Raw genomic sequence first — 56,648 nt, forward strand, 5'->3', positions numbered from 1 at the left:
CCTCCGAGGCGTCCGGTGATCAGGTGGTTCCGTGGCTCCCGGGCTGAATGGAAGCTCGGGCGGAACCGCTGGTCAATGCCTCTCCCGCTGCGGAATCCGTCGCTCCGGGGCGCGCCGACGGGGCCCTGGGGCGCTAAGAACGCGATAAGACGGCGTAAACACTCGGTGCGGGAACCGCAGCCCGCCCGCCAGGTCTTTTCCCGCGCTTTACCCCCTGCGGGCACCGTCCCGTCCGCGGTTCGGGACGGTGCGCGTCACTCGGGACGGCTGAAGCGGCGGGCGGCCCACACGAGGGTCAGCACGCCGAGGGTGAGGAGCAGCCCGGCCTCCAGGGACAGGGGCGGCTGCCGGCCCGCCCATTCGACGCCGCCGACGGCCGCCTGGTCCGGCACCCGCAGGGAGATCGAGCGCCGCAGCAGGTCCACCCCGTACGCGAGCGGATTGACGGTGGCCAGGGCGCGGGCCCAGCCCGGCAGGGACTCCAGGGGGAAGAAGGCGCCGGACAGGAAGAGCAGCGGCATCATCAGGAGGCTGAGCAGGGTGTGGAAGGTCTCGGGGCTGCGCAGCGTGACCGCCAGCGCGAGGGCGAGGGCGGTGATGGCGAAGGAGGCGAGCAGCATGCCGCCGAGGAGCAGCAGGAGGAGGAGCGGGTCGTAGGGCAGGCCGACCGCGCCGGCCAGGCAGAGCAGTACGGCGCCCTGTACGGCGGCGACGAGGGTGCCGCCGGCGCAGCTGCCGAGGAGCAGGGTGGAGCGGCTGACCGGGGCCATCAGGAGCTCGCGCAGATAGCCGCTCTGCCGGTCGGTGATGAGCCGGATGCCCACCATGATGGCCGGGGTCTGGACCGTCATCATCAGCATGCCGGGGAAGAGGTACGTCTGGTATCCGGTGCCCAGGGAGGCGTTGGGGATCAGGGTGGCGAGTCCGCCGCCGAGGGCGAAGAGGTAGAGCACCGGCTGGAGCAGGACGAGGCCGGTGTGGGCGCGCTGGCAGGCGAGGCGCAGCAGGTCGCGGTGGACCAGGGCGTGGATGGCGCGCAGTTCCTGCCGCAGCCGGGGGGCCGGTCCGCGGTCCGTGGCCTCGGGTGCCCGGAGGGTGAGGGCGGTCATCGGCCGGCTCCCGCGGCGGTCGCGGCCGGGGTGGTGTGGATGCTGCGGCCGGTGTGGTGGAAGAAGACGTCGTCGAGCGTGGGCGGGGTGGCGGAGGCGGCGTGCACGGCGATGCCGTGCCCGGCGAGGGCGGCGCACAGCCGTGGGATCCACGTGCTGCCGTCGGGTACCCGGAGCCAGGTCCCGTCGGCGTCGGCGGTGACGGGACGGTCCGGCGGCGCGGCCTGGGCGACGATCTTCCGGGCCCGCTCGTCGTCGCTGGTGCGGAGCACCACCCGGTCGTCGCCGATCTCGGCCTTGAGCGCGTGCGGCGTGCCCTGGGCGACCAGCCGGCCCCGGTCGGCGATCGCGATGCGGTCGCAGTTCTCCGCCTCGTCCAGGTAGTGCGTGGTGACGAAGAGGGTGCTGCCCTGCCGGTCGCGCAGCTCTCGCAGGTGCTCCCAGATCTGGGCGCGGGCGTGCGGGTCGAGGCCGGTGGTCGGTTCGTCCAGGAACAGCACGCTCGGGGAGTGCAGCAACTGGCGGGCGATCTCCAGGCGTCGCCGCATGCCGCCCGACAGGGCGCGTACGGGGGAACGCCGCCGGTCGGTCAGGCCGGCCGGTTCGAGCACCTCGGCCGTCCGCCGGAGCACGTCGCGGCGGCGCAGCCCGTAGAGGCGGGCGTGGATGCGGAGGTTCTGCTCGACCGTCAGGTCCGGGTCGAGGGCGCTGTGCTGGAAGAGGATGCCGACCTGTCGCCGCACGTCGTGCGGCCGGGTGAGCACGTCGAAGCCGGCCACGGTGGCGCGGCCGGAGGTGGGGCGGGCGAGGGCGCAGAGCATGGCGATGGTCGTGGACTTCCCCGCTCCGTTGGGGCCGAGGAAGGCGAAGGTCTCGCCCTGGCGCACGTCGAGGTCGAGGCCGCTCACCGCGTCGACGACGGTGCCGTGCGGGCCCGGGTAGCTCTTGACCAGACCGCGCGTGCTGATGGCGTATGGCTGCATGGGGCTCGTCCCTCGTGGTCCGGACCGCCCTCGGAAGGGCGGGCGGTCGGGCGGGTGGCGGAAAACCCGATCCGGCCGGCGGTCGCCACGGGGGCGACCACCGGCCGGAGGGGCGCGGCCGCTACGCGCAGCTGATGCCGATACAGACGGTGTTGAGGAGCGTCAGCAGGCCGACGCACGCGCACGTTCCGCTGAACGAGTCGCCGTCGACACCGACCGGGTCGGTCTCCGGAAGGGCGTGCAGGTGGGCCAGCAGCTCGAGGTCCTGGTTCTCCATGACATTCTCCTTCTCTGTGACGTGACGGCAGGGATTCCTGCCGCTCAGACCGGCTGCTGGACCATCCAGTGCCGGGGTTCTGTGTGGCGGATCCGCAGGAGGAACCCGAGGATTCCGGCGGATCCGTCGCTCCAGCTCGTCGAGACGTCCCCGTACTCGTTCGGGAACACGACGTGGCTGCCGCGGTGGGTGCGTTCGGAGCGGATGAGGCGGGCCAGGTCCTCGGCCATCGCCCGGTAGGCGGGGTCGCCGGTGGCCTCGGCCATGTCGAGGAGGTAGTCGCCGTTCCCGGCCAGTCCGTGGCACTGGGTGACGGCCGCGCGGGAGGCGCGCTCCACGACGGCGCGCGTGCCGGCCCGGGCGAGGGCGCCGAACCGCTCGTCGCCGGTCGCCCGCCAGAGGCGGACGAGGAAGGAGCCGATTCCGGCCGACCCGTGGCACCAGTACGGGGCCGTCGGCACGTCCGTCTCCTGGGCCGGCCACTGGGCGGCGCCGTCGACCATGACGGCGTGCGTCACCAGGTGTTCGCCGGCCGCCAGGGCCAGTTCGCGGTGGTCCGGGCTCTTGGAGACGGCCGCTGCCTCCAGGAGGAAGCAGCCGATGCCGGAGGTGCCGTGGGCGAAGCCCAGGTAGCGCTTGCCGGCCTCCTCGACGACGGCCTCCGCGGGCACGGGCCAGCTGGCTCCGGAGCGTTCGCGCCGGGCCGCGGCCGCGAGGCGGTCGGCCAGTTCGACGACCCGTTCGGCGAAGCGGGGGTCTCCGGTGCGGTGCCACAGGTGGACGGCGGCCAGGCCGCTGCCGGCCGAGCCGTGGGTGATGTCGTGGCTGGGCGTCGACTCCTGCGGCGCGAGCGCCAGGGCGAGGGCGTGGTCGACCAGGGCCCGGTCGTCGACGGCGCGTCCGGCGTCGTACAGCGCCCAGGCGGTCCCGCGGCCGCCGAAGTGCAGGCCGGGGCGGGTGGAGCGGGTGTCGGTGCGGTCCGCGATCCAGCGGCCGGCCGTGGAGATCAGCTCCGGCAGCCGTGGGTCGCCGGTGAGCTCGAAGTACCGCGTCAGCACGGCGAGCACACCGGCCGCGCCCTGCTGCACGGTGCAGGCGTCGGTCTCCCCGGCCTTGGTGGACACGGGCCACAGGCGTCGGTCGTCCTCCGGTGTCATGGAGTCGACGAGGTGCTGCACGATCCCGGCCACCACCGCCTCGTTCTCGGCGGCGTCGGCGGCGGCGGTGGCGTCCCCGGCGTCGGTGGGCGTCGCCGCGCGGGTCCCGCCGGTCCGCGCGGACGCGGCCGGGGTGGTCGCCGGCGGTCCGCTCTCCCGGAGCGCGTCCCGGGCCCGGGCGGGGTCCCAGCGCTCGGCGGGTTCGTCGCGCATCAGCCCGAGGATCATCGCGCGCAGGCCGTCCGGCAGTCCGGCCGGACCGGCGCAGGCGCCCAGCCACGCGCCGAGCCGTTCCTGTGCCGGCCGGGTGGCGGGCTCCTCCTGCAGGAGGTTGGGGACCTTGCCGGTCAGGACGAAGCAGAGGGTGGCACCGAGGCTGTAGTAGTCGCCGGTCGGGGAGACCGGGGCGTCCACCAGGCGCTCGGGGGCGCTGAAGCCGGGGGTGCCGACGCGGCTCGGGAGGGCGGCGTCGTCCTCCAGGACGGCGAGCTCCAGGTCGATCAGGCGCAGCGCGCCGTCGGGGCGGACCATCACGTTGGCCGGCGTGAAGTCGCGCAGCACGCAGCCGCGGGCGTGGGCGGCCTCGACCAGGTCCACCAGACGGGCGGCCTGGGCGAGCGCGTCGGCGTGGTAGCGGGTGGCGCCGGCGTCGCGGAAGTGCTCGGCGACCCAGTTGCGCAGGGGGATGCCCGGTACCTCCTCCTGGGCGAGGAAGAGGTGGCCGCCGTGCTCGAACATCGCGAGCGGCTCCGGCGCGAGCCCGGTGCCCTTGAGCTTCTCCAGCGTGCGGGCCTCGGTGCGGAGCCAGTCGCGGACGTCGCTGCCGGAGGCGTCGGCCTCCACGTGGGGCCGGGTCTCCTTGATGACCACGGGGGCGCCGGTGGTGAGGTCGGTGCCCCGGTAGACGCCGCCCTTGTTCGTGTGCCGGATCGCCTCCCGTACCGAGAAGCGGCCGCCGAGGACGACCGGGCGCCGCTCGGTCTCCGCTCTGGGCGGGGCGACGGGCACGGATTCGGGGAAGGGGCTGACCGCCCAGGACGGCGGGGCGTAGCTGCCGGTCCGCTTGTCCTCCACGGGGTTGCCGTCGGGGTCCTCGATGTACCAGACCATCAGGCCCTCGTCCGAGAGCCGCCGCCGGGCGGCGAAGGCGCCGTAGCGGTAGTGCACGAGGCTGTTCGGGGCGTACGGCCGGTCGGACAGGATCCGGGGGCCCGCGAGTCCTCGGGTCGCCGTGTGGAGGTCCTGGGCGAGCCGGGCCGCGTCGGCGTCGGAGGCCGGGTAGACCGTGATGAACTTGCCCGAGCTCCCGCGCGGCGTGGCACGGGTGTTGAGCGCGCTCACCTGCTCCAGCGACCGGGCGAACTTGAAGGCGGCCCCGTCCCGGAGGAGCACCTCCAGGGCCTTCTCCAGCACCGCGGGGGCGGAGGCGGCCGTCGCGGAGACGTGCAGCTTCCAGCCCTGTGCCGGCCCGGTCCAGGAGGGCGGTGCCACCCGGCACCAGCTCTCGTCGGACTCGGTCGCCCAGCTCTCGCCTGTCCCCGTGGCGCGCAGTGCGCCGTGGAGCAGGGTCTCCAGCTCGGACTCGGTGACGTGGGTCGTCATGCCCTTCCCTCTCAACGGGTGAGAACCGCTGGGAGGGAGCGTGCCCGGACGTTCTTGTCATACCAACACACTCACCACCGGATTCACTTGATTCGGCGAGCGCACGGGCACCGTGTGCCACCTTGTGGCGCGACCGCGCGGGAAGGGCGTGCGGCCGCTCACTTCGGGGCGCATTGGGCTCAGCGCACGCCTTCCCAGAGGGCGCGTTCGCGGGCGCGCGGATCGCTGACCTGGGCGGGGCCCGGCGTGGTGAAATCCATCGCCGTACGGGTGGTGGGGGCGTACGGCGCCCAGCCGGGGTCGCCCGTCCTCGCGAAGGCGACCCACGCCCCGTGCATGGCCTCCGCGAGCGCCCGGGGCGGGTGGGCGCCGAGCACGGGGGCGTAGGACGGGTCGTCGAGGCGGTCGAAGACGAAGGGGAGTTCCAGAGCGTGGCAGGCTCCGAGCGCCCCGTCGAATCGGGGGGACCGCCAGGAGAACTCGTACAGGTACGAGCCGGGGACGGCCTCGGCGAGGCGGACGGCGGGGATGCGGTAGAACCAGTCGGTGGCCACCGCGTCGAGGAGTTCGCCCGGCGTGGCGCCCGGCCGGGCCGCCGCGTAGACGGGGAGGGCCTCGGCGGGGTCGAGGCCGTAGGCCGAGGTCAGGGCGTGCAGGGTGGTCTCGGGCACGAGGTCCAGGCGCCCGGTGGGGACGAGGAAGAGGCGGTACTCCTCCCGGTTGCTGCCGATGAGCAGGTCGACGCCGCAGTCGGGCGGGGGCAGCGCCGGACCGGTCCTGACCGGCTCGAAGGGCATCATGTTGAGCGCGGCCTCGCCCCACAGCGCCGGGTCCGGGCGCGCGTTCACCTCGCCGCGCAACTCGGCCTGGGCGGGCAGCAGTTCGGCCAGCGGGACGGCGGCGAAGGCCTCCGGGTCGGGGTCGATGCCCAGCTTCTGCGCCAGCCGGGCGGTGACGAGCTCCGCGGAGGCCGGGCGCAGGAAGTGGTGACAGGCCCCGGACTGGAGGATCGCCCGCCGGAACAGGCCGCGGGCCGCCGGGTCGGTCAGGAGCATGCCGATGCTCATGGCGCCGGCCGACTCGCCGAAGACGGTCACCCGTTCGGGGTCGCCGCCGAAGGCGTCGATGTTCTCCCGGACCCAGCGCAGGGCGGCGATCTGGTCGAGCAGGCCGCGGTTGTCGGGGCGGCCGGGCAGCCGCAGGAAGCCGTCGCTCCCCAGGCGGTAGTTGAGGGTGACGCAGACGACGCCGTCGCGGGCGAAGGCGCTGCCGTCGTACGCGGACACCGAGCCCGCCCCGTTGGTGAAGGCCCCGCCGTGCAGCCACACCATCACGGGCAGTCCGGTGCCTCGCTCCGGGGCCGGCGTCCAGACGTTGAGGTTGAGGCAGTCCTCCCCCGCGGCGGTGTCGTCCGGGATGAGCGCGTCGAAGGGCGGCGCGTAGGGGGCGTGCGGTGGGGTCGGGCCGAAGGCCGTGGCGTCGCGCACGCCCGTCCAGGGCTCGGGCGGGACGGGCGCGCGGAACCGCAGCCCGCCGAAGGGCGGGGCCGCGTACGGGATGCCGAGGAAGCAGGTGAGCCCGTCGGGGAGGGGGCGGCCGCGGACCGCCCCCTGCCGGGTCGTACGGACCGTCATGCCGACAGGACCCCGGTCAGCGCCGCGCCGAACTCCTCGGGGCGTTCGAGGTGGACCGCGTGTCCGGCGCCGGCGACCGCGACCTCCCGGACGGTGCCGCCCGCCGCCGCGTACCGGTCCAGGACGTGCCGCGTCTGCGCCACCATCGGCTGTGCCGGGGTCCCGTCCCAGCCCGGTACGACCCCGACCGCACCGAGGTGCGCGAGGTCGAACATCGACGCGTCGGCGACGATGACGTCGTCCTCGCCGCGGATCCACAGGATCGGCGGCTTGTGGTCGAGCAGGTGCAGGTCGTCGACGCGGAAGTGGGTCGGGGCCAGGCAGTTGAGCACGCCGCGGGTGCCGGGCGCGATCCCGGGCCAGGCGGCGGACGGCGTGCTGTCCCCCGGGTAGTGGTCGTCGCCGGTGCGGGTGGTGAGCATGGCCTCGACGTACGCGTCCTCGTGCTCGGGGCGCAGCGGCGGCTTGACGTAGCAGCCGGCGAGGACGGCGCGCGGGGAGAGCGGGGAGTCCTCGCCCCGGTCGCCTTCGGCGAGCAGCCGCACGAACTCCGGGTTGGCGGTGCCGCCGCCCGATCCGGCGCCGTCCGCGGAGTTGAGGGTGCCGTCCACTCCGCGCGTGCCGCCGAAGCCGTACGGGGAGACCGGGTTGACCAGGGAGAGGGAGCGGACGGCGGCCGGGTGGTCGCGCAGGAACTGCATGACCACGCCCCCGCCCATGGACCAGCCGACCAGGTGCGCCCGGTCGGCGCCGAGGGTCTCCAGGAGCGCGGCGAGGTCGTCGGCGTAGTCCCGTACGCCCCGGGTGGCGTCGACGGGCAGCGGGTCGGTGCCTCCGAAGCCGCGCAGGTCGACGGCGACGGGCCGGTAGCGGTCCGGCAGCGTGGTCAGGGTGGTGTCCCAGAACACGGAGGAGGAAACGTTTCCGTGGACGAAGAGGACGAGCTCCCCCTCCTCGCGGACTTCGGTGATCTGCTGGGTCAGCCGGGAGGTGGCGACGCGGCGGGTGCGGAGCGTGGTCATGGGGGTCCTTCAGGAGAGCCAGGTGGCGATCTGGGCGGCGGCCGAGCTGTGCCAGCCCAGCTCGAGGTGGTTGGCGGCGGCGACGGTGGCCTTGCCGCCGACCGTGGGGATGCCGGTGGTGTCGAGCGCGCTGGCGGTGAAGACGACGCCGTCGCTGGGGCCGCGGTTCTCGTTGAAGATGCCGACGATGTCGGCGGAGCCGCCGGCCAGCAGATACGTGGGGACGGAGGCGGGCACGCCCGCGGCGTGCAGCGGGGCGATGAGCGAACCGGCGTCGATGGCGGCCTGGATGCCGCCGCCGGCGGTGTAGAGGCCCTGGCCGCCGTAGTAGGTCGTGTACCAGTCCTGGGCGGCGCCGTCGACGCCGTACGCACCGTCCCAGCGCGCGAGCATCTGCCGCTGGCCGGGGTAGTTGTCCTGGCCGCCGGAGGGGGTGAACGAGAACTCCGGGTGGGCGGTGTACAGCCCGTAGCAGGTCATGTGGGAGTGCGGGGAGGGGGCGTTGATCTTTCCGCCGCACTCGGGCCACAGGGAGAAGTCGTGGGCCCAGCCGTGGGCGTAGGGGTAGTCGTAGCCGCCGTTCGGGCCGCCGACGGTGATCAGCCGGCGTACGTCGCCGGCGTACGCGCGTCCCCAGCTCGGCTTCACGGACGACACGTACGCCCGGGTCGACATCTCGCCCTTGCTCCAGCCGACCAGGTCCACCTGGGAGACGCCCAGCCTGGCCTTGATGACGGCGATGGCGTCGCCGACGATCTGGGCCTGCATGAGGTTGTCGCCCTGCTTGTGCGCGAAGCCGACGGCGAAGACGCGGTGGCCGCGGGCGGACAGGTACTGCATCAGCCCGGTGGACGGGCAGCTCGCGGCGCCGCAGCCGTAGCCGCCGGACTCGCCGGGGTTGGCCCAGGCGCGGTCCGCGGTGTCGTTGGCGCCGTGCACCAGGAGGACGGGCGTGGTGCGGCTGCCGGTGTCCCAGCCGGGGGCCGAGTAGAGCAGGAACCGCCCCGAGGAGGGCCGCTTGGCGCCGCCGAAGTAGGTGACGCGGACGCCGTCCTGGTCCCCGCGGCCGTCCGGGGCGAAGCCCTCGGTGCGGAAACCGGTGGTCGTGTCGGCGTAGCGCTCGACGCGGCTCCAGCCGTTGGTGACGGTCCCGGCTCCGTAGCTCGCTTCGAGGGTGAGGTACGGGGGCGGTGCGGCGGTCGCGCCCACCGTCCGCCCGCTCGCGGTGGCGGGCGGACCCACCAGCGCCGCCACGACGACCCCCGCCAACGCCACGATCCGCGCGGCCCACGTCCACCGGCCCCGCCCCCGGCTCCGTCTTCCGGCCATGTCCCGGCCTCTTCCCCACTCGTGCGCCCTGAGCGCGTCGGCCCGATGCCGTCCCGGCACCGGGTGTGCACACGCTAGGCGGGCGGGACGACACCCGGGCATGGAGCCGCCCCACACAAAGAGGGCCGCCTCCATGGCGGCCCCCTCCACACTCTCCGGTCCGGCTGCCTTTCCGGCCGGACCACCCGGCTCACCTGCCCGGCCGGAACACCTTCAAGTCGCGGACCTCGTAGGACATCGCGGTCGCGCCCGCGTCCGGGGCGGGGTGGTAACGCCCGGCGCAGACCGAGAGGTTGACGATCAGATAGGCGTGCCAGCCGCGGCCCACGCCCCGGCCGTCGTCGAAGATCACGCGGCCGTCGAGCGACCAGGTGACCGAGCGGGCCCCGAACACGACGCGCAGCGCGATCCAGCCGCCCGGGCGGACGGAGGGGGAACGGTGGTAGCGGTTGCTGCTGCGGACGTGGTTGGTCAGTTCGAGGAGGTCGGGGTTGTCGGGGTGGTACTCGAAGACGTCGACCTCCTGGCCGCCGTCGCGCCAGGTCCAGATCGCGGGCCAGGCGCCCATCTCCTCGGGGAGCCGGACGCGGGCCTCCAGCGTGTCCCCGGTCCGGAGCTGGAAGCCGTCCCGGCTCCCCTCGGTGGTCAGCAGACCCGCGTCCCAGAGGCCGTCACGCCTCCGGGTGGCCCGGAACACTCCCGTACGGCTGTACGCGGGGTCCTCGACCAGGTGGTCCAGCTTGTTGTCGCCGGGGTTGACGGGGCCTCCGTTGGGATAGGCCCAGCTGTGGCCCGCGACCCATTGGTCCTGCGAGCCGAAGTCGGCGGTGAAGACCGGCTCTTCGGCCGGCGGCCAGGTGGACATGCGCGCTCCTCTCGTCAGCGGCCGTCTGTGTGCCTGCGGCTGTTGTGCCCGCCCTCACCGCCCCGATGCGGAATCTCCCCGTCCTGTCAGGAAGTCGCCACGCCGGTCCCGCTCACCTCAGGGCCGGGCGGCCGGCGCCTCGACCTCGAACGGCACGTCGGGCGTGGCGAGGCACGCGACCCCGAGGAGCGCCTGGGTGGGCGGCTGGGCGCCCCCGCGCTCCGGCCCGCGCACGCCCCCGCACAACCGCACGGCCGCCCCTGGCCCGCCCGGGCACAGCCGCCCCGCCCCGGGCTCCGCGGCGCGTCAGGCGACCGGCCCGCCGGCGTTCCGGATCAGCCGCTGGAGCACCTTCACGGTGGTGACGTAGTCCGCGTCGTCGATGCCCTCGTGGAGGGCGGCGCGGATCGCCGGGGAGGTGCGCCCGAGGTCGACGCGGGCCGCTTCGCCCGCCTCGGTGAGCCACAGCCGCTCCTCGGCGCCCCAGGTCAGCCAGCCGCGCTCGACGAGCACCTCGGCCTCGACCGCCAGGTCGTCCTCGGACCGGAGGTAGGAGGCCATGGCCTTCCGGAGCTGGTTCAGCGTCATCCCCTCGCCGTCGGGCGAGATGTCGTTCGCCGACAGGTTGCGCAGCAGCCAGAACTGGGGCTGGGTGAAGCCGTGTTCGGCCTGCCGGGCCCGGGTGAAGCCGATGAGCGCCTCGTAGGCCATGCCGGTCCAGTAGGCGGCGGGCTGTCCGGCGAGTTCGGCGTCGGACATCTGCTGGGTCGTCATGGGAAATCCCCTCCGGGCACGTCGGTGCGGAACCTGCCCGCCGCGTGCGGGCCATGGGGAAACCGTAGGACCTCAAGTGCGGTTGAGGGCAAGGAGACGATCTTCCGGCCGGGAGAACGACCGGCGAGCGGTCCGGCGAACGGCCCGGGAGAGCGGCCCGGCGAGCGGCCGGACCGCTCTCCGCCGGGTCTCAGCGCACCCTCCCCCGCGCCTTCAGCGGCGTCGCCGGGACCTCGGGGGCGTCCAGGCGGTCTCCGTCGTAGCCCTTGACCTCGCCGAAGCGGCCGCCGTTCGTCCAGTCCTCGCGGGCCTGGCGGATCTTCTCGTCGGTGCGGCCGACGAAGTTCCACCAAAGTCAGCATCGAAGTGCCTCTAGACGGCCGATTCAGCCCACAGTCCATCCGCTGATTGCGGGGGGGGCAGGCAGCAAGGACCGATGCTGGGCATCCGGTCGCAGTCGACGAGGTACAGCTAAGGCTCCCGGGGTGCGATGCGCGCCCCGGGAGCCTTCGGGAGGTCGGTCGCACTGCGCAGAGGATTAGATCGCGTTCCACTCGGTGGAGACGGCGACCTCGTTGAGGATGCCGAGGAGCGGCTCGACTCCGAGCCCCGGGACGTCGAGATGGCCGTCGGCCAGGACGAACGGCTTCGTGATGTCCGTGGCGGAGTAGCGGTGCGAGCCCGAAGTGTCGCCCGGCGGGGTGAAGCCAGGGAGGGCTGCCAGGGCGACGTTGGCGGCGCGGCCGATGCCGGTCTCCAGCATGCCGCCGCACCAGACCGGGACGCCATGGGCGCGGGCGACAACGTGGATGCGGCAGGCTTCGAGGTAGCCGCCCACGCGGGCCGGCTTGATGTTGATGATGGAGCGGGCGCCCAGCGAAATGGTCGCGGCAGCGGACTCGATGGGCTCGTCCAAGCAGATCGGGGTGTGCAGTAGTTTGGCGAGCTGGAGGCCGAAGCCGTCGAGCTTCGCGAGCTGTTAAGCATCGACGAGCGTGTACGCGGCGTTGGTGTCGGCCTGGAGGAGGAGGTCGCCGCCGAAACGCTCGCGGACGGCGCGGACCGGTCGACGTCCCAGCCGGGCTTGATCTTCAGCTTGATCCGGACGTGCCCCTCGGAGACGTAGCTGTCCACGACATCCAGCAGCTCGGGTATCGAGTCCATAATGCCGCAGGGGACGCAGTCGCGAGCCGCGCCCAGGTAGGAACTGAAGGACTCGCCCGACGTTGCGGACGCCACATACGGCGTCGGAGGGCAGGTCGAAGGTGTACGGCCCTTCGGGCAGGGTCGGACCCCAGGCTGTCAGGACGCGGTCGGACTCGTCGCCGCGCTCCACCACGTTCAGGCCAAGATGTGCGCTGTGCGTTTTCGGACTGCCATGCCTGCGCAACCTTCAGCGCAGCACCAGTGAGTGGTCAATTGCTGTACCCAGGGGGATGTCACCGTGCCGAATGAGCCGACCGAAACAGCATGGAAGATCCAGTCCGCCGTCGCGGATGCGACGGCCAAGGCGGACTCGAAAGCCGCGCTCGCCTTGACCCTGCAGTCCACCACGCTGGCCGTATTGAGTCTGCTGGCGAGTTCCCGGAGAGCAGCGGGCGGGTTCGAGTCCGCCGCGTCGCAGACGCTTTTGTGGCTCGGTGTCGTACTCATCATGGCGGGTGTCTGTTGTGCCGCATGGGCTGTTTCCCCCCGGCTCGGCAAAGAGCGGCGAGGACCAGAACCGGATGGTGACTTCATGTACTTCGGACACCTGCGGCTTATGGAACCCGCCGCATTGGAGGGCGTGCTGCGCAACACAGACCCACTGCCCTCGCTTACCCGACAAGTGGTGGTGATGAGCGAGATCGCGTGGGCCAAACACCGCCGGGTGCAGTGCTCTCTCGTCCTGGCAGTCGCGGGTTGCGGCTGCTTCGCCGTGGCCACTGCCTTCGCGTGAGGGCGAGGAGGTGTCACGGTGAACTTCCTTTCCCTCGTGTCTCCTGAGGTATGGCGCGACTTGCTCGAACGCGGGCATCGGCGCACCTACCGGAGCCAGACGGTGCTCCTGGCACAGGGTGAGTCGCCCGACTGTGTGATCGCGCTGGTCGACGGTCTCGTCAAGGTGGTGCAGGGCAATGAGGCAGGGGACAGTTTGACGTTGATGCTCCGCGGCCCGGGTGAGGTCCTCGGTGAGATGGGTGTGCTGCTCGACCGGCCGCGTTCGGCAACCGTGACAGCGGTGCGCCCCTGCACGGGCGTCGTCATGGCTGCGCACGCCTTCCGCGGATATGTGGCCCGGCATCGCCTGGAATCTGTCGTGTACCGGCTGAGCGTGGACCGGCTGAACAGCCAAGAGCGTCTGCGCGCCGACCTTGCACACTTGTCGCCGCCGGCCCGCCTGGCACGAGTGGTCGTTCATCTCGCGGACGAGGTGGGGCACCGAGACGGAACTGGTGGTGTCGTCGTCGAACTCGGCATACCCAGGGAGGATTTAGCCACGATGGCGGCCATGAGTCGATCATCAGCATTTGCCGCCCTCGCGCGTCTCCAGTCCGACGGCATTGTCACGCTCGGCCGTCGGCGGCTCATTGTCAGAGATCCTGCCCTGCTGAGGGCTGCAGCCCAGGACGACGGAGTAGGCGGCGGCGACCGACCACCGCTCGGAGCTCCTGTGATGTGACGTGTGGCACGCCCGTACCGTCCAGCGCTGGACGGTCGGCTCCCCGCTCCTCGAACAGGGTGGTGCTCTCCCCGCCGCATGGGCGGGGAGAGCTACGAGAGGAGCGGCGCATGCTGCCGTCATGGGAGCCCTTGTGGCCCTACCGGGCCGTGTTGGCTGTCGACGCCAGGGACTTCGGATCACTCGACAGCAAAGGGATGCAGCAGGTCAACGCCGACATCCCACCTCTGCTGGCCCAGGCGTTGAGCGCCAGCAACGTCAGCGCGCACTGGGAGCGGCGCGTGTTCAGCCAGCACACAGGCGACGGTTACGTCGCCGGCATGGACCCCGAGGTCCTGCCCGCGCTGGTGGGGCACTTCCCCGACGCACTGCGCCAGGCGCTCTCCCGTCGGCGGGTCGAGAACCCGCACCTCAAGCCCCTGCAGCTTCGGGTCAGCATTCACGTCGGCCCGTTGCCTCAGAGCGGTCTGGGCGTGCCCATGGTGCACACCCACCGCCTCCTGGACGACAAGGCACTGCGGGCGGTGCTCGAGCGCGGAAATCCCGAGATCACCAACACCGCCGTGATCGTCTCCCAGCGGGTGTACGAGGACGTCTTCGACAGCGGCTGCGTCAACGACGACGTGCTGCAGGCGCACTTCCACCGGCATCTGGTGAGGGTGAAGAAGTTCGAGCAGCCGGCCTATCTGCACCTTCCCGGTTTTGACTGGGGGCTCGCGGATCCGGACATCTTCGAGCCGTCCGCCGCGGCGGCAAATGAGGAGGAGCCGGGATCTGGGGCGTTTGTGGCGTCGGCTCCCCCGGCTCCGGCGGGTCCCGGTGCGGTGAACTTCCACCAGTACGGCGAGCACGGCAAGCAGGGCTACAACTTCTACGACGAGCGGGGGCGGTAATGAGCGACCGCAGCAGTGAAGCACCCGACCCGACATACCACGGAATCAATCCGGTGAGGCCCCGGGTATACGAGGATCCGGCCGACACGCCGCCATCGAACGCGTCGGAGTTCCACCAATACGGCGACCACAGCGTCCAGGCGGTCCACTACGCCGTACACCTGAACGGTGACCACGTCCAGACTCTGCCCATCGACGGCAGCGACCTCGCCTACCGTGCGAGCGAAGACGGCCGCTTCGTCGAGCCCCGGGATCCGAACCGTCTGCTCGACGCGGCCAAGATCCTCGAAGCGCACGGCGTCGTGGTGCTGTGCGCGTCCGCCGGCAGCGGCCGACGGACCGCAGCGGTGCGGCTCCTGCGCCAAACGGCGGGACCGGAGGAGCCAGAGCTGTTCGACCTGGAACCGGAGTGGACCAAGCCCGGCACCCAGTGCTTGCCGGTGCGCTCGGCGACGGGCTACCTGCTCGACCTCTCCGACCTCCCGGACGAGCCGCCCGCCCGCTTCGGCCAAGACCTGGTCCATCATGGAGCTGCACTGCGCAAACAGGGGTCTTTCCTGGTCGTGCTCGCCACCCCAGACGACTGGCAGGGCGCATGGGCCGACGCCACCGGCGACATCACGGTACGGCTGGAGTCCCCCAGTGCGCGGCGCCTCGTCGAGACCGAGCTCGGCGCGCACGGTCACGCAGACCGGGTGGCCTGGCTGACGGACGAAAAACTCTCCCCGATCTGGGAAGCCGACCCCTCCGCCCGTGACGCGTGCCGGCTGGCCGGACTCATCGGGGCGGTGAGCGGCAGGGAGCAGCTCAAGGAAGCCGTGGACCGTTTCGGGGACTGGCACACCACGGTAGAGAAGCTGCTCAACAAGCGCGGTGCCGTGGACGGAAACCCGTCGTTGCTGTCCACTCGGGTCACGGTGTGGGCCGGAGCGCTGCTCGACGGAGGGCGGCGCGGTTCCCTCGTCCGCGCGTCCGACGACCTGCTCGCCTCGCTGGGCCAGGCCCGGGGGTCGGCCGACGTACTCACCGACGCGACGTCGTCCCGTCGACTCCAAGCAGCCGGAATCGAGCCCGTCGGCGACCGCGCCCACCACGACCGCAGCTGTCAGGGGTTGCCCGCCGCCATCCTGCGTCACCTTTGGGAGGAGTTCCCCACCCAACACGACCTGCTGACGAGGTGGGCGGTCGGTGTTGCCGCGAATCGGTCCGTACCGGAGGACGACGCCCGACTGGCCAGCGAGGCCCTCCTGCGCCTGGCAGTGCGTCAGCACGACAGGCACGTGCTCGACGCTCTCGCAACGGGACTCACCGGCCCTCGGCGGATCTTGGCCGTCGAAGCGCTCACAAAGGCCGCGACCGACGCCGAACTCGGCCGCTACGTCCGCGACCGCCTCCTCAACTGGGCGGAGTCCAACAACGCGGAGAAGATCGATCTGGTCGTCGACGTCTGCGGCGGGCCCTGGGGCCTGGAGCAGCCGGCGCTCGCCCTGACCCGCCTAGGCAAGGCAGCGGGCGGGAAGGATTTCGGCGCCGAGAAGCTGGTCGATGCCTTCCGGGAGCTTGTCCGACACGCTCCCGGCCTCGTGGACAAAACGGTCGTGCAGTGGCTGAAGAAGCACGGGACCGAGGCCAGCGGAAAGGCGCACCGCCAAGCGTTGGGATCCTTCCTGGCACTCGTCTCCAGTGACACGGGCACGGACCTGGTCCTCGCCTCGGCCGGCGACCCGTCCAGCAGGGAGCACTTCGTCCATGCCTGGCAGACGCTGCTCACCACCAACGACGCCGTGGAGGCCGTGCTCAACCAGCTCACCCGCTGGCAAGAGCGGTTCGAGCACGACGCCGACCAGAGGGACACGGTAACCGCCCTACTGGCTGAGGTCTTCGCCCCGCCGCGGCTGCGGTTGCGGCTCGACCGGCTCTTGGTGGCAGACGGAGCGGTGGTCCGGCCGTTCTGGCGGGACATTCTCGGCCACGCCATGCAGCACTACAGCCTCGTCCGGAAAGCGTCGGAGGCATGACCGAGCGTCCCGGTCCCTGGTGGAGACGGCGGGTCGGCCGGTTCAAAGCGTACTGGCCCACCTGCCTGCCGGGCGTCCGCTTCCTGGCGCATGGCACTCTCACCCATCTGGTCCCTCACCGGGCGACCGGGACCTACCACCCGACCACCGCGCGAGCGGCGGCCCGTCTGGCCCTGGACGAACTCGGCCGCGGCATCGCCGGGAGGCATCGACCCGAAGAACTGGAATGCGCTCAGCAGAGGCTCACCCTGGCGGTCTCGGCGTGGCACAGCCCCGACAGCCATCCCGGCCTCTGGCTCAGGGCACGACTCACCCTGCTGCTCCCCCAGCAGGACGCCGAGCGAGCCCAAAGGCACCAGAATGCCCTGCGCGAGGTTGAACTCCGTCTCGCACAGGACCGGTTGCGCCGGCAAGATCTGGCTCGGACCGTGTGCACCGACCGTGACAGCGCCCGTCTGTGGTGGCTGGAGCGACATCTGGACGACCTGTCAGCCCTCAGCTGGGCATCGTTCAGGGACACGATCCTGCCCCTGGTGGGGACGTCAGTCACCGAGCACACGCAAGCCGAGCGGCTCGCCCACTCCCTCCTCTACGTCTGGGAGCGATTGGACGACGTGCCGGGACGGCAGGCTCGGTTCATGGCCACGGCCCGCACGCTCTTCGAGCAGATGGGTTGGTCCGACAGATTCCCCTGGCCGTCGCCGTCCGGCGACCTGGAGTCTGTGGCTCCGTCCCCGGCAACCGTCCCCTACGCAACGGAGGACGAGCAGTGAAAACCTTCCTACTGCGCTGGCTGCTCGATCCACTCACCAGTCTGCTCGCCCTCCGCCTGTGGTCCCGGGAGCGCAGCCGCAGGCCGTACGACGCGGCGTGGCGACTGGCCAGGGTCATTCGCCACCCGGACGAGCTCCTGTACCGCGTTCACGGCCACCGCCCAGACGACCCTGGAGACCTGCTTCCCTGATCACTGGGCGGTGCTGTCCTCCATCGCTGTGACCGGCGCACCGATCCCAGCGATCGCACTACTGCTTGTGGGGGCGCGGAACATTGATCACCATGGGCCGAATGTGAACAAGGCCTGCCTGGGAGAGGCTCATCGCTTGGTCCAGCAGATCGACCAGCAGCTTGTCAGGCTGGAGCTTCTTCGCCCGGGTCTTACGACTGTCTCCCGTGGCATTCCAGAGATCGATGGGATACCAACCGACGATGTAGATGCCTGCATCCGCCCTCGCTTCGGGTAGATACCGGCCAACCAGCTGATCCTTTTGAGCCGTTGGAACTTCATCGTTCCAGGCACCCTTTACCTCGATGACCAGTTTTATGGACTCCCTTGAGGCGATGCTGGGGTCGCCACCCGGTGAGGGGAGCGCCTCGATGAGGAGGTCAGTACGGTCGCCGGCGCCGTATGGATCGGTCGGGTGGATTAGCACCTCACGGTTGATCGCGACGCGGTGACCGGCCAGCCTCAGACTCAGCTCGTGCGTGAGGTAGGCACACAGGGCTGCTTCGGGTTTGGGGCGCCAGAGGTCGGGGATTGCTGGGCTGTCTGAGGATGGCTTTCGAGGAGTCTTCCCCGGTGTACGGTCCCATAGCAGTTCGCAGTGGGCGGGAAGGTCCTGACTCATGCCCTCGAGGGCCTCCTGCACCGTGTCCAAGAGGTCTGTGGTGGTGCGGATGACGCGCCGAGCTGGGTCCTGCAGAAGCCGTATCACGTCCTCTATGCGCACTTGGCTCCAGCTCGCAGCAGCATGTTGCTTGGTCGCCGCGACGAGCGCTGCGGCGATGGCCAGCCGATTGGGGTATTGGGCCGCAAGTTGGCGTAGCTGTTGAACTGCCTCTGTGGTGGCTCGTCGACTTAGCTCAGGAAGTAGGCGGTCTCTCCACTCTCGGGCTTGTTCATCAGCATCGATCCAGCGCGCGCCGCGAAGGGGCCGGTCCTCTTCGGGGTCGTACAACCCGCTGAGCCACAGATACAGGTCGCCAATACCGGCCTCACTGAGGGAGCTTTGGATTCGCTCCGTCACAGTCCTTGCGCAGGCTTCGGCCAGTCTCCGCCCGAGCTCGGGGTCGGTTGCCGTGAATTCCTTGACGCGTGGCCAGTGCGTCTCGGCGTCTGCGGTCAACAGGGCTTTGGCGGCGAGGACAGCGGCTCGTGTGGCAAGCGGAGTTTCCCAGGCTCCGTCGAGGGTGCTGTCAATGATACTGCCGGCAATCCGACTGTAGGTGGTGAGAAGAGAGGCCAGGGTGCTGTGCCAGGTCCGCAGCGCGGCCTCGCGTGCCTCATCGGTCTCGGGCAGACGTATGGGCTGGTCTTCGCTTGCTGGTGAGCCTGCTTCGGCCCTGTCCGCCGCGTTGGGCACGAGCCCGAGGCAGGTGGAAAGTTCCGTGGCAAGGTGCTCTATGGCCGTGCGCAATTCCGCAGACCAGCGCGGGTCGATGGGGTTAAGTTCGATGGGTTGTCGGCCTGTCGTGAGTGCGGCGCGAGCTGCCTGGGTGACGCGCAGAGCCAAAGACTCAGGGGCGTGACGGGCTGCAAGGCGCAGCAGGTCCACCCGTGCGGGTTCCATGTAGCTCGTCGACATTCCCAGGTGCTCGGTCAAAAGCGCGGCGGTCCACGAGCGCCATACCGAAGGGGGCAGTTCGAATAGACGGTCTGATCGGTGGAGTTCGGTCAGCAGCGCGTACCCGGCCCATGAGCACTTGTTGCGGCGCGAGTGTTGCAGCCAGGAATCCGCGCGGTCGTGTTCGGTTGTGAGATAGCGCAGGGCTAGCTCAGGGAGGTCCGTCAGATCGTCGTCGAGTGCTACGGCGCCCGGCCAGGTTGACATGGCGTCCGATGCGTCCTGCACCAGCCTTCCCGTCCGCGGGTCCACGCGTAGGTTCCATACGAACTGCCACAGACTGTCATTGTCCCCCTCTCTAGCCTCACCGAGGAGTCGCACTTGCTCGGCCATGAAATCCGCTGCTTCCGGCCAATGCTTCTTGCCAGCGCTGTGGTTGCGGCGGAGCGCCTGAGCGAGGGGACTGTCGAGGGCTATCGCCTCGTAGAAGGAACGCACATATGACCATGCCGGGTGCTTGTCGTCATAGGCCAGTTCGAACGCATGGTGGTCGTCAGGAGGAAATGTGCAGAAGGCCAGCTCGCCGTAGACCTGGATGTGCGCATGGTCGCCGGACGCCGCTGCCTGGGCTGTTTGCTCCAGCATCCACGGAAAGTCCTTCCGGTCCACCAACTGGTGGCGGGTAGCTGGCTCGGGGGCTGAGCGTCCGTCGAGCCGCAGCAATGGGCGGCGTTCCCAGTCGTACGCGATCAGGCAGGCCGCTTCCCGTGGGTCGACATTTGCCCGCACAGCTTCCGTGACGAGGGCTTGGGTCAGAAGCCTGCGCAGTGACTGAGTCTCCTGGGTTTCGTGCCCGTGCTCGTCGGGTTGCAGGCAGTCCGGGACCTCGACCTTGTGGTGGTCACGGAGGAGGCAGAGGATGATCTCCGCCAAGGTGGCCATATGCTGATCTGCTTGCGGGGCCCGGAGCGCACGATCGATCACCCCGTTGATCAGCGAGATCTCGAAACGGTCATGCGTGAAGACGAAGCCACTGTCCGGCTGGAGCATCGCTCTATGTGTCCAAGCCAGGAGCTCGGGCAGATCCTCCTCCCTGCACTGCTGGGGCATGCTGCTCAAGAAGTGGGCGAAGTTGCCGTACAGGTCTGGGGACGGGGGGCGAAGGGCGGCCAGCATCGTCGCGGCGTCCAGATGGTGCGGCCAGAGCAGGCTCAGCAGGGTGCCTCGCAGCTCGTGCTCGGGGTCCACACGCTCGGCGTAGGAGAGGTCAGAGAGCAAGTCGAGAGTCCCAGCTAGGACAAGCGCTGCACGTCCTGGGTCACACGTGAACGCGGCGCGCGCCGCCAGACGACGTTCCGTCTGGTGCCACGCCTCGTTCCTCACCAGCTGCAGCAGCGCATCAGCCAACCTGGGATGAGCCGTGCCGGCATCCTGGGCCAGCTGGATCGCCAGGCGGATTCGCGCTGTAGTCTGCCAGTCGGCCACACCTTCGCCGGGGGTCGCCTCCAGCACGTCGGCGAGCTGGTCAGCGAGCCCAGGATGGCGCAGGTCCCAGCGAGAGAGCTGCCATCTTGTGTCGCTCAGTTCCACCTGTGCCGCACGTTCCAGCAGTCTGCTCACGGTCAGTCGGCGGACCTCGTCGGAACGCACTAGAGCGCTGTGAACCGCCAGGCTTTCCGGATCGGCGGTTGCCAGCCAGCTGCTGGCAGAGGACTTCATGGCCACCAACCAGGCGGCAGTCTCCCGCAGAGGTGCTGGGATTGTTGCCGTCTCTCCGTCCGGTGAGCCGATCAGGAAGAGGTTCTCCAGCTGCCGCGGCGTGGTCTTCCGATCGGTCAGGTACCGGGCAGCGAGATAGGCCGCTACGGAAGAATGCCGGAAAGCCACCCTGTCGTCGTCCGGTGCTGTGAACAGCGCGGTAGCCAGGCATTCCTCGACCACCTGGGGCGTCACCTCGAACGGGCCAGCAGCGGTTCGCTCCTTTCCTCCCGCCAGTATCTCGCCCGCCAGGTCGTATGTGCCCGCCTCGAAGGTGGCGCCGCGCCAAACGGTACGGTGGCCGGACAGGAGCATCCACGCCGCAACGCGGCCCGCCACCGTCAGACGCTGCGGGGCCGTGGTGATCAGGGACTTCTTAAGTCGGCGAGCGTCGGGGTCTTCAGCAAGCCGTGCCACACCGCGAGCGAACAACTCTTCTGGCAGCCCGTGCAGCTGGCCGTCAGCCCGATAGGTCATGACCAGAAGTTCCAAGGTCAGCGGTACGCCGGCCAGCGCGGCGGCACCAGCTGCCTCAGCCCCCGCCACCAACTCTTCCCCCGGCACGCCGGCGCTGTCGGCCAGCGCCACAGCCTCCTGTCGACTCAACGGAGCGAGATCAACGCACCGACAGGCACCGAAAGCCTCGGACAATACAGGCGTCAGCGTCGCCGGATAGTCGGCTGTGCGGCAGGCCATGAGGAACCGAACCCGGCTGAGATCCCGGCCGCTGAGCGACCTTCTCAACCGCCTGGGCAGAGACGGCAGAAGTGGGCTCTCGTCAGCCTGGTCTAGGACTACCGTCAGAACTCCACCACGCCCGATGGCGCCTCCCTCCCCAGGCAAGGAGGCAAGATGGCTTCCAAGCTCCTCCTGGTAGGAGAGCTCGGTGAGGTCACCACCCGTCACCCAGAGGCACGCGTCGGAGTCTCCGTCCCAAGCATCGACAACGACTCGGGGCAGCCGCTCTGTGAGCTGTGTCAGCACAGAAGTCTTCCCGGCGCCCGGCTCCCCCAACACGATCATCGCGCCCGCCGCCGCAACCACAGAGGGAAGCGCCAAGGCTCCCTCACGAAGCCGCCCGGCCTCCCTGATCACGTCACCATCATCCGCACGGAACGCCTCGGTGACCTGCGGGATCAGATCTTCAACAGCGACACGTTCCCCCCGCACCCTGCACACCCGCGGAACCTGAAAGCCAAACACATAACCTGCCACTCCCCCATCGTCTCAGCCCTTACTGACAAGCGCCTCTGTCGGCCCATGTGCCGACGCAAGAGAGGCCCTTTCGAGCATGACGCATCCGATGCCGCCCAGGGCGCATAGCAGGAGGGGCTCATACAGGACCTGCGCCTGCCACGACGTCTCGCCAGCCCATGAGCGGCACGGGCTACGGTGCCGAGACCGGCCCGCTCTCCCCCTGCGCCGCATGGACGAGAAACCTGACGACCTATCAGTCAAGTCAGCAAAAGGTCAGCTTTCAGCTGACCAGACCTGCTCGCACACGAGCAGAGTCTGGATACGCACCCGTCGACTGCGGTGACTGCGGGAGGCTGCGATACGTCCCCTCCTGCAGTCACCACGACAGCCACAGGCAGAGGTCGGGCATTCCCCGACCCTGCGTCGACTCGGCAAAGAAAACCCAAGTTCAGCGCACCCTTCCCCGCGCCTTCAGCGGGGTCGCCGGGACCTCCGGCGCGTCCAGCCTGTCACCGCCGTACCCCTTCACCTCGCCGAAGCGGTCGCCCGTCATCCACGCCTCCCGCGCCGCGCGGATCTCCTCGTCGGTGCGGCCCACGAAGTTCCACCACATCACGATCTCCTCCTCGAACGGCTCGCCGCCCAGGAGCATGAGCCCCGCGTCGGAGACGGCGCGCAGGGGGAGTTCGGTGCGGCCGCAGCCGAGGTAGAGCATGGAGCCGGGGAGGAGCGGGACGCCGTCGACGTGGGCCTCGCCGGACATGGCGAGGACCGCGTACTCGAAGTCCGGCTCCAGCGGGAGGCGGGCCTCGGCGCCCGCGGTGAGGGCGAGGTCGGCGCCGGTGATCGGGGTGTAGGCCGTGCCCGGGGAGACGGCACCCGCGAGTTCGCCGAGGATCACCGTGGCGGTCAGGCCGGGCGCGGTGACGTGCGGCAGCTCGGCATGGTGCTGGAAGTGCGGTTCGACGTGGCGGTGGGCGTCGGGGAGGGCGACCCAGAGCTGGGCGCCGTGCAGGTAGCGGGCGTGGGCGCGGGGGCTCTCCTCGGAGTGGGAGATCGCCCGGCCGGAGGTCATCAGGCCCAGTTCGCGCGGCCCGATGGTCTGCAGGCTGCCGGTGGAGTCACGGTGCAGCACCTCGCCCTCGTGGAGCCAGCTGACGGTCTGCAGGCCCATGTGCGGGTGGGGCGGGACCTGCATGCCGGGTTCGTCGGCGATGTCGTCGGGGCCGTAGTGGTCGACGAAGGCCCAGGCGCCGACCATCCGGCGGCCGAGGTTGGGGAGCAGGCGGCGCACCTGGGTCGATTCGCCGAGCTGGACGTGGCGGGGGCTGAGGAGTTCCCGTACCGGTTCGGCGACGACGAAGCCGCGTCCGCCGCAGACCTGGAGGGCGGCCTGGCGATCAAGATTGCTCATGGCGTTCAACCTATTCCTGTCGGAGGGCAGGAGGTCCCCGGTACGGCGTGGACCCGCGCCGCAATATTGGTGGAATGTTCAAGCACATGGCGGTGTTGCACGGGCACCAGCATTTCCACCCACGGGAGAGAGAGCCAGAGCAGTGAGCGAGGAGACGTACTACGAGTTCGGGACGGCCGGTGAGCGGTGGGACCGCGCCCAGCTGTTCTTCGAGGCGAAGGAGTACCTGACGGCCGTACGCATCCTGCGCGGTCTGGTCGCCGAGCACCCGGACCAGACGGCCCAGCGACTGCTGCTCGCCCGTGCGTACTACCACTCCGCCCAGCTCTCCCGGGCCGAGGAGGAGCTCCGGGCCGTGCTGGAGCGCGACCCGGTCGAGCACTACGCCCGGCTGATGCTCGGCCGCACGCTGGAGCGGCAGGGCAGGGCGGCGGAGGCCGCCCCGCACCTGCGGCTGGCCGCCGCGATGGCGGGCGAGCTGCCGGAGTGACCGGCGGGACCCGCACCGGGCTCACGCCCTGAACCGGAGGTCGGCGGCGCCCTTGAGCAGGGGGGCGTCGTTGGCCTCCGTCCATTCCCGGTGGTTGAGCAGGTCCTGCAGGCAGGTCTCGTTCGCCGTGGCGATCACGGTGCCCGGCTGCACCGCCGAGGGGTAGCCCCGGGTGAGGGCCGTGTTGCCGTGGACGGTCCCGCGGACGGCGGCCAGCGTCACCTCCACCCGGGGCGCGTCCGGGAAGGTCGCCTGGAGCACGAAGATCCCGCCGCCCTTGGCGAAGCGCGGCCTGGCGAGCGGGACGCGGTGTTCGTCGAAGCCGCAGCCGTTTCCCGTGACCTCGCTGGCGGCGTCCGCCCGGACGGCCACCCGGGTGACGCCGAACACCTCCCGCAGGATCGCCGTCCACATGTCGGGGACGCCGCCCATGTTCCCCTCGGTGTCGGCGTAGTGGACGATGCCGCCGCCCGGGCGGTCCGAGGTCGTGTTCCCGGTGATCCGGGTGCCGGTGAGGGTGAGGTCGGCGTTGCGGGCGGAGATGCCGCCGCCGCCCGGCCTGGCCCGGCGCGGCTCCCCCGGCCGGGGTGCCGGCTCCAGGCCCCGCGACACGTTGTCCTTGATCACGCACTGCTCGAAGGCACCGGCCGAGCCCATCGTGATCCGCACGCCGCCGCCCATGCTGCCCGCCCGGTTGCCGCTGACCTCGGTGGCCCGGAGCCGCACCGGGGAGAGGACCGAGGCGTAGAGCCCGCCGCCGTCGTCGGCCGCCGCGTTCCCCGTGATGCGGCACTCCCGCAGGGTCACGGCCTTGCGCCGGGCGTCCGTGATCTCCTGCTCGTTCCACGCCGACCAGCGGTCCAGGCGCAGCGCCGAGGCGGCGATCGCGTAGAAGGCGAGCTGCACGGCCTCGTCGAGCCGGCCGCTGACCAGGTCGGCGAGGATGCGCGGGGTCTTGGCCAGGACCGGGTTCGGTTCGAAGGGGTTCAGCAGCCAGCGGAGATGGCGGTACAGCTCGCTCGGGGTGAGGCCGACGATCGTGCCGGGGCTGAGCACGGCGGTACGGGCCGCCGTGGCCCGGGCGGCGAGGAACGAGATGAGGTCGAGCTCGCTGAGGTCGCGGGTGAGCCGGCCCGGGACCGAGACCTCGCAGCCGACGCCGCCGCCGTCGAGCCTGCCCCGGCGGCCGGAGGAGTTGCGGTCGATCCAGCAGCCCTCCAGCGTCGGCCAGCCGTAGCCGACGACGGCGAGGCCGCCGCCGCGGCCCTCCGCGGTGTTGCCGCGGATCAGGCAGTGGCGCAGGGTGGGGCTCGCCCAGACCGTGGCGACCCCGCCGCCGAAGGACTGGCCGGCCAGCCACATGGCGACGGTGCCGGGCGGCACCAGGGCGTCGAAGCGCTTCGCGGCCTCGGCGAGGAGCGCGGCCCGGTCGATCCGGGGCAGCGCGGGGATGCCGCCGATCAGTCTCAGCATCCCGTTGACGGCGTCGATCGTCCGGTTGACCGAGCCCACCGCCCCGGCCGGCAGGACGTCGCCGATCAGGTCGACCACGGCGGTCCGCAGCGCCGTCCGGTCGCTCTCCGGCCAGGGCCGGAAGGGGGCCGTCTCGGTCCGGTTGCCGCTGATGACGCAGCGCTCGACGAGGACCTCGTCGGCGTCGATCACCGCGATCCCGCCGCCCGCCCCGAGCCCGGGGTCGCTCGGGGTGTGCCTGGCGTGGCCGCCGTTGACCCGCAGCCCCCGGACGGTGACCGGGCCGAAGCCGCGCCGCCCGGCGGGGGTGGGCGGCCCGATGCGCAGCACCCGGTGCCGGTCGCCGCCGTGCAGGGCGGGCAGCACCCGCGGGTCGAAGCCGGCGGCGGCGGGGTCGGCCGCCGGGTGCTTGAGGAGGTGGTCGCTGGTGAGGGTGACGGGCCGGTCGAGGACGAGCTCGGGCTCGCGGTAGACGGCGTTGTCGAGGATGACGACGGTGTCGCCGGGCGCGGCGGCGCGCAGCGCGTCGGCGACGGTCCTGGCCGGTTTCGCCTCGCTGTCGAAGCGGCCGGACCGCACGCCCTTGGTCGCGTGCACGTAGCGGGTGGTGGGCATGGGCGGGCCCGGCCTACAGCTGCTGGCCGGTCTTGGGGTCGTACGCGACCTCGACGGCGACGACCTGGTCGGTGGGCAGGACCTCCACCCACTGGTCGAAGACCTGGTAGGGCTCGGCGGGCCGGAAGCCGCCGGCGAGCGGGTCGAAGCCGGTCTCGAAGACCTGCTCGCCGGCCAGGGTGCGGGGGACGCTGGTGTTGGAGGCCGCCAGTTCGGCGGCGAGGAGTTCGAGCACCTCGCCGATGCTCTTGCCCCGGTAGGTGTCGGGATCGCCCTCCTGCCAGGTGTACGGGCGCCCGAGCGCGGCCTCGCCCTCGACGCCGGCCTTGGTCAGCCAGCCGAGCGCTTCGCGCTCGTGCCCGGGCCGGATCGGGAGGACCGCCTTCACCCAGGCCGAGTTGAGGAACTCGTTGCGCCGCTCGTCGCCGTCCGTCTGCACCAGCCAGCCGAGCGAACTGCCCATGGGGGCGGGCTGCGAGTCGGCGGTGATCAGGTAGTCGACCCGCCACTCCTTCGCCGGATCGGGGCCCTTGGCGTCCGGCCCGTTGTGGGAGCTGGTGCGGGAGTAGGCGGTCGGGACCGTCTCCCCGGCCAGCGGGTCGCCGTCGGAGCCCTCCCAGCGGGCGGGCGGCACCGGGTAGCGGCCGAGCGAGTCGGGCCCGGCGGGGCCGGAGACGTCGCCGGGGCGCCAGAACTCGGGCGAGACGAAGTAGAGCATCTCGTCCACGTCGAAGATCTGCCGGATGAGCTCGGCCTCCAGGTGCGCGTCCCTGGGGTCGAACAGCCGCAGCTGTTCCAGGAGATGGGCGAAGACGGAGTGCCGCTCCTCCTTGCGCAGCTCCTCGGCGGGCCGCGGCCGGACCTTGCTGAGCAGGGTGGTCCGGTCCCGTACGGCGGCGGCGTACGCCTTGCGCTGGAGGGCGGCGACGTCCTTCTCGTACTGCCGCAGCGCCGCCTCGTACGCCACCTGGGCCGGGTCCACCGCGGGCGGCTCCCAGCGCAGCTGGAGGGTGAAGGTGATGGTCGCGGTGCCGCCGAAGTGCACGTTGTCGGCGCGGACCTGGAAGCGGCCGGTGTCGGGGCGCTGGATGACGTACCTCACCAGGAACTTGGCGTCGGTGCCGTGGCCGTTCTTCGCGGAGACGAACTGCACGAAGTCGGGGTTGGTGCTGAGGGTGAAGCCGGGGGCGGGCGGGATGGCGCCGTAGTCGAAGTCCGCGACGATGTACTCGTCCTCCTCGCCCCGCCACATCCGGTCGAAGCCGTCCTGGCGCCGCCAGTCGGCGTCGTTGTGCGGGGCGTTGGTGCTGTCGGGGTGCTCCTGGATGGGGAAGGTGCCCGTGAAGGTGGTGAGGATCGGGGTGAGCGGCTCGGGCGGTTCGGGCTTGCGCAGCGAGGTCAGGTCGGGTGCCGGGACGACGTCGACGAACTCGCCGAGGCCGAGCACCCGTCCGGGCGCGTTCACGAAGACCTGCCAGCTCATGCGGGTGCCGATGTGCTGGACCTGGACGCCCACCTTGCGCATCTTGCGGCGCAGCTCGTAGTTGGCGAGCCGGTCGGTGGTGTTCTGCACCACGTAGCGGCGGCTGGAGGTGTCGGTCGTCTCGGTCACCGTCTTGAAGGTGGTGGTGAAGTTGCGCCGGATCTCGCTGCTGACCTTGGAGCTCTGGGTGCGGGTGTGCTTGTGGGTGAGTTCGGAGGACTTCCCGGTGGTGGACTTGGTGGCGAAGCTGGCGCTGGCGTCGGCGTGGTAGACGCCGGCGAAGGAGCCGCCGGCGGAGACGGTCGCCCCGAGGGAGGTGTCGTTGGCGTTGGACTCCTTGACGGCGTCGGCCACGTCGCTCTGGTCGGTCAGGGTCTCCTCGGACCTGCGGGTGGTCTCCTCCGACTGGCTCGCGGTCCGCTCGACGAGGGTCCGGCGGGTGGTGGTCTCGACGAGCTCCACCATGCCGCCGGGACTGAGCCAGAGGTGCCCGGCGGGCGCGCCGAGGAAGGTGTCGAACTCGAAGAAGTACTGCCGGAACAGGTTGACGAGCCCCACGGGCGACAGGATGCCCTCGGTCGGCGGGTCCTGGCCCGCGAAGCGGGCGAGCGCGGCCAGCTCGGGGCTCTCCAGCGAGCGGGCGGCGGGCCCGGCGAAGGCCGCGGGCCCGGGGCGCGGCCCGTGCAGGGCGGCGAGCCGGCCGGCACCGGAGTAGCCGAGCCAGCCGGGCAGCGGCTGGTAGACGCCGAAGAGCTCGCTGGCGTACGGGAGGGTGCCCGCGAACTCCCCGACGGGACGCCCGGTGCGCACCGGCCCGGGCACGGGGGCCGTGAGCACCCGGACCGGGCCCGTGGGGCCGCCGGCGGTGGTGGCGAACGGGGTGACCGTCCACGGCTGGCCGGGGGTGCGGGTGACGAGCAGCAGGTCCCGGTCGGACTCGGTCGGCGGCGCGACGAAGGAGAGGACCAGCGGGCCGGTCGACGTCACCGTCCGGCCCGCGTACTGCCGCCCGGAGCCGGGGTCCGCCTCGATGAAGGCCCCGTCGAGGGCCGGCACCCCGGGGAAGAGCGCCGGGTCGCGCAGGTCCACGTCGGAGGGGAGGGCGAGGGCGATCCGCTGCCCGGGGCGGAGGTCGGCGGGGCCCGAGGGCTGCACCCGGTACGACCAGATCTGGTACCAGGAGCCCGCGGTGGGGAGCGGGGTCCTGCCGGCGAAGGTGACGACGATCGACATGGGCGTGCCTCCCGGCGTGGTCACGGCGGACGGGCGGGGTAGCCAGGGTGCTGCGTGATCAGGGTCGGGCGGCGGCCCGGGCCGTGTCACCGGCTTGGCGTCGACACGCCACGGGGCCGGCCGAGGGACACGCACGGGTACCCGTGCGGGGTATGGGCGGCCGGTTCGGTAAGGTCGGGACAGGAGGTCGAAGACGTGCACGTGGGACGGGCGGTACGCAGCGCCGCGCGAGCGGGAGGTGCCCTGGCGCACCTGCTGCTCGTCGTCGTGCTCGCCCTCGGCGTGTTCGTGATGCACTCGGTCGGCCACCCGGAGGGTTCCTCGGGGACCGGCGGGACGCACGGCACGGAGACGACGGCCGCGACGGCCGGGGCGCACTCCGAGGGCGCCGCCCCGGGGACGTCGTCGCACGGCTCCGCGCACGAACCGCCGCACGGCTCCCCCGACGCCCCCGCCTCCTCGTACGCGTCCACCCACGGCTCCACGCACGACTCCGGCACGGGGATGGACATGACCACGCTCTGCGTGGCCGTCCTGAGCGCCTGGCTGCTCGCCGCCCTCCTCAGGGCCGCCCTCGGCCGCCGCACGGACGGGACCGCCCCGCTCCCGGCGCGGCTGCTCCCCTCCCTGGGCCCGAACGCCCCGCCGCGCCCACCGGACCTCGCCCAGCTGTCGATCCTGCGGATCTAGGCCGTACCGCCGCCGCGGGCGCCTCGCGCTGCCCGCAGAAGCGATCGGTCCCTCCACAGAACCAACGACAGCACACGAGGTGTGACACACATGCGTGCCTTCACGACCCGCACCACCACCCGCAAGCTCGCCCTGACCGGCGCCGTCGCGGCGGCCGGGCTCCTGCTCTCCGCCTGCTCGGGCTCCGGCGACTCCATGGCCGGCATGGACCACGGCGGGAAGTCCTCCGCCTCGGCCTCCGCGTCCGCCTCCGCGGCACCCGCGTCGGCCGGTGCCTTCAACGACGCGGACGTGATGTTCGCTCAGATGATGATCCCCCACCACGAGCAGGCCCTGGAGATGGCGAAGCTCGCCGACGGGCGCGCCGAGGACCCCGAGGTCAAGGCGCTCGTCGGGGAGATCGAGAAGGCCCAGGACCCCGAGATCCGGAAGATGAGGGCCTGGCTCGAGGCCTGGGGCAAGCCCGAGGCCATGGGCGGCGGCGGCCACGGCATGGCCGGGATGATGTCCGGGAAGGACATGGCCGACCTCGCCGCCACGAAGGGCAAGGCCTTCGACCGCAAGTTCGCCGAGCTGATGATCGCCCACCACGAGGGCGCGGTGGAGATGGCGAAGACCGAGCAGCGGGACGGCCGCGACGCGGCCGCCCGGAAGGTGGCCGACGACGTGGTCCGGACCCAGGCCGCCGAGATCGCCCAGCTGAGGAAGATCCTCGACCGCCTCTGACGGCCCGGCGGCCCCGGCCGCCCCTTCCCGCACCACTCGGCCTTCTCGGCCTTCTCGCCCTTCTCGCCCTTCCCCGGGCGGCCCCGCGCGTTCGCGCCGCGGGGCCGCCCCCCTCCCCCGTACCCCTGGGACCACAGACACATGAAGAAGCACCGCGCCGCCCTCGCCGCCGCTCTCACCACGGCGCTCGCCCTCGCCCTGACCGCCTGCGGCACCGACGACGCGCCCGGCTCGGAGCAGCGCCCCGGGCGGGACTCCGCCCCCACGGCGCTCAGCCACATCCACGGCGTCGGCGCCTCCGCCGGGAAGCTGTACGTCGCCACCCACGAGGGCGTCTACACGCCCGGCGCGGACGGGCGGCCCACGCTCGTCGGCGAGCGCAGGGACGATTTCATGGGGTTCACGGTGACCCCCGAGGGCGCCTTCCTCGCCAGCGGCCACCCGGCCCCCGGCACCGGCGGACCCTCGAACCTCGGCCTGATCGCCTCCACCGACGAGGGCGCCACCTGGACCACCCGGTCGCTGGGCGGCGAGGTCGACTTCCACTCGCTCGACACCTCCGCCGACGCGACCGTCTACGGCTACGACAGCACCAACGGGCGCCTGCGGGTCAGCCGGGACGGCATCGCCTGGGAGGACCGCGCCGAGCTGCGCGCCCTGGACATCGCCGTCGCGCCCGCCGCCCCCGGCACCGTGCTCGCCACCACCGAGCAGGGCGTCGTCCGCAGCACCGACGACGGGCGCACCTTCGGGCGGCCGCTCTCGGGGCAGCTCGTGGCGTACGTGTCCTGGGGCGCCCCCGACGCCCTGTTCGGGGTCGACCCGGACGGGGTGCTGCTGCGCAGCGCGGACTCCGGCGCCACCTGGCGCCGGGTCTCCACCGTGCCGGGCGGCGCCCCGCAGGCGCTGACCGCCCTCGACGCGCGCCGGCTCCTCGTGGCCACCCAGGACGGGGTGTACGAGTCGGTGGACGGCGGGACGTCGTTCACCCGGCGGATGACCGTGGCCTCGGGCGGCGACGGCCACTGAGGACCGCCGCCGTCCGGGCGGACGGGCGCCGCCCCGGTACCCCGCTCAGTAGCCGATCCGCACACCGGTGACGGTGTGCCGGTCGGTGCGGCCGCCGGTGGTGCCGCCGAAGCCGACGAGGACGTTCTTCGGGAGCGTGACGGCCACGTCGATGACGCGGGTGCCGTCGACGCTCACCTGGAGGCGGCCGGTGGCGGTGACGACGGCGTCGACGGTGTGGCTGCCGGTGCGAAGGTTGGGCACGTTGGTCGCGGTGGCGGCGTACGTCAGGGTGGTGCCGCTGCCTCCGGTGGCGACCGCGACGAAGTTCGACGAGGGGTCGTTGACTCCGTTGTCGTAGGTGTCCAGGGTGACGGCCACGCCCGGGAGTCCGGCGAAGCCGAGGCTGCCGCCGCTGTTGGCGGCCAGCGCCTTGGGGGTGGTCCGGCTCGCGTCGAGCAGCAGCAGGGCGAGCCCGTCGGCGCCGGTGCCGCCGCCGACGGTGGTGGTGAAGCGGGCCTTCAGCCGCTCCGAGGGAACGGCGGTGGCCTGGACGGCGGAGCCGCGCTGGTAGGTCTGGACGGGGGTGAGTTCGAGGCTGGTGCCGGAGAGCCTGGCGCTTCCGTTGTACGTCCAGCCGTTGGGTCCGGGCGGCGGCACCGCGTACGCCGTGGCGGTGAGCGTGGCCCGGCGGACGGCGTGGATGTCGGTCTTCCCGCCGGTCGCCCCGGTGAAGGCGAGGAAGGCGGAGGGCGGCAGCGAGGCCACGGTGGTGCTCAGGCGCTGGGTGCCGTCGACGGAGACGGTGAGGGTGGTGCCGGTGACGGCGACCGCCACGGTGTGGCCGCCCGCGCGCAGGTTGGGCACGTTCGTCGTGGTCGAGGCGTAGGTGAGGGCGTCGCCGCTGCCGGTGGTGGCGATGCCGACGAAGTTGGCCGAGGGGTCGGCCGCGCCGTTGTCGTAGGTGTCGAAGGTGACGGCCACGCCGGGGAGGCCGGAGAAGCCGAGGCCGCCGCCTCCGGTGCCCAGGGCGCTCGGGGTGGTCCTGGCGGGGTCGAGGAGGGCGAAGGAGAGTCCGTCGGCGCCGTCGCCGCCGCCGATGACGGTGGTGAAGGAGGCCTTGAGGCCGTCGGTGAGCACGGGCACGGGCCAGACGGCGGTGCCGCTCCGGCCGGGGGTCGCCTGGGTGAGCTGGAGGTCGCCGCCGGAGATCTGGGCGCTGCCGTTGAGCTTCCAGCCGCCCGCGTTGGGCCCGGGGACGGTGACGCCGGTGCCGGCGGCCCCGGTGCCGGTGAGGGTCTCGCTCAGAGCGCCGTGTCCGTCGTCGGAGGTGAGTTCGTAGGCGGCCTGGACGGTGCCGAGGGAGGTCGGCGAGAAGGTGACGGCCTGGTGGACGACGTCCTCGGGGCCGAGGACCTGGCCCTCGCTGATCGGGTTGGTGACGAGGAAGGGGGCGGCGGGCGGTTTGGCCTTGGTGATGGTGAGCGGGATGTTGCCGGTGTTGCTGATGTCGAAGGTCTTGGTCACGGACTGGCCGACCTTCACCGAGCCGAAGTCCGTCGAGGTGGGGGTGACGGTCAGCCGGGCCTCACCGGTGACGGCGGTGCCGGTCAGGTCGACGGCGGCGGTGCCGTTCTGGCCCGTCACGGAGAGGGTGCCGGTGTCGGTGCCGTTGGTGGTGGGGGCGTAGGAGACCTGGACGGAGACGGACTGCTGGGGCTGCACGACGGTGCCGGCGGCCGGCAGGCCGGTGGTGGTGTACGGGGCGGCGGCCGGGGTCGTCGCGGAGACGGTCTCGGGCTGGGTGCCGGTGTTGGTGAAGGTGACGCCGAGGGACTTCTCGGTGCTGGTGGGCACGGTGCCGAAGTCGAGCGCCGTCGGGGCGGCGACGAGGCCGGGCCGGGTCCCGTAGCCGGTGAGGCCGAGCGCGCTGTCGCCGAGGTCGGTGGCGAAGGTCAGGACCGAGCTGTCCGGTCCGGGCGCGGTCGGGGCGAAGGACACCGGCACGGAGTAGGTGTCGCCGTTGTGCAGGGTGCGGGGCAGTCCGGCGGGGCTCGCGGTGAAGGCGCCCCCGGCCGGGGTGGTGACGGCGCCGATGGTCACGTCGCGGGTGGCGGTGACGGTCGCGGTCGCGGCGCCGGTGGAGCCGACGGCGACCTTGCCGAAGTCGAGGGGGGCGGCGGTGAGGGCGGTGTTGGCGGGGCGGCCGAAGGCGAGGACGTGGCCGTCGCGGGTGCCGACGTAGATCCGGCCGCCGTCGGTGGCGGGCACGGTGAACTTGGCGGCGGTGCCGATCGGCGCCGACCAGCGCAGCTTGAGCCGGCCGCCCACGGGGACGGCGTCGTACGCGCGCAGCCGGCCGTTGGCGCCGTTGGTGCCGTCCGCGTGGATGATCCAGACGAGGGCGGAGCCGGGGTTGGTGCCGGTGGAGGTGACCACGGGCGAGCCGGAGGTGTAGCCGAAGGTCTCGGTGCTGCTGCCGGTGTTGGTGAGCGCGGGTGCGCCGGCGCCGGTGAGGCCGTACGCGAAGGCGCGCAGCGGGCCGCGGGAGCCGGCGGTGTACACGTAGCCGCCCTGGCCGCCGTACACCCCCGGGTGGCCCCAGACGCCCTCGTACGGGCCGAAGGTGCCGAGGACCTTGTCGGTGCCGCCGGGTCCCTGGGAGCGTCCGCCGAGGTCGTCGCGGTCGAGGAGGAAGAGCCTGCCGTCCTTGCCGATCTGCACGAGGAGCCTGGGGTGGGCGCTGGTGCCGAAGGGGGTGCCGGGGAGGGCGACGGGGCCGCCGGAGCCGAGGTCGGTGTCGTTGAGGTCGAGCTGGTTGGCGTTGGAGGGGCTGAAGAAGTCCTGGGCGGACAGCGTGCCGTCGCTGTTGACGCCGAGCCGGACCACGGACTCCGAGAGCTGTCCGGGGGGCATGCTGCCGGGGCCCGGCGCGGGGGTGACGCCGTTGCCGGTGGTGAGGATGATCCGGCCGGGGCCGTCGGAGACGAGTCCGCCGCCGCTCATCCAGACGCCGGCCATGCCGTTGGCGGAGGAGTCCTCGGTGGCCCACAGGGTCGTCCTGCGGGTCGTGGTGTCGACGCCGAGGACGTAGCCGACGTACGGGCCGCGGTCGCAGTGCGAGGCGAAGCCCGCGTAGACGGAGCCGCCCATGAGGAGCAGCCCGGGGCGCTGTCCGGCCGTGTACGGGTTGAAGGCGCGCGAAGGGTCGTTCGTCGGCGCCCCGGTGACCTTGACGGGCCAGCCGGCGCGCTCGGCGCCGGTGGCGGGGTCGACGGCGTGCACGTACCAGTTCGGGTGCTGGTCGTCGGGGCCGTCGTTCACCTTGGAGGTGAGGTAGAGGGAGTCGGTCGCCGGGTCGTACACGGGGGTCGCGGTGACGCCGATGTTCGGCACCAGGTCGCCGCAGCTGATGGCGGCGGCGGGCCAGGCCGGGCCGAGGTCGCGGGTCCACCCGATGGCGCCGGACGCGGGGTCCAGGCCGTAGAGCTTGTTGTTCTCGGTGGCGACGACGAGGGTGCCGCCCACGACGAGGGGCTGGGCGTAGACCTGGCCGTCGACGGCGGTCGAGAACTGCTGGCCGAAGTCGGAGCTGGACACCTGGTCGGGGGCGAGGCCCGGCTCGTCCTGGTCCCAGCCCGTGCGCAGGGTGTCGTGCGAGATGGTGCCCTGGTCGGCGGCGGCCGCGCGCGCGGCGGGCGCCGGAGCGGGCGGTGCCGGTGCCGCGGCGACCGGGCCGGAGCCCGGCAGGGCTCCCACGCCCAGGACCAGACACATCGTCAGGAAGCGGGCGACTGCCCTGCGTCTGCTGGTCATCGCGTCCACCTTCACGTGCGCGCAGCGGGGGCGGAGCCGGTGTGCGCGCTCCGCCGTGGCCATGGTCGAAGCCATGGTGGGGCGAGCCTGCCGCACCGGGCCGCCCCGACGCGAGGGGCGCGGCACACGTCACCTGGTCGGGTGGCGCGGCCGCGTCCTGGTGGCGGTCGGGGCGGCGCGCCGGACCGGGCTCTCCGCGTTCCGGGGCTCCCCGGGAAAAGCGTGCGGGAAAAATCCGGCGCCGATGTCGAGAACGCGCGTCCGGCTCCGTCCCCGGAGTGGATGCGGCCACTATGGGCGCACGGACACCGAGGAGCGACATCATGGCCAAGTACCTGCTGCTGAAGCACTACCGGGGCGCCCCGGCCGCGGTCAACGACGTGCCGATGGACCGGTGGACGCCGGAGGAGATCTCGGCGCACATCCGGTACATGAACGACTTCGCGGCCCGGCTGGAGAAGACCGGCGAGTTCGTCGACGGCCAGGCGCTGGCCCCCGAGGGCGCGTGGGTCCGGTACGACGGCGAGGGGCGCCCGCCGGTCACCGACGGTCCCTTCGCGGAGACCAAGGACCTCATCGCGGGCTGGATGGTCATCGACGTGGACGGCTACGACCGCGCGGTCGAGCTGGCCGGGGAGCTGTCGGCCGCGCCCGGTGCGGGCGGCGCGCCGATCCACGAGTGGCTGGAGGTGCGCCCGTTCCTGTCCGCGCCCCCCACCATCACGGAGTGACACCCCCCATGGACGAGGCCCTGCTCAGGAGCCTCACCCCGGGCGTGATCGCCGTCCTCGTCCGCCGCGGAGCCGACTTCGCGGCGGCCGAGGACGCCGTCCAGGAGGCCCTGGTCGAGGCGTTCCGGGCCGGGGCGGACCAGGCACCGCGGGACGCCAAGGGCTGGCTGGTCACCGTGGCCTGGCGCAAGTTCCTCGACGCGACGCGCGCCGACGCCGCCCGGCGGCGGCGGGAGGACCGCGTCGCGGAGGAGCCGGCGCCCGGCCCGGCCCCCGCGGTGGACGACACGCTCCGGCTCTACTTCCTGTGCGCCCACCCGTCGCTGACCCCGGCCTCGGCGGTCGCGCTCACGCTGCGCGCGGTCGGCGGGCTGACCACCCGCCAGATCGCCGAGGCCTACCTGGTGCCCGAGGCGACCATGGCGCAGCGGATCAGCCGGGCCAAGCGGACCGTCTCCGGGGTGCGCTTCGACCGTCCGGGCGACGTCTCGACCGTGCTGCGCGTGCTCTACCTGGTCTTCAACGAGGGCTACTCGGGAGACGTGGACCTCGCCGCCGAGGCGATCCGGCTCACCCGGCAGCTCGCGGCCCGGGTCGACCATCCGGAGCCGGCCGGGCTGCTCGCCCTCATGCTGCTCCACCACGCCCGGCGGGCCGCCCGGACGGCGCCGGACGGCAGCCTCGTCCCGCTCGCCGAGCAGGACCGGGGCCGGTGGGACACCGCGCTGATCGCCGAGGGCGTCGACGTCCTACAGGTCGCCCTCGCCCGCGACCGGCTGGGCGAGTTCCAGGCCCAGGCCGCGATCGCCGCGCTCCACGCCGACGCGCCCACCGCCGCGGAGACCGACTGGGTGCAGATCGTGGAGTGGTACGACGAGCTGGTGCGGCTGACCGGCAGCCCGGTCGTCCGGCTGAACCGGGCGGTCGCCGTGGGCGAGGCCGACGGGCCGCGGGCCGGCCTCGCCGCCCTCGCGGCGCTGGACGCCTCGCTGCCCCGGTACGACGCGGTGGCCGCGTACCTCCACGAACGGGACGGCGACCTGCCGAGGGCGGCCCGGCTGTACGCGGAGGCCGCTCACCGGGCCGCCGACCTGGCCGAGCGCGACCACCTGACCCGGCAGGCGGCGCGGCTCAACACCCGGCTGCGGGAGGGCCGCCGGAGACAGGCCCGGCACGATCCGCACGACACGGCCTAACCGACGCTGTGCACCACCTCTCCGCCCACGACGACCGTCTCCGCGACCGTGCCGGGGATGTCGTCGGGGTCGATGCTCAGGATGTCGCGGGAGAGGACGACGAAGTCGGCCAGCTTGCCGACCGAGAGCGAACCCCGCTCCTCCTCCAGGAAGTTGGCGCGGGCGGAGCCCATGGTGTAGCCCTCCACGGCGGTCGCGACGTCGATCGTCTCGCCCGCGGTCCAGGCCTCGCCGCCGCCGGGCGGGCGGCGGGTGACGGCGGCGTGGATGCCGATCATCGGGTCCATCTCGGCCACGTTCCAGTCGCTGGACAGGGCGAGCAGCGCGCCGGCGGCGTGCAGGCTGCGCAGCGGCCAGGCCTTGTGCCAGCGCTCGGGGCCGATGTTCTCGGCCCAGTCCTGGCCCGGGCCGGCGATGTCGGGGGCGGCGTGCCGGGGCTGCATGCAGGCGGTGACCCCGAGGGCGGCGAAGCGCGGGGTGTCGGCCGGGTCGAGGCATTCGACGTGGACGACCTGGTGGCGGGCGTCGCGCGGCCCGTTCACGGCGCGGGCCCGCTCGACGGCGTCGAGGACGGTGCGGATGCCCCGGTCGCCGGTGGCGTGCACGAAGCACTGGAAGCCGCGCGCGTCGAGGTGGGTGAGGAGCGCGGCGAACTCCTCGGGCGGGTAGAACGTGTCGCCCCGGTGGTGGCCGCAGCCCGCGTACGGTTCGAGGAGGGCGGCGGTACGGGGTTCCACGACGTCGTCGATGTAGAGCTTCAGCGGCCCGACCCGCAGCCGGTCGTCGGCGAACTCCTCGGCCGCGGCGGCGAACGCGTCGAGTTCCGCCTCGGTGGTGCCGCGCGGGTGGAAGAGGGCGGCGACGATCCGGGAGCGGAGCCGGCCCTCGGCGCGGGCGCGCTGGAAGAGGGCCAGGTCGTCGAGGGAGTTCTGCGGTTCGACCACGGTGGTGATGCCGTAGCGGACGGCGTCGTCCAGGCTCTTGGCGAGGCGCCCGTACTGGCGGTCCGGCGACGCCCAGGGGACGCCGAGCTCGCGCAGGGCGCGGTGCCCGTCGCGGGACAGCCCCTTGACGGCGAAGTCCTTGACGAATCCGGTGGGTTCGCCGGTCTCCGGGTCGGTGACGGCGGTGCCGAACGGCAGCTCGGTGCGGTCGGCGCGGACGCCGAGGCGCCGCAGGGCGGCGGTGTTGAGCCAGGCGGTGTGGACGTCGTAGCTGAGGACGAGCGCCGGGGTGTCGCCGGTCGCGGGGTCCAGGTCGGCGGCGGTGGGCATCCGGCCGTCGGGGATCACGGAGTAGTCGAACGCCTCGGCCTCGATCCAGGGGGCGTCCGGGTGGGCCGCGCGCCAGGCGCGGATGCGGGCGTGCACGGCGTCGAGGTCGCGGGCGCCGGCGAGCTGGACGCAGGCGTCGTCCGAGCCGAGGCGCACGTGGTTGTGGGCGTCGACGAAGCCGGGCAGGACGAGCCGGCCGCCCGCGTCGAGGACGTGGGTGCCGGGTCCGATCCAGGCCTCGGCGCGGGCCGCGGCACCGACCCACACGATCCGGCCGTCCCGGACGGCGAGGGCCTGGGCCTCCGGGAGGGCGGGGTCGACGGTGTGGACGCGGGCCCGGGTGAGGACGAGGTCGGCGGGTGCGGGGTGGTTCATGGGGTTCTTCTTCTCTGGAGGGGTGGGCGGGGTGGTGGCGGGGCGGGCGCTCAGGCCGCCGCGGGCCGGACCGTGCGGCGGGCCAGGAGGACGTAGACGAGGGCCGAGACGGCCGAGCCGAGCAGGGTGAGGTCGGCGCCGCCCAGCGGGGCGACCAGGGGGCCGGTCCAGAGCTCGGAGTCGCAGGTCAGCGCGGCGAAGAGCATGCCGGCGAGGAGCGCGACCAGACCGGCCGGGTGCCAGCCGGCCCGGTACCGGTAGGGCCCGTCCCCGGCGAGGTGCAGGGCCTCGGCGTCGTACGTGCAGCGGCGCAGCACCATGTCGGCGAGGAAGACGCCGCCCCAGGGGGCGAACACGATGATCAGGAGGGAGAGGAAGGAGAGCAGCGAGGTGGTGAAGTCGACGAGGAAGAGGGCGCCGAGGGAGCCGGCGGCGGTGACGGCCGCGCTGACGAGGATCGCGCGGGCCCGGCTCCAGGGGATGCCGAGGACCTGGAGGTTCAGGCTGGACGAGTAGAGCGTGATGATCGAGTTGGTGACGGAGCCGCCGAGGACCAGGGCGAGGAAGACCGGCTGGAACCAGCCGGGCAGCAGCCCTTCCGTACCGGCGACGGCGTCGGTCATGTCGGCCTGGGTGGCGGCGGCGGCGCCCGCGACCCCGAGCGCCACGGACGAGAGCAGGCCACCGAGGCCGCCGCTCCAGGTGAGCGCCCTGAGGGAGGTGGTGCGGGGCAGGTAGCGGGTGTAGTCGGCGGGCATCGGGACGTACGAGAAGGGGCCCGCGAACATCACGACGAGGGCGAGGCTCCAGCCGGACGCGCCGGGTGCGGCGGCGGGGGCGGCGGTGTCGGTGCCGGGCAGCAGGAGGGCGATGAGCACGGCGAAGCCGGCGGCGAGGACGTACGCCATCCAGCGTTCGGCCCACTGGACGGTGGCGTGCCCCCACAGGGCGACGGCGAAGGTCAGGGCCAGGGTGACGCCGAGGGAGAGGGCGCGCGGGAGCGGGCCGCCGCTCCAGCCGAGGTCGGCGAGGAAGGCTTCGAGGGCGAGGGTGCCGACGACCGTGTTGACGATCGTGTAGCCGATGCTGACGACCCAGTTGAGCAGTCCGGCGGGCCAGTTGCCGCGGACGCCGAAGGCGGCGCGGGAGATGACGAGGGTGGCGGTGCCGGTGCGGACGCCGCTGAGGCCGGCGGCGCTGATGGCGAAGAAGGAGAGTCCGCCGAGCACGACGACGGCGGTGGCCTGCCAGAAGGAGAGGCCGAAGGCGACGGCGAGGGCGCCGTTGATGACGTAGGTGAAGGTGAGGTTCGAGCCGAACCAGAGCCAGAACAGGTCCTTGGCCCCGCCGTGGCGTTCGGAGTCGGGGATGGGGTCGATGCCGTGTTCCTCGACCTGGAAGACCTCGTCCCGGCCCGCTGTCGCGGGCGTCGTCTCGTGTCCGGGCACACCGCACTCCTGTCGTGGACATCTTCTTTGAATGACGTTCTAACTCTTTGAACGGCATTCAAGATGTGCGATACATTCCGGCCACGTCAAGACCCTGGCGGAAACCGGTTAGGGTCGATCCCGCCAGGAACGTGCAGGAGCGGGACACGGACGAGGAACGGGGCGGACAGCGGTGGCAGGCGCAGCACGGGTGGGACGGCGGGACGGCAGCATCACGCGGGAGCGGATGCTGGAGGAGGCCATGAACGCCATCGCCGAGGACGGACTCGCCGCGCTCACCATGTCCGCGCTCGCGGAACGCCTCGGGACGAGCGGCGGCCACATCCTGTACCACTTCGGCAGCAAGGACCTGCTCCTGCTCGCCGTGCTGCGCTGGAGCGAGGCCACCCTGGCCGAGGAAAGGCGCCTGCTGCTCGCCCGCCGGCTCACCGCGCCGCGCCGGCTCGACCTGTTCCTCCAGCTCTATCTGCCGCGCGGGCCCCGCGACCCCCGCTGGACGCTGTGGATCGAGCTCTGGGCCCGCATCCCCTCCAACGCCCAGCTCCGCGAGGCCCAGCAGGAGCTCGACAGCGGCTGGCAGGAGGACCTGGAGGCGCTGCTCGTGAAGGGCGTCGAGCGCTCCCACTTCGCCCCGCTGGACGCGCCCGCCCGCGCCTCCGAGCTCCTCGCCCTGCTCGACGGGCTGAGCACCCGCGTGGTCCTCGGCCAGGAGACGGGCCGGGACGCGCGGCCCGCCCTGGAGGCCGCCCGCGCGGCGGCGGCCCTGCTGATCCCGGCGGCCTGAGGTCAGGCGGGCGGCGGCTCCCAGGGAAGCGGCCGCACGGGGGTGAACGGCCAGTCGAGCGCGTCGGGGTGACGGCTCGTCTGCTCCGCGTACCAGAGGACCTGCTCGGTGTGCAGGGCCGGGCGGGAGAGCCGCGCCAACGGCGGATGACAGGCGGCGACGGCCTGCGCCACGCCCAGCGCCGCCTCGGCGTCCGAGGCCGGGTCGCCCGGCTGGGCGTGCGGCACGCCGTACCACGCGGCGACCGCCCGCAGCGAGCGGCCGCCGGGCCGGTAGCGGTCGGCGTGCCGGTCGAGGACGAGGGGGTCGCACACGGGCGCCGGCCCGGTGGGCAGCCGCTCGGTCAGCGGGGCCAGTCCGTGCCGGAGGAGCTCGGCGTGCAGGGTGCTCAGGACATGCGGGGCGAACCAGACGACGAGCAGTTCCCCGGCGGCGAGATGGGCCGTGACGAGGGCGGCGAGCTCTTCCAGGGCGCGGGGCGGGTCGGTGGCGACGGCGGGGACGCCGGAAGCGTCAGCGTCAGGGGCGTCAGGGGCGTCAGGGGCGTCAGGGCGCAGCATGCCGGATCTCGGATCCTGGAATCCGGGTCCGAGGTCCAGGATCCAGTCGTGCGCCGTCCCGTCGCTCCCCCGCAGGGCCGCCGACCGGATGCGGTCGATCCCCGGCCGGTGGCCGGTGGATCCGATGTCCAGGGACAGCAGCCGCCGCCGGTGCCACCCCGGATGGTCGCCGCGCGGCGGCGGCCCCGGCTCCGGGGCGTGTGCGGGGTGGTGGACCTCCCAGCCCCCCGCCCCGTGCCGCAGCACACCGGTGCCCGCCGGCACCGGCCCGCCGCACGTGGCGCAGGAGGCGTCGTACGCGTTGACGCGCTCCCCGCCGTTCACGGCGCGTCCGCGCCGTCCCGGTACGCCTCCAGGAGGCGCAGCCACACCTCGCTGAGGGTCGGGAAGGCGGGCACGGCGTGCCAGAGCCGCCCGATCGGGACCTCGCCGGTGACGGCGATGGTGGCCGAGTGGAGGAGTTCGCCGATGCCCTGGCCGACGAAGGAGGCGCCGAGGACGGTCTCGCGGTCCAGGTCGACGACCAGGCGCGCCCGCCCGCGGTAGCCCTGGGCGTACAGCCCGGCCCCGGCGACCGACGCCATGGCGACGTCGACGGCGCGGGCCCGGTGCCCGGCGGCCTCGGCGGCGGCGAGGGTGAGACCGACGGAGGCCGCCTCGGGGTCGGTGAACACCACCTGGGGTACGGCCGCGTGGTCGGCGGTGGCGGCGTGCGGGCCCCAGGCCGCCGGGTCCGCGGAACCGTCCCCGGCCGCCCGGGCCGCGATGGCCGCGCCCGCGATCCGCGCCTGGTACTTGCCCTGGTGGGTCATCAGCGCCCGGTGGTTGACGTCCCCCACGGCGTACAGCCAGTCGTGGCCCGCCACCCGCAGGCTGTCGTCCACCGGGAGCCAGGCCCCGGGCTCCAGGCCGACCGTCTCCAGGCCGATGTCCTCGGTCCGCGGCCGCCGCCCGGTCGCGAACAGCACCTCGTCGGCCTCGACCCGGTCGCCGCCCTCCAGGACCACGGAGACCGGGCCCGTGTGCCCGTCCCGTACGACCGCGGAGACCGTGACGCCGGTACGGACGTCGGCGCCGCGTTCGGCGAGGGCCGCGAGGACGTGCTCGCCGACGAACGGCTCCATCCTCGGCAGCACTCCCCCGCCCCGCACGAGCAGCGTCACGCGCGAGCCGAGCGCCTGCCAGGCGGTCGCCATCTCCACCCCGACCACGCCCCCGCCGACGACCACGAGCCGTCCGGGGACCTCGGCCGAGCTGGTCGCCTCGCGGCTCGTCCAGGGCCGGGCCCCCGGGAGGCCGGGCAGCTCGGGCAGGACGGCGCGGGTTCCGGTGCACACGGCGACGGCGTGCCGCGCGGTGAGCACCCGGCGGTCGCCCTCGGGGCCCTCCACCACGACCCGGCGGGGTCCGAGGAGTCGGCCGTGGCCCCGGAAGAGCCGGGCGCCGGTGGACTCCACCCACTCCGCCTGGCCGTCGTCCTTCCAGTCCCCGACGACGGCGTCCCGGTGGGCGAGGACGTCGCGGGCGTCGAGGGGGCCGTAGGCGTGACCGCGCAGGCCGGGCACCCTGCGCGCCTCGGAGCGCGCGATGGCGGGCCTGAGCAGCGCCTTGCTGGGCATGCAGGCCCAGTACGAGCACTCGCCGCCGATCAGCTCGGCCTCCACCACCGCGGTGCTGAGCCCGGCCGCGCGCACCCGGTCCACCACGTTCTCCCCGACCGGTCCCGCGCCCAGGACCACCACGTCGTACTCGTACTCGTGCTCGTGCCGTGCCGCTCGTGTCATGACTGACAGTCTGCCGGGCGGTGGCGCGGAATAGCGCGGCTCGATACGCCGTTGTGCGGGGCGGGTCCCGAGGGGACCGTGAGGAAGGCGCGCCAAGGACGCCGGCCCCGGAGAGGTAGGAAGCATGAGCACTGTCGAGCTCACCAAGGACAACTTCGATCAGATCGTGAGCGAGAACGAGTTCGTTCTCATCGACTTCTGGGCTTCCTGGTGCGGCCCCTGCCGCCAGTTCGGGCCGGTCTTCGAGGCGGCCTCCGAGCGTCACGAGGACCTCGTGTTCGCGAAGGTGGACACCGAGGCGCAGCAGGAGCTCGCGGCGGCGTTCGAGATCCGCTCGATCCCGACCCTGATGATCGTCCGTGACAAGGTCGCGGTCTTCGCGCAGCCGGGCGCGCTGCCGGAGGCCGCCCTCGAGGACGTCATCGGCCAGGCGCGTGGTCTGGACATGGACGAGGTGCGCAAGTCCATCGCGGAGGCGCAGGCGCAGCAGGGGCAGTGACCCGCGCGGGGTGAGGGGTGGTCCGGAGTCGCCGGGCCACCCCTTCCGCGTGCCGGGACGCGGGCGTCAGCGCTCCAGGACGAGCGCGAGGCCCTGGCCGACGCCGATGCAGAGCGCGGCGAGGCCGGTGCCGGAGCCGGCCGCGGCGAGCTGGTGGGCGACGGCACCGGCGAGGCGCGCGCCGGAGGCGCCCAGCGGGTGGCCGATGGCGATGGCGCCGCCGCGCGGGTTGACCACCGCGGGGTCGAGTTCCGGCCATTCGGCGAGGCAGCCGAGGGCCTGGGCGGCGAAGGCCTCGTTCAGCTCGAACGTGGTGAGGTCACCGAAACCGCGGCCCGCCTTCGCCAGCGCCTTGCGCACGGCCTCCACCGGGCCGAGCCCGAAGAGCTGCGGCTCGATGCCGGTGACGGCGGAGGCGCGGATCCGGGCGAGCGGTTCCCGGCCGGTGGCGCGCAGCCCCTCCTCGTCCACGAGGAGCAGGGCCGCGGCGCCGTCGTTGAGCGGGGAGGCGTTGCCCGCGGTGACGGTGCCGCCGTCGGGCCGGAACGAGGGCTTGAGGCGGGCCAGGGCCTCCGGCGAGGTGTCGTCGCGGATGCACTCGTCCCGGGCGAGCTCGACGCCCGGGTAGGGCACGACCTCGTCGTCGTACAGGCCCTTGGCCCAGGCCTCGGCCGCCTTCCGGTGGCTGGCCAGGGCGAACGCGTCCTGCGCTTCACGGGTGAGGGCGTGCTTGTCGGCGACGAGTTCGGCGCCCTCGCCCAGGGCGACGGTCCACTCGGCGGGCATCCTCGGGTTGGTCATGCGCCAGCCGAGCGTGGTGGAGTGCAGCTGCTGGTGGCCGGCCGGGAAGGCGCGTTCCGGCTTCTGCAGGACCCAGGGAGCCCGCGACATCGACTCGACGCCGCCGGCGATGGCGACGGAGGCGTCGCCGAGGGCGATCGCGCGGGCGGCCTGGACGACGGCCTCCAGGCCGGAGCCGCAGAGCCGGTTGACGGTCACGCCGGGCACCGAGGTGGGCAGCCCGGCGAGCAGCACGGCCATCCGGGCCACGTCGCGGTTGTCCTCGCCGGCACCGTTGGCGTCGCCGAAGTAGACGTCGTCGACACGGGCCGGGTCCAGGTCCGGGCTGCGGTCCACGAGCGCCTTGACGACGTGGGCGGCGAGGTCGTCCGGGCGGACGGAGGAGAGGGCACCGCCGAACTTGCCGATCGGGGTGCGGACGGCGTCGACGATGTAGACGTCGCGGATGCTCATCGGTTTCTCTCCCACGTGACCTTCGCGTACGGGCAACGGCGCGGGGAGGGCGATCGTGTTCGCCTGGTGAAGTTTCCTTCGTCCCCGCGGGCCCGAGTCTCCGCCCGTCCACGCGTGCTGTCAACGTCACCCCGGACCGCCCTGGGCCGCCCCGCGGCCCCGCGGCACCCCTCAGCCGACCCCTCGGGCCGCCCCGCGGCCCCGCTGCCCCCCCCCCAGAGAGACTCAGGCCGCCCAGCGACCTCCCGGCACCCCCTCAGACCCCGGTCAGGGCCCGTCAGGCCGCCCCGGGCTCCCTGGTCAGCGCCGTCAGGCCGTAGTCGAGCTCCCGGCCGTCGACCAGCAGCGCCTCGACCGCCCCCGTCGCGGGATCGATGTCGGCGACCACCCCATGGCCCTCGTAGATCGGGTAGCCGCTCTCACCGGTGCGGCCGGTCGCCTCGACGACCGCCGAGCGGACGGCGCTGTCCGCCACGGAGGCGTCGCCGCGGTCCTCCACGTGCGCGGGCACCAGCAGGATCTCGAAACGCTTCGGGTGAGTACTCATGGACCGACGCTAAGCCGCCCCGCCTCCCGGCGCCGCCGGGAGCACGCGGATCGGCTCCGGACGGGGCCCACGGGATCCGGGCGGGATCCCCCGCCCCCTCAGCTCGACTCCCGCCGCACCACCCGGGAGTCCAGCAGCTCCTGGCGCTCGGGCGCCGACTCCGGGTCGCGGACGACCCGGTCGACGAGCTCGGCGAGCTCACGGCCCATGACCATGTCGATGTGGACGGTGCTCAGCCGCGGCCGCAGCAGCCGGCCGATGACCAGGTCGTCCGAGCCGACCACGGCCGTCTCCCCGGGGATCGCGATCCCGGCGTCCTGGAGCGCCCGCATGAGCAGCATCGCGTACTCGTCGTTGTACGCGAACACCCCGTCCAGGCCCAGCTCGCGCCAGCGGCCGGCGAGGGCGCCGGCCGGCTCCTCCTCGTACCGCAGGGGCAGCGGGAGGACCTCGGCGCCCGCCGCCTCCGCCGCGGCCCGCACGCCCGCGAGGCGCGGCACGGAGAACATCTCCAGGCCCGGCTCCTCGGGCATCACGACCCCGATGGTCCGGCAGCCGCGTTCCACCAGGTGGGCGCCTGCGGCCCGGCCGACCTGGGCCTGGTCCATCACGAGCGCGTGGGTGCCCTCGACCCGCTGCGGGCCGACGGTGATCACGGCCTTGGCGCCGGAGCGCTTGAGCAGCTCCACCCCCTGCGGGGTCAGTTCGACCTGACCCAGCGAGACCACGGCGACCGGGCGCAGCTCGGCCCAGGCGCGGGCCGCCTCGTCCGGGTCGAGGCCCACGCTCCCGTACTGCACCACCGTGTAGTCGAGGCGGCGCAGCGCCCACTGGAGGTCGTTGAAGAAGCGGCTGTACAGCGGGCCGATCGGCACGTGGGCGGTGGGCAGCAGGACCATCCGGCTGTGCCCGGCCCGCAGGCTGCGGGCGGCGGCGTGCGGGACGTAACCGAGCTCCTCGGCCGCCTCGCGGACCCGGCGGCGGGTGGGCTCGCTGATCCGTACGGCCGCGGTGTTGTTCAGGACGTAGCTGACGGTGGCCCGGGAGACGCCCGCGAGGCGCGCCACGTCGGCGCTGGTGGGGACGGTGCGTCCGGCGGACTGCTTGGGTGACTGGCTCATCGCGACGGCATCTTTCCAGAACGATCCGGACTCAGGTCTGGCGGATGGCCGGATTCGAGTGCTACACAAGGGTTACACGGGTCACTGACACGTGTAACCACACCGGGCGCTCTCGCTCGTATTCCGCTCGTACTCCCCTCACTTTCCGCTCCCGCCCCCGCACGGGCGTCCTCACCTCAGGAGGGCATCGTGGCCCTTTCCTCCCCCGGAACCTCTCCGGACACCGGCACCGCAGGCGCCGCGTCCCCCGGCGCTCCCCGGCCCACCCGCGGGCTGCTCCCCCTGCTCCTCGCCGGCAACACGGCGATGTACGCGCTCTACGTCGGCGTCCCCGGCATGCTGCTCGCGCTGCAGATCGAGGCCATCGACCCGGCCGACAAGGTGGCCAACTTCGGCCTGGTCTCGGGGGTCTCCGCGATCTTCGCGACCGTCTTCAACCCGGTGGCCGGCGCGCTCTCCGACCGTTCGGGGCGCCGCAACCCGTGGATCCTCGCGGGCGGTCTGCTGGCCCTGCCGGTGATGCTGCTGCTCGGCAGCGTGCACACGATCCTGCTGGTGATGATCGCCTGGTGCCTCGGCCAGGCCGTGATGAACGTCTACCAGGCCGCCCTCACCTCCGTGGTGCCCGACCGGGTGCCGCTCGCCGCGCGCGGCAAGGCCTCGGCCGCCGTCGGCCTCGGCCTGCCGATCGGATCCACCATCGGCGCGCTGGTCGGCGCCGCCTTCTCGGAGGACTACCGCACCGGCTACCTCGTCTTCGGCGCGATCGTCGCCGCCACCGCCGCGCTGTTCACCTCCTGCGCCCGCGAGCAGCGCATGCCGGCCAAGGCCCCACTGCCGGTGAAGCAGCAGATCGCGGCGTTCGGCAGCGCGCTGAAGGACCACGACTTCCGCTGGGCGTTCATCGGCCGGGCCCTGCTCGTCCTCGGCTACTTCGCCGTCGCCGGCTTCCAGCTGTACATCCTCAAGGACCACACCGACCTGCCCGCCGGCCTCGGCGCCGAGGAGGCCGTGGCCATCCTGATGCCGCTCAACTCGGTGGCCATGGTGGTCTCCACGGTCCTCGGCGGCTGGCTCTCCGACCGCTACGACCGGCGCAAGCTCTTCGTCGGCGCCTCCGCCGCGCTCGCCGCCGTCGCCCTGGTCATCCCGGCCGTCTCGACGAGCTGGACCGCGATGCTCGTCTTCTCCGTCGTCAACGGCCTCGGCTTCGGCTGCTACATGGCGGTGGACACGGCCCTGGTGACCATGGTCCTGCCGAAGGCCGAGGACGCGGCCCGCGACATGGGCGTGCTGAACGTCGCCAACGCCGGTCCGCAGATCGTGGCCCCGTTCGTCGCCTCGCTGATCGTCTCGCTCAGTGGCGGATACACCGCGCTCTTCCTCGTCGCCGCCGTACTGTCGGTGCTCGGCGCACTCGCCGTGCGCCCGATCCGTACCGTGCGCTAGTCACCGCCCGCGCACCCCGCAGAGAGGCACCGCCGTGCAGTTGCACACCACCACCTGGGGAACCGGCGACCGGGTCGCGCTCCTGGTCCACGGCATCATGGCCGACCACCGCACCTGGCGGCGGGTCGGACCCGCGCTCGCCGAGCGCGGCTACCGGGTGGTGGCCGTCGACCTGCGCGGCCACGGCGCCAGCGGGCGGGCCGCCGGGCCGTCGGGGTACAGCCCGCAGGACTACGCCGACGACCTCGTCGAAACCCTGCCCGCCGGGGCCGAGCTGGCGATCGGCCACTCGCTCGGCGGCCTGACCCTGGCGACCGCCGTGGAGCGGCTCGCCCCGCGCCGGGCGGTGTACGTGGACCCGGCCTGGCACCTGCCGACCGGCCGGGCCGGCTACCGGCCCGAGCTGTTCACCCAGGCCAAGTCCCTGACCCGGGAGCACGTACGGGAGTTCAACCCGCGCTGGGCCGACGCGGACCTGGACATCGAGATCGACTCGGTACGCCTCTGGGACGAGCGCTCGGCCCACGGCCTGGTGCCCTTCGTCGGCAAGGACCTGGAGCCGGGACACCCGGTGGTGCCCTCGCTGCTCATGCTGGCCGACCCGAGCATGCTGGTCCCCCCCGAGCGGGCGCGCGGGCTGGAGGAGCGGGGTTTCCAGGTCCGTACGGTGGCCGGCGCGGGCCACACGATCCAGCGGGACGACTTCGACGGGTTCATGTCCGCCCTGGAGGGCTGGATCTGACGTACCTTCTGTTCATGGACGACGCTTCGATGGTGGGACTGCTCGGCCGGGTGACCGGCACTGTCGGACCCGGCCTCGTGGGTGAGGTGATCGTCCGGATCCGGGGCGGCGCCGAGCACTTCCTCGCCTATCCGGCCTCGCCCAAGGAGCGGATCGAGACCGGGACCGTCGTGATGGTCATGGAACATCTACCGCCGCGCACCGTCTATGTCACAGCCGCGTACGACGGTTGACCGATCCATTGATCGGCGGTTGCGCCGGGCGCACACTCCCCTCACCGGATCCGCACGGCTCCGGTGAAGGGGGACCTGCCCATGAGCCTCGGGATCGTGGCGGGCGCCGTCGTCGGCGCGCTGGCCGTTCTGATCGCTCTGTTCAAAATGATGTGGCGCGTCGCCGAGCCCAACGAGGCGCTGATCATCTCCGGTTCCAACCACAAGATGGAGGGCCTCGGCGAGGGCATGGGGTTCCGGATCGTCACCGGGCGCGGCACGCTCGTGATGCCGGGCGTCCAGGCGGTGCGGAAGCTCTCGCTCGACCTCAACGAGACGCAGCTCTCGGTGGAGTGCGTCACCCACCAGGGCATCCCGCTGAAGGTGCGGGGCGTGGTGATCTTCAAGGTGGGCGACGACTTCGTGTCGATCGCCAACGCCGCCCGGCGCTTCCTCGACCAGCAGAAGCTGATGTCGGAGCGGGTGCACATCGTCTTCGCCGGTCATCTCCGCGCCATCGTCGGCGGGTTGACGGTGGAGGACATGATCCGTGACCGGGAGAAGCTGACCGGACAGGCGCGTTCGGCCTGTGGCACGGAGATGGAGAAGCTGGGTCTGATCGTGGACTCGCTGCAGATCCACGAGATCGAGGACCCGACCGGCTACATCAAGAACCTGGCGGCGCCGCACGCGGCGGCCGTCCAGCGGGACGCGCGCATCGCCCAGGCGGAGGCCAACCGGCGGGCGACCGAGGCGGAGCAGCAGGCCGCGGCGCGCATGTCGGAGGCGACCAGGGACAGCGAGATCCTCCAGGCGGGCTACCAGGCCGAGCGGGACCAGGCGTCCGCGAAGGCCCGGCAGGCCGGTCCGCTGGCGGACGCGGCGGCGCGCCAGGAGGTCGTGGTCCAGGAGACCCGGGTCGCCGAGCTGGAGTCGCACCGGACGGAGCAGCAGCTGCAGACGGACGTGCGCAAGCCGGCCGACGCCCTGGCCTACGAGAAGCGGACGCTGGCCGCGGCCGAGCGTGACGCGCGCATCTCGGCGGCGGAGGCGGACGCGAAGGAGACCGAACTGGCGAGCGCGGCGGCGGCGACGGCCACCCGGGTGACGGGTGAGGCGGAGGCCGCGGCGGCGCACGCCAAGGGTCTGGCGGTGGCCGAGGCGACGCGGGCGAAGGGCCTCGCGGAGGCCGAGGCGATCAAGGCGCGGGCGGCGGCGCTCGCCGAGAACCAGGAGGCGGTGGTCGCACAGCAACTGGCCGAGCGGTGGCCGGAGATCGTGGAAGCGGGCGCGTCGGCCTTCGGCAACGTGGACCAGATGGTGCTGCTGAACGGCGCGGACGGCATGGCGGACATGTTCGCCAAGGCGCTGACCATGGGCGGGACGGGTCTCGGGCTCGCCCGCCGGCTGCTCGCGAACATGGGGCCGGACGCGGACGGGGGCGGCGTCGCGGCGGCCCCGGTGGGTGCGGCGGGCCCGGTGCCCGCGGTGGCGGCGCCCCGTTCGGAGGAGATCCCGGTCGGCGACGCGCAGTAGCGGCGTCCGGCGCGGCCGCGGGGCCCGGCACCTCCACGGAGGGCACCGGGCCCCGCGCACGTGCGGGCGGCCGCCGTCAGCAGCTCTCGTCCTTCTTCACGGCGCCGAGGTGGATCCGCGTGCCGTCGAGCGCCGCGCCGGGTCCGGGTTCCTGGGTGCAGATCTTCCAGCCCTCGGCGTTCATGGGCACGGTGCGCCCCTTGCCGGAGACGTCCTCGACGAGCATGGATCCCGAGAGCTGGGCCATCGCCCCGACGACGCTGCCGCCGATGAGGTCGGGCATGTAGCCCTTGGCGGCCTGCGGGGGGTCGGTGACCCCGGGGGTGGGTGTCTCGGGGCCGGCGTCCGGAGGGGCGGACGAGCCGCAGGCGGTGAGGCCGGCGGCGAGCAGGCCGACGGCGAGAGCCGTGGCGAGGCGGGTGGTGCGCATGTTCCCCCCTGGGACGAGCGTGAACGGGGGACCATCATCCACGCTCCGCCCCTGACGCGTACACGCCTCTTCTCAGTTGTGCCCGAACTTGCGTTCCTTGCGGTGGGACGGGGTGTCGAGGACCGGGCGCGGCGCCTCGGAAGCGGCCGTGCGCGGGCTCTCCTTCGCCTCGACCGCCGTCCGGTGCTCGTGACCGCCCGTCCGGGCGCCCTTGTTGACCCGGGTCTGTTTCTTGCCCACGATCGTGCCTCCCGTCGTGAATCTTCCTCCCAGACTCGCACGGGGGTACGAAAGCCGCATGTCAGGCGGCGGGCCCGGCCGCGGCGCCCTGGGCGAGCACCGGCCAGAGGGCGGGGTCCTCGAAGCCCAGGGCCCACAGCGCGGTGTGGGTGACGCCGTGGCGGCGCAGGACGGGCAGGTGGCCGGAGACCCCGCGGGCGTCCTGGTACCAGACGTGATGCGTGTCCGTCCCGTCCGCGTAGAGGAAGTACGGGGTGCCGGATTCCGGGTCCAACCGGTACGGGGCGCGCTTCGCGCGGCGCAGGCTCTCGGCCTCCTTCCAGGTGACGTGGGCGGCCCTCCCGGCCCGGGTGCCGTCGGCACGGACGGTCCAGTCCCAGCCGTAGGCGGGCAGGCCGAGTTCGAGGCGCTCGGCGGGGATGAGGGCGGTGGCGGTGCGCAGCACCTCCTCGTACCAGGCGGTGCTCGCGAGCGGCCCCGGTGCGCCGTTCGCCCAGTGCAGGTTGTATCCCATGATCCGGACCCGGTCGGCGGCCTTGCCGAGGGCGGCGTAGTCCCAGACGCGGCCGGTGGCCGCGGTCTTGGGCATGACGGTGACGAGGCAGCTCTTGGCGCGGGCCCGCAGCCGGGCGCAGAGCTCGGTGACGAGGGCCGCGTACCCGTCGCGCACGGCCGCGTACGTGGCGTCGCCGGTGGTGGCGAGGGTCTCGTAGTCGAGGTCGAGCCCGTCGTAGTCGCCCTTGGCGGCGGTGGCGAGGAGGGCGTTCACGTGGGCGGCGCGCCGGGCCGGGTCGGTGACGAGGGCGGCGAGGGCGTCCTTGGGCATCGTCTCCATGACGGTGGGCACGACCTTGATACCGGCCCGGTGGAGTCCGTCGACGATCGGCCGGTCCCCCGCGCCGGGATGGTCGGCGACGGTGCCGTCGGCCTTGGCCTCGTACCAGAACGGGCTCACGGTGTGGAGCTGGTCGGCGTGGCGCAGGGCGTGGAGGTAGGCGTTCTCCTGGTCCCAGTAGGGGAGCCAGCCGGAGACGGTACGGCGGGCGGGCGGGGCGTCGCCGGCCTCGGACGCGGCCGTGGACGCGGCCGGTGATGCGACGGCGGCTCCGTCCGCGGCCGCGGTGGCCGGGGCGAGGGGCAGGAGCAGGGCGGCGGCGAGCAGGGCGAGGCGCATGGCACGAGCCTGCGGATCTCTCGCGCGACACGCCCGGCATGCTGGGCCGTTCAGCCGCTAGCGTGCGGGGGATGACGACTCCTCTGTACTCCACGACCGAGGCCGACCCGTACGCCATCGGGCCGGTCCGCACCTCCTACGCGCCCGACCACGACGGCGACCCCGACCCGGGCGAGATCGTGTGGACCTGGGTGCCGTACGAGGAGAACGACGGGCGCGGCAAGGACCGTCCGGTGCTCGTGGTGGCGCGTGAGGAGGCCGGCACCCTGCTGGCCGTACAGCTGTCGAGCAGGCGGCACGACCACGACCGCGAATGGGTGGCGATCGGGTCGGGGCCGTGGGACACCGCGCGGCGCGATTCCTGGGTGGATCTGGACCGGGTGCTGCGCGTGCGCGACTCGGGCATGCGGCGGGAGGCGTGCGCGCTCGACCGGCCGCGCTTCGACCGTGTGGTGGAGCGGCTGATCGAGCGCTACGGCTGGTCCTGACCGAACACCCGCCGGAAGGCGCCCAGGGTGGCGCGGTCGCGGCCGCGGTCGAGGATCCCGAAGACGATCTCGTCGAAGTGGCCGGCGAAGCGCCCCTCGCGGGTGATCAGTTCCTTGAAGGCGCCCGCGACCTCGGCGGGGTCGTTCTGGAAGACGCCGCAGCCCCAGGCGCCCAGCACCAGCCTGCGGTAGCCGTGGGCGGCGGCCGTCTCCAGGACCCGCTCGGCGCGGGCGGCGAGCACCTCGGGGAGGCGGCCGGCCCGCTCGGGGACCTGGCGGCGGACCACCCCGGCGTTGGGCGCGGGGGAGGTGAGGAAGCCGACCGTGAAGGGTTCGGTGAGCAGGACCCCGCGGTCGGTGCGGAAGACGGGCACGCCCGGCGAGTGGATGACCCGATCGGTGTAGAAGGGGTCGCGCTCCGTGCGGTGGTGCTCGTAGTAGGCGGGGGCCCGCAGCAGCGTGGCGTGGAGGGCGGAGGAGCGGCACAGGGCCTCCTCCTGGGCCTGGGCGCCGTTGAGGTAGCCGCCGCCGGGGTTGCGGGCGGAGGCGAAGTTGAGGACCGCGACGGGAGCGGAGGCGTCGGCGCGGTGCATCCGGCGGGCGGCGACGAGGCTGCTCTCCTCCGTGACCTCGATGCGGGTCGCGCGGCCGGTCCCGGGGGTGACGGGGACGGGCTCGGGGCCGTGCAGCCGGGTTCCGGCCAGGGCCGCCGCCAGCTGCTCGGCGAGGAGGACGGTCCGGCCGTCCGGTGCCGTGTAGCGGCCCGCCGCCACGATCTCCTCGGTCTCGCGGGCGAGGGCCCGAAGTCGTGCGCTCATGGCCCGCAAGCATGATCGACCCGCGTTCCGGGCGGCAACGGGTTTTCCCGGCCACGCCACGGGAGGCGCTCTTGCACGCCCGCCCGGGGTGGCTTTAGGTGGAATCAGCGCTTTCCCAGGAGGTGCAACGATGCCCACGTCGCCGACGAGCGGCATACCCCGGAACGGTTCCCCGCTCACCGTGGCGGACGCCGAGGACCTGCTGCGATGTATCTGTTTCAAGACCGGTCCGCCGCGCACGGTCGGGGCCGAGCTGGAGTGGCTCGTCCACGAACTGCGCGACCCCCGGCTCCCCGTCCCGCCGCCCAGGCTGGCGGCGGCCCTCGACACCGTACGGGCCCTGCCGCTGGTCTCGGCCCTCACCTTCGAACCCGGCGGGCAGCTGGAGCTCAGCTCGCCGCCCGCCGCCGGCCTCATGGAGTGCCTGGACGCGCTCGCCACCGATCTGAAGGCGGTGCGCGGGGCGCTCACCCCCCTCGGACTCGGGCTCAGCGGCTACGGCGTCGACCCGTGGCACGCGCCCCGCGCGCGCGTACTGCACGAGCCGCGGTACGACGCCATGGAGATCGCGCTGGGCCGGAGCGGGCCCTCCGGCCGGGCGATGATGTGCGAGTCCGCCTCGGTGCAGGTCTGCCTCGACGCCGGGACGGAGGGGCCCGGGCCGCTCGGCTACCGGCGGCGCTGGGAGCTCGCGCACCTGCTGGGCCCGGTGCTGGTGGCGGCCTTCGCCAACTCCCCCGTGCACGGCGGCCGCAGGACCGGCTGGCGCTCCACCCGGCAGCTGCTGTGGGCCGACCTCGACCCGGCGCGGGCGCTCGCCCCGCCGGCGGACGGCGAGCCGCGCGCCGAGTGGGCGGCGCACGTCCTGGACACCCCGGTGCTGTGCGTGCGGATGCCGGAGGGGCCGTGGGCGGTGCCGGAGGGGCTGACCTTCCGGGAGTGGCTGCGCACCGGGGCGCCGCGCCCGCCCGGCGTGGACGACCTCCGTTACCACGTCACCACCCTCTTCCCCCCGGTGCGGCCGCGCGGGCACCTGGAGCTGCGGATGATCGACGCCCAGCCCGGGCCGGACGGCTGGATGGTGCCGATCGCCGTGACCACCGCCCTGTTCGAGGATCCGAAGGCGGCCGAGACGGCGTACCGGGCGACGCTGCCCCTGGCGGCGCGCGCGACGTCCGGCCCCGCGCCGCGCAATCCGCTGTGGCTCGCGGCGGCCCGCAACGGCCTCGCCGACCCCGCGCTGCACGCCGCCGCGCTGACCGCCTTCGACGCGGCCCTGGAGGCGCTGCCCCGGGTCGGGGCCTCCGCCGAGGTGACGAGCGCGGTCGGCGCGTTCCGCGAGCGGTACGTGGTGCCGGGCGGCTGCCCGGCCGACGAGCTCCAGGAGGTGGTGTCATGACCGGGCAGGACACGGAGGCGCTGCGGCTGCGGGCGGTGACGGCGCTGACCGCGGCGCGGGAGCGGACCGCGCTGCTCACCTCCTGCGTGGAGGACTCCGAACTCACCGCCCAGCACTCGCCGTTGATGTCCCCGCTGGTGTGGGACCTGGCGCACATCGGCAACCAGGAGGAGCAGTGGCTGTGGCGGGCCGTCGCCGGCGGTGAGGCGCTGCGGCCCGAGATCGACTCGCTGTACGACGCCTTCGAGCACCCGCGCGCGACCCGCCCCTCGCTGCCGCTGCTCGCCCCCGCCGAGGCGCGGGCGTACGCGGCGGACGTCCGCGGCCGGGTCCTGGACGTCCTGGGCGACACCCGCCTGGAGGGGCGCCCCCTGGTCGACGCGGGCTTCGCCTTCGGGATGATCGCCCAGCACGAACAGCAGCACGACGAGACGATGCTGATTACCCATCAGCTCAGGAAGGGGCCCGCGGCACTGTCCGCCCCTCCCCCGCCCGCGGCGCACTCCTCCGGCCCCGTGGCGGGCGAAGTCCTGGTGCCGGGGGGCCCGTTCACGATGGGTACCTCCGACGAGCCCTGGGCCCTCGACAACGAGCGGCCCGCGCACACCAGGATCGTCCCCGCCTTCTTCGTGGACACCGTGCCGGTCACCAACGGCGCGTACCAGGCGTTCATGGCCGACGGCGGCTACCGCGAGGAACGCTGGTGGCGGCCCGAGGGCTGGGCGCAGATCCGCGAACACGCCATCGAGGCACCGCTGTTCTGGCGACACGACGGCGGACGGTGGCTGCGCCGCAGGTTCGGAGTGACCGAGCCGGTGCCCGCGGACGAGCCGGTGCTGCACGTCAGCTGGTACGAGGCGGACGCCTACGCCCGCTGGGCCGGCCGGCGGCTGCCCACCGAGGCCGAGTGGGAGAAGGCGGCCCGCCACGACCCGGCGGCCGGCCGCTCGCGCCGCTATCCCTGGGGCGACGCCGACCCCGAGCCCGTCCACGCCAACCTGGGGCAGCGGCACCTGGGGCCCGCGCCCGCCGGGAGCTATCCCGAGGGCGCGTCCCCGCTCGGGGTGCGCCAGCTGATCGGCGACGTGTGGGAGTGGACGGCGAGCGACTTCCTGCCGTACCCGGGGTTCCGGGCCTTCCCGTACAAGGAGTACTCGGAGGTCTTCTTCGGGCCCGCGCACAAGGTGCTGCGGGGCGGCTCCTTCGCGGTCGACCCGGTGGCCTGCCGGGGCACCTTCCGCAACTGGGACCTCCCGGTGCGGCGGCAGATCTTCTCCGGATTCCGCACCGCGCGGGACGCGGAGCCCGTCTGATGTGCCGGCACCTCGCCTTCCTCGGCGAACCGGTGGCCCTCGGCGAGCTGCTGCTGCGGCCGCCGCACTCCCTGGAGCGCCAGTCCTGGGAGCCGCGCACGCAGACCAGCGGCGTGGTGAACGCCGACGGCTTCGGGGTCGGCTGGTGGGCCGAGGACGACCCGGTGCCCGCCCGCTACCGGCGGGCGGCGCCGATCTGGGGCGACCCCGGCTTCGCGGACCTGGCCCGGGTGGTGCGCACCGGCGCGCTGCTCGCCGCCGTCCGGGGCGCGACCCTGCCGGGCTCGGACGGGGAGGCCGCGGCGGCCCCGTTCGCCGCGGACGGGTGGCTGTTCAGCCACAACGGGGCCGTCCCGGGCTGGCCCGGGTCCCTGGCCCCGCTCGCGGCGACGCTGCCGGCGCCGGAGCTGCTCGCCCTGGAGGCGAGGACCGACGCGGCGTTCCTGTGGGCGCTCGTGCTGCACCGGCTGCGGTCGGGGGACCCG

Annotated in this window: 47 protein-coding genes and 2 pseudogenes (1 of these 49 running past the window's edge); 21 read left to right on the top strand and 28 right to left on the bottom strand. The window is 72.9% G+C overall.

Translation table 11 applies throughout. The features are described from left to right. Nucleotides 1–254: 254 nt before the first annotated feature. The 12 genes and pseudogenes from ABD981_RS03205 to ABD981_RS03260 form a co-directional block, all read right to left on the bottom strand. Entirely contained in the window at nt 255–1,109 is an 855-nt protein-coding gene (locus tag ABD981_RS03205) for an ABC transporter permease (protein ID WP_046909609.1), read from the bottom strand. Then, nucleotides 1,106–2,092: an ABC transporter ATP-binding protein gene (locus ABD981_RS03210; protein WP_046909608.1), complete on the bottom strand. Its 987-nt coding sequence runs from the start codon at nt 2,090–2,092 to the stop codon at nt 1,106–1,108. The genes ABD981_RS03205 and ABD981_RS03210 overlap by 4 nt, the downstream gene beginning before the upstream one ends. A 121-nt stretch (nt 2,093–2,213) precedes the next feature. Next, complete coding sequence (locus ABD981_RS03215; protein ID WP_165590978.1) at nt 2,214–2,369, bottom strand: VenA family class IV lanthipeptide; 156 nt, start codon at nt 2,367–2,369, stop codon at nt 2,214–2,216. A gap of 44 nt (nt 2,370–2,413) precedes the next feature. After that, the gene (gene lanL, locus ABD981_RS03220; protein ID WP_046909607.1) at nt 2,414–5,128 is read right to left on the bottom strand and encodes a class IV lanthionine synthetase LanL; all 2,715 of its coding nucleotides are present in this window, start codon (nt 5,126–5,128) and stop codon (nt 2,414–2,416) included. A gap of 179 nt (nt 5,129–5,307) precedes the next feature. Then, nucleotides 5,308–6,762, bottom strand: a complete 1,455-nt coding sequence (locus tag ABD981_RS03225; RefSeq protein WP_046909606.1) for a carboxylesterase/lipase family protein — start codon at nt 6,760–6,762, stop codon at nt 5,308–5,310. After that, complete coding sequence (locus ABD981_RS03230) at nt 6,759–7,784, bottom strand: alpha/beta fold hydrolase (RefSeq protein WP_046909605.1); 1,026 nt, start codon at nt 7,782–7,784, stop codon at nt 6,759–6,761. The genes ABD981_RS03225 and ABD981_RS03230 overlap by 4 nt, the downstream gene beginning before the upstream one ends. Nucleotides 7,785–7,793: 9 nt before the next feature. Further along, nucleotides 7,794–9,113 carry an esterase/lipase family protein gene (locus ABD981_RS03235; protein ID WP_240495331.1) on the bottom strand — a complete coding sequence of 440 codons (1,320 nt, stop codon included), beginning with the start codon at nt 9,111–9,113 and terminating at the stop codon, nt 7,794–7,796. 190 nt (nt 9,114–9,303) lie between these two features. Then, nucleotides 9,304–9,978, bottom strand: coding sequence for a LamG domain-containing protein (locus tag ABD981_RS03240; RefSeq protein ID WP_046909604.1), 675 nt, complete (start codon nt 9,976–9,978; stop codon nt 9,304–9,306). A 117-nt stretch (nt 9,979–10,095) separates the two neighbouring features. Next, nucleotides 10,096–10,230 carry a hypothetical protein gene (locus ABD981_RS03245; RefSeq protein ID WP_345527802.1) on the bottom strand — a complete coding sequence of 45 codons (135 nt, stop codon included), beginning with the start codon at nt 10,228–10,230 and terminating at the stop codon, nt 10,096–10,098. A gap of 54 nt (nt 10,231–10,284) precedes the next feature. Next, nucleotides 10,285–10,752, bottom strand: a complete 468-nt coding sequence (locus ABD981_RS03250) for a hypothetical protein (RefSeq protein WP_046909603.1) — start codon at nt 10,750–10,752, stop codon at nt 10,285–10,287. A 190-nt stretch (nt 10,753–10,942) separates the two neighbouring features. After that, nucleotides 10,943–11,107 (bottom strand): annotated as a pseudogene (locus ABD981_RS03255) (pirin family protein); the annotation flags it as partial. Nucleotides 11,108–11,290: 183 nt separating this feature from the next. Then, nucleotides 11,291–11,976 (bottom strand): annotated as a pseudogene (locus ABD981_RS03260) (enolase C-terminal domain-like protein); the annotation flags it as partial. A gap of 220 nt (nt 11,977–12,196) precedes the next feature. Between ABD981_RS03260 and ABD981_RS03265 the strand changes: the two are divergent. The 5 genes from ABD981_RS03265 (at nt 12,197) to ABD981_RS03285 (ending at nt 17,098) form a co-directional block, all read left to right on the top strand. Continuing rightward, nucleotides 12,197–12,691, top strand: coding sequence for a Pycsar system effector family protein (locus ABD981_RS03265; protein WP_123954762.1), 495 nt, complete (start codon nt 12,197–12,199; stop codon nt 12,689–12,691). Between the two features lie 18 nt (nt 12,692–12,709). Then, a complete protein-coding gene (locus ABD981_RS03270) occupies nt 12,710–13,414 on the top strand; it encodes a Crp/Fnr family transcriptional regulator (protein WP_123954761.1) in 705 nt (234 codons plus the stop codon). A 110-nt stretch (nt 13,415–13,524) separates the two neighbouring features. Then, a complete protein-coding gene (locus ABD981_RS03275) occupies nt 13,525–14,307 on the top strand; it encodes a hypothetical protein (protein WP_123954760.1) in 783 nt (260 codons plus the stop codon). Further along, nucleotides 14,307–16,325, top strand: coding sequence for a hypothetical protein (locus ABD981_RS03280; RefSeq protein WP_131723902.1), 2,019 nt, complete (start codon nt 14,307–14,309; stop codon nt 16,323–16,325). Before ABD981_RS03275 ends, ABD981_RS03280 begins: the two co-directional genes overlap by 1 nt. Then, complete coding sequence (locus ABD981_RS03285; protein ID WP_123954759.1) at nt 16,322–17,098, top strand: hypothetical protein; 777 nt, start codon at nt 16,322–16,324, stop codon at nt 17,096–17,098. The genes ABD981_RS03280 and ABD981_RS03285 overlap by 4 nt, the downstream gene beginning before the upstream one ends. 249 nt (nt 17,099–17,347) lie before the next feature. Here ABD981_RS03285 and ABD981_RS03290 read toward each other — a convergent pair whose 3' ends face one another. Both ABD981_RS03290 and ABD981_RS03295 read right to left on the bottom strand, forming a co-directional pair. Continuing rightward, a complete protein-coding gene (locus ABD981_RS03290; protein ID WP_131723901.1) occupies nt 17,348–21,859 on the bottom strand; it encodes a hypothetical protein in 4,512 nt (1,503 codons plus the stop codon). Between the two features lie 430 nt (nt 21,860–22,289). Further along, nucleotides 22,290–23,255, bottom strand: a complete 966-nt coding sequence (locus ABD981_RS03295; RefSeq protein WP_046909599.1) for a pirin family protein — start codon at nt 23,253–23,255, stop codon at nt 22,290–22,292. Between the two features lie 142 nt (nt 23,256–23,397). Between ABD981_RS03295 and ABD981_RS03300 the strand changes: the two genes are divergently transcribed. Further along, nucleotides 23,398–23,745, top strand: coding sequence for a tetratricopeptide repeat protein (locus ABD981_RS03300; protein WP_046909598.1), 348 nt, complete (start codon nt 23,398–23,400; stop codon nt 23,743–23,745). A gap of 21 nt (nt 23,746–23,766) precedes the next feature. Here the strand turns inward: ABD981_RS03300 and ABD981_RS03305 are convergent, their stop codons facing one another. Together ABD981_RS03305 and ABD981_RS03310 are read right to left on the bottom strand one after the other, a co-directional pair. Next, nucleotides 23,767–25,833: a right-handed parallel beta-helix repeat-containing protein gene (locus tag ABD981_RS03305; RefSeq protein WP_046909597.1), complete on the bottom strand. Its 2,067-nt coding sequence runs from the start codon at nt 25,831–25,833 to the stop codon at nt 23,767–23,769. Nucleotides 25,834–25,846: 13 nt separating this feature from the next. Then, nucleotides 25,847–28,549, bottom strand: coding sequence for a hypothetical protein (locus ABD981_RS03310; RefSeq protein WP_046909596.1), 2,703 nt, complete (start codon nt 28,547–28,549; stop codon nt 25,847–25,849). A 195-nt stretch (nt 28,550–28,744) separates the two neighbouring features. Between ABD981_RS03310 and ABD981_RS03315 the strand changes: the two genes are divergently transcribed. The 3 genes from ABD981_RS03315 (at nt 28,745) to ABD981_RS03325 (ending at nt 30,994) form a co-directional block, all read left to right on the top strand. Then, nucleotides 28,745–29,239: a DUF6153 family protein gene (locus tag ABD981_RS03315; protein ID WP_046909595.1), complete on the top strand. Its 495-nt coding sequence runs from the start codon at nt 28,745–28,747 to the stop codon at nt 29,237–29,239. Between the two features lie 90 nt (nt 29,240–29,329). Further along, on the top strand, nt 29,330–29,965 hold the full coding sequence (locus ABD981_RS03320) for a DUF305 domain-containing protein (RefSeq protein ID WP_046909594.1): 636 nt from the start codon (nt 29,330–29,332) through the stop codon (nt 29,963–29,965). 141 nt (nt 29,966–30,106) lie between these two features. Further along, nucleotides 30,107–30,994, top strand: coding sequence for a F510_1955 family glycosylhydrolase (locus ABD981_RS03325; protein ID WP_046909593.1), 888 nt, complete (start codon nt 30,107–30,109; stop codon nt 30,992–30,994). A 45-nt stretch (nt 30,995–31,039) separates the two neighbouring features. On the opposite strand, the gene ABD981_RS03330 is transcribed toward ABD981_RS03325, so the two are convergent. Continuing rightward, the gene (locus ABD981_RS03330) at nt 31,040–34,864 is read right to left on the bottom strand and encodes a choice-of-anchor D domain-containing protein (RefSeq protein WP_123954758.1); all 3,825 of its coding nucleotides are present in this window, start codon (nt 34,862–34,864) and stop codon (nt 31,040–31,042) included. Nucleotides 34,865–35,112: 248 nt separating this feature from the next. Between ABD981_RS03330 and ABD981_RS03335 the strand changes: the two genes are divergently transcribed. Together ABD981_RS03335 and ABD981_RS03340 are read left to right on the top strand one after the other, a co-directional pair. Next, nucleotides 35,113–35,520, top strand: a complete 408-nt coding sequence (locus ABD981_RS03335; protein WP_046909592.1) for a YciI family protein — start codon at nt 35,113–35,115, stop codon at nt 35,518–35,520. 8 nt (nt 35,521–35,528) lie between these two features. After that, nucleotides 35,529–36,716, top strand: a complete 1,188-nt coding sequence (locus tag ABD981_RS03340) for an RNA polymerase sigma factor (RefSeq protein WP_046909591.1) — start codon at nt 35,529–35,531, stop codon at nt 36,714–36,716. Here ABD981_RS03340 and ABD981_RS03345 read toward each other — a convergent pair. After that, on the bottom strand, nt 36,713–38,365 hold the full coding sequence (locus ABD981_RS03345) for an amidohydrolase (RefSeq protein WP_046909590.1): 1,653 nt from the start codon (nt 38,363–38,365) through the stop codon (nt 36,713–36,715). The two genes, ABD981_RS03340 and ABD981_RS03345, sit on opposite strands and share 4 nt — an antisense overlap. Before the next feature lie 50 nt (nt 38,366–38,415). Beyond that, nucleotides 38,416–39,813: a purine-cytosine permease family protein gene (locus tag ABD981_RS03350; RefSeq protein WP_046909589.1), complete on the bottom strand. Its 1,398-nt coding sequence runs from the start codon at nt 39,811–39,813 to the stop codon at nt 38,416–38,418. A gap of 172 nt (nt 39,814–39,985) precedes the next feature. On the opposite strand from ABD981_RS03350, the gene ABD981_RS03355 reads away from it, so the two are divergent. Further along, nucleotides 39,986–40,597 (top strand): TetR/AcrR family transcriptional regulator, encoded by a 612-nt coding sequence (locus tag ABD981_RS03355; RefSeq protein ID WP_046909588.1) that lies wholly within the window; start codon nt 39,986–39,988, stop codon nt 40,595–40,597. Between the two features lie 2 nt (nt 40,598–40,599). Here the strand turns inward: ABD981_RS03355 and ABD981_RS03360 are convergent, their stop codons facing one another. Both ABD981_RS03360 and ABD981_RS03365 read right to left on the bottom strand, forming a co-directional pair. Continuing rightward, entirely contained in the window at nt 40,600–41,481 is an 882-nt protein-coding gene (locus ABD981_RS03360) for a 3'-5' exonuclease family protein (protein WP_123954757.1), read from the bottom strand. After that, a complete protein-coding gene (locus tag ABD981_RS03365; RefSeq protein WP_046909587.1) occupies nt 41,478–42,941 on the bottom strand; it encodes a dihydrolipoyl dehydrogenase family protein in 1,464 nt (487 codons plus the stop codon). The genes ABD981_RS03360 and ABD981_RS03365 overlap by 4 nt, the downstream gene beginning before the upstream one ends. Before the next feature lie 124 nt (nt 42,942–43,065). Between ABD981_RS03365 and trxA the strand changes: the two genes are divergently transcribed. Beyond that, complete coding sequence (gene trxA, locus ABD981_RS03370; protein ID WP_046909586.1) at nt 43,066–43,440, top strand: thioredoxin; 375 nt, start codon at nt 43,066–43,068, stop codon at nt 43,438–43,440. A 66-nt stretch (nt 43,441–43,506) separates the two neighbouring features. Here trxA and ABD981_RS03375 read toward each other — a convergent pair whose 3' ends face one another. The 3 genes from ABD981_RS03375 to ABD981_RS03385 form a co-directional block, all read right to left on the bottom strand. Further along, nucleotides 43,507–44,694, bottom strand: a complete 1,188-nt coding sequence (locus ABD981_RS03375) for a thiolase family protein (protein WP_046909585.1) — start codon at nt 44,692–44,694, stop codon at nt 43,507–43,509. 277 nt (nt 44,695–44,971) lie between these two features. Continuing rightward, entirely contained in the window at nt 44,972–45,241 is a 270-nt protein-coding gene (locus ABD981_RS03380) for a hypothetical protein (protein WP_046909584.1), read from the bottom strand. A 98-nt stretch (nt 45,242–45,339) separates the two neighbouring features. Further along, on the bottom strand, nt 45,340–46,362 hold the full coding sequence (locus tag ABD981_RS03385; RefSeq protein ID WP_046909583.1) for a LacI family DNA-binding transcriptional regulator: 1,023 nt from the start codon (nt 46,360–46,362) through the stop codon (nt 45,340–45,342). 189 nt (nt 46,363–46,551) lie between these two features. Here ABD981_RS03385 and ABD981_RS03390 point away from each other — a divergent pair, with 189 nt between their 5' ends. From ABD981_RS03390 to ABD981_RS03405, 4 genes are all read left to right on the top strand, one after another. Further along, nucleotides 46,552–47,811: an MFS transporter gene (locus ABD981_RS03390; protein WP_046909582.1), complete on the top strand. Its 1,260-nt coding sequence runs from the start codon at nt 46,552–46,554 to the stop codon at nt 47,809–47,811. Nucleotides 47,812–47,845: 34 nt separating this feature from the next. Continuing rightward, nucleotides 47,846–48,553, top strand: a complete 708-nt coding sequence (locus ABD981_RS03395; protein ID WP_046909581.1) for an alpha/beta fold hydrolase — start codon at nt 47,846–47,848, stop codon at nt 48,551–48,553. 14 nt (nt 48,554–48,567) lie between these two features. After that, the gene (locus ABD981_RS03400) at nt 48,568–48,786 is read left to right on the top strand and encodes a hypothetical protein (RefSeq protein ID WP_205628227.1); all 219 of its coding nucleotides are present in this window, start codon (nt 48,568–48,570) and stop codon (nt 48,784–48,786) included. 81 nt (nt 48,787–48,867) lie between these two features. After that, entirely contained in the window at nt 48,868–50,301 is a 1,434-nt protein-coding gene (locus tag ABD981_RS03405) for a flotillin family protein (protein WP_046909623.1), read from the top strand. 76 nt (nt 50,302–50,377) lie between these two features. On the opposite strand, the gene ABD981_RS03410 is transcribed toward ABD981_RS03405, so the two are convergent. The 3 genes from ABD981_RS03410 to ABD981_RS03420 all read right to left on the bottom strand — a co-directional run bounded on the left by ABD981_RS03410 (nt 50,378) and on the right by ABD981_RS03420 (nt 52,145). Continuing rightward, the gene (locus ABD981_RS03410; RefSeq protein WP_123954756.1) at nt 50,378–50,731 is read right to left on the bottom strand and encodes a hypothetical protein; all 354 of its coding nucleotides are present in this window, start codon (nt 50,729–50,731) and stop codon (nt 50,378–50,380) included. Between the two features lie 72 nt (nt 50,732–50,803). Continuing rightward, nucleotides 50,804–50,971 (bottom strand): hypothetical protein, encoded by a 168-nt coding sequence (locus ABD981_RS03415; protein ID WP_165590976.1) that lies wholly within the window; start codon nt 50,969–50,971, stop codon nt 50,804–50,806. Between the two features lie 61 nt (nt 50,972–51,032). Then, a complete protein-coding gene (locus ABD981_RS03420) occupies nt 51,033–52,145 on the bottom strand; it encodes a glycosyl hydrolase family 18 protein (protein ID WP_123954755.1) in 1,113 nt (370 codons plus the stop codon). 71 nt (nt 52,146–52,216) lie between these two features. Between ABD981_RS03420 and ABD981_RS03425 the strand changes: the two genes are divergently transcribed. Then, on the top strand, nt 52,217–52,633 hold the full coding sequence (locus ABD981_RS03425; protein ID WP_123954754.1) for a type II toxin-antitoxin system PemK/MazF family toxin: 417 nt from the start codon (nt 52,217–52,219) through the stop codon (nt 52,631–52,633). Here the strand turns inward: ABD981_RS03425 and ABD981_RS03430 are convergent. Beyond that, nucleotides 52,618–53,451 carry a TIGR02452 family protein gene (locus ABD981_RS03430; protein ID WP_046909578.1) on the bottom strand — a complete coding sequence of 278 codons (834 nt, stop codon included), beginning with the start codon at nt 53,449–53,451 and terminating at the stop codon, nt 52,618–52,620. The genes ABD981_RS03425 and ABD981_RS03430 overlap by 16 nt on opposite strands. Before the next feature lie 130 nt (nt 53,452–53,581). On the opposite strand from ABD981_RS03430, the gene egtA reads away from it, so the two are divergent. The 3 genes in view from egtA to egtC are tightly spaced (each overlapping or abutting the next) and all read left to right on the top strand, a layout consistent with a single transcriptional unit that may run on beyond the window. Beyond that, nucleotides 53,582–54,850, top strand: a complete 1,269-nt coding sequence (gene egtA, locus ABD981_RS03435; protein WP_046909577.1) for an ergothioneine biosynthesis glutamate--cysteine ligase EgtA — start codon at nt 53,582–53,584, stop codon at nt 54,848–54,850. Then, nucleotides 54,847–56,163 carry an ergothioneine biosynthesis protein EgtB gene (gene egtB / locus ABD981_RS03440; protein WP_046909576.1) on the top strand — a complete coding sequence of 439 codons (1,317 nt, stop codon included), beginning with the start codon at nt 54,847–54,849 and terminating at the stop codon, nt 56,161–56,163. Before egtA ends, egtB begins: the two co-directional genes overlap by 4 nt. Further along, nucleotides 56,163–56,648: the 5' portion of an ergothioneine biosynthesis protein EgtC gene (gene egtC, locus ABD981_RS03445; RefSeq protein ID WP_046909575.1), read on the top strand. Its footprint extends 267 nt past the window's final position; 486 of the gene's 753 nt are visible here — the first part of the coding sequence; the start codon lies at nt 56,163–56,165; its stop codon lies beyond the right edge, outside the window. The genes egtB and egtC overlap by 1 nt, the downstream gene beginning before the upstream one ends.

Source organism: Streptomyces showdoensis (assembly GCF_039535475.1).
Lineage (GTDB): Bacteria > Actinomycetota > Actinomycetes > Streptomycetales > Streptomycetaceae > Streptomyces > Streptomyces showdoensis.

Bases quoted from the DNA above. Each gene is read 5' to 3' on its own strand.
- ABD981_RS03400 (WP_205628227.1), top strand. From the start codon at position 48,568: ATGGACGACGCTTCGATGGTGGGACTGCTCGGCCGGGTGACCGGCACT.
- ABD981_RS03295 (WP_046909599.1), bottom strand. From the start codon at position 23,255: ATGAGCAATCTTGATCGCCAGGCCGCCCTCCAGGTCTGCGGCGGACGC.
- ABD981_RS03335 (WP_046909592.1), top strand. From the start codon at position 35,113: ATGGCCAAGTACCTGCTGCTGAAGCACTACCGGGGCGCCCCGGCCGCG.
- ABD981_RS03385 (WP_046909583.1), bottom strand. From the start codon at position 46,362: ATGAGCCAGTCACCCAAGCAGTCCGCCGGACGCACCGTCCCCACCAGC.
- lanL (WP_046909607.1), bottom strand. From the start codon at position 5,128: ATGACGACCCACGTCACCGAGTCCGAGCTGGAGACCCTGCTCCACGGC.
- ABD981_RS03250 (WP_046909603.1), bottom strand. From the start codon at position 10,752: ATGACGACCCAGCAGATGTCCGACGCCGAACTCGCCGGACAGCCCGCC.
- ABD981_RS03380 (WP_046909584.1), bottom strand. From the start codon at position 45,241: ATGAGTACTCACCCGAAGCGTTTCGAGATCCTGCTGGTGCCCGCGCAC.
- ABD981_RS03235 (WP_240495331.1), bottom strand. From the start codon at position 9,113: ATGGCCGGAAGACGGAGCCGGGGGCGGGGCCGGTGGACGTGGGCCGCG.
- ABD981_RS03310 (WP_046909596.1), bottom strand. From the start codon at position 28,549: ATGTCGATCGTCGTCACCTTCGCCGGCAGGACCCCGCTCCCCACCGCG.
- ABD981_RS03410 (WP_123954756.1), bottom strand. From the start codon at position 50,731: ATGCGCACCACCCGCCTCGCCACGGCTCTCGCCGTCGGCCTGCTCGCC.
- ABD981_RS03325 (WP_046909593.1), top strand. From the start codon at position 30,107: ATGAAGAAGCACCGCGCCGCCCTCGCCGCCGCTCTCACCACGGCGCTC.
- ABD981_RS03275 (WP_123954760.1), top strand. From the start codon at position 13,525: ATGCTGCCGTCATGGGAGCCCTTGTGGCCCTACCGGGCCGTGTTGGCT.
- ABD981_RS03305 (WP_046909597.1), bottom strand. From the start codon at position 25,833: ATGCCCACCACCCGCTACGTGCACGCGACCAAGGGCGTGCGGTCCGGC.
- ABD981_RS03425 (WP_123954754.1), top strand. From the start codon at position 52,217: ATGACGACTCCTCTGTACTCCACGACCGAGGCCGACCCGTACGCCATC.
- ABD981_RS03420 (WP_123954755.1), bottom strand. From the start codon at position 52,145: ATGCGCCTCGCCCTGCTCGCCGCCGCCCTGCTCCTGCCCCTCGCCCCG.
- ABD981_RS03375 (WP_046909585.1), bottom strand. From the start codon at position 44,694: ATGAGCATCCGCGACGTCTACATCGTCGACGCCGTCCGCACCCCGATC.
- ABD981_RS03320 (WP_046909594.1), top strand. From the start codon at position 29,330: ATGCGTGCCTTCACGACCCGCACCACCACCCGCAAGCTCGCCCTGACC.
- ABD981_RS03210 (WP_046909608.1), bottom strand. From the start codon at position 2,092: ATGCAGCCATACGCCATCAGCACGCGCGGTCTGGTCAAGAGCTACCCG.
- ABD981_RS03205 (WP_046909609.1), bottom strand. From the start codon at position 1,109: ATGACCGCCCTCACCCTCCGGGCACCCGAGGCCACGGACCGCGGACCG.
- ABD981_RS03230 (WP_046909605.1), bottom strand. From the start codon at position 7,784: ATGACCACGCTCCGCACCCGCCGCGTCGCCACCTCCCGGCTGACCCAG.
- ABD981_RS03430 (WP_046909578.1), bottom strand. From the start codon at position 53,451: ATGAGCGCACGACTTCGGGCCCTCGCCCGCGAGACCGAGGAGATCGTG.
- ABD981_RS03215 (WP_165590978.1), bottom strand. From the start codon at position 2,369: ATGGAGAACCAGGACCTCGAGCTGCTGGCCCACCTGCACGCCCTTCCG.
- ABD981_RS03365 (WP_046909587.1), bottom strand. From the start codon at position 42,941: ATGACACGAGCGGCACGGCACGAGCACGAGTACGAGTACGACGTGGTG.
- ABD981_RS03330 (WP_123954758.1), bottom strand. From the start codon at position 34,864: ATGGCTTCGACCATGGCCACGGCGGAGCGCGCACACCGGCTCCGCCCC.
- ABD981_RS03225 (WP_046909606.1), bottom strand. From the start codon at position 6,762: ATGACGGTCCGTACGACCCGGCAGGGGGCGGTCCGCGGCCGCCCCCTC.
- ABD981_RS03285 (WP_123954759.1), top strand. From the start codon at position 16,322: ATGACCGAGCGTCCCGGTCCCTGGTGGAGACGGCGGGTCGGCCGGTTC.
- trxA (WP_046909586.1), top strand. From the start codon at position 43,066: ATGAGCACTGTCGAGCTCACCAAGGACAACTTCGATCAGATCGTGAGC.
- egtB (WP_046909576.1), top strand. From the start codon at position 54,847: ATGACCGGGCAGGACACGGAGGCGCTGCGGCTGCGGGCGGTGACGGCG.
- ABD981_RS03405 (WP_046909623.1), top strand. From the start codon at position 48,868: ATGAGCCTCGGGATCGTGGCGGGCGCCGTCGTCGGCGCGCTGGCCGTT.
- ABD981_RS03240 (WP_046909604.1), bottom strand. From the start codon at position 9,978: ATGTCCACCTGGCCGCCGGCCGAAGAGCCGGTCTTCACCGCCGACTTC.
- ABD981_RS03280 (WP_131723902.1), top strand. From the start codon at position 14,307: ATGAGCGACCGCAGCAGTGAAGCACCCGACCCGACATACCACGGAATC.
- ABD981_RS03345 (WP_046909590.1), bottom strand. From the start codon at position 38,365: ATGAACCACCCCGCACCCGCCGACCTCGTCCTCACCCGGGCCCGCGTC.
- egtA (WP_046909577.1), top strand. From the start codon at position 53,582: ATGCCCACGTCGCCGACGAGCGGCATACCCCGGAACGGTTCCCCGCTC.
- ABD981_RS03340 (WP_046909591.1), top strand. From the start codon at position 35,529: ATGGACGAGGCCCTGCTCAGGAGCCTCACCCCGGGCGTGATCGCCGTC.